This is a genomic window from Bradyrhizobium sp. CCBAU 53338, from assembly GCF_015291665.1.
Taxonomy (GTDB): Bacteria; Pseudomonadota; Alphaproteobacteria; order Rhizobiales; family Xanthobacteraceae; genus Bradyrhizobium.
On sequence record NZ_CP030048.1, the window covers coordinates 2035677 to 2093347 of the forward strand.

Consider the following 57671-nt stretch of genomic DNA (forward strand, 5'->3'; position numbering starts at 1 on the left):
GCGACTTCCGCATTGCCTCGGAGACCACGCAATACGCGCTGCCGGAGCAGAAGCTCGGCCAGATCCCGGGTTCCGGCGGATCGGCCCGCCTGCAGAAGATGGTCGGCATCACGCGCACCAAGGACATCGTGATGCGCTCCAAGCGCATCTCGGCCAAGCAGGCCTATGACTGGGGCATCGCCACCGAATGCGTGCCCGATGCCGAACTGGAGAAGGCGACCGACAAGCTCGTCGACGAGCTCCGCACCTTCTCGCCGCTGGCGCAGCGAACCGCCAAGAAGCTGCTCAACGACACCGAGGATTCCACGCTCGCGATCGCCATCGAGCTCGAAGGCCATTGCTACAGCCGCCTGCGGCAGTCGGACGACTTTAGGGAAGGCGTCGAGGCCTTCAACGCCAAGCGCCCGCCGAAATTCGCCGGCCGCTGACGCATGCACTTGAAACGGCCGCGGTTCGCAATGACGCGAACCGCGGCGCCATTCAAACGGGGGAGGAATAACAAAATGGCTGAGATGGATATGCCGGTCGCGGGTGCAGAGGCATCGGCGGACAACAAACAGATGGTCAACGCGATCATCGCATCGGTGCTCGGATGGGCACTCGATCTGTTCGATCTGTTCATTCTGCTCTACGTGGCGCCGGTCGTCGGCGCGCTGTTCTTCCCGGCCAGCAATGCGGCGCTGTCGCTGGCCGCGGTGTACGGCTCGTTCGCCGTGACGCTTCTGATGCGGCCGATCGGCTCGGCGGTGTTCGGTCACTTCGCCGACGTGCACGGCCGCAAGCAGGCAATGCTGGTCGCCATCATCGGCGTGGGCATCAGCACAGCGGCGTTCGGCCTGTTGCCGACCATTGCTCAGGTCGGTGTGATCGCGCCTGTCATCTTCCTGGCGCTGCGTCTGGTGCAGGGCGTGTTCGTCGGCGGTGTCGTGGCCTCCACCCACACGATCGGCACGGAATCGGTGCCGCCGCAATGGCGCGGTGCGATGTCCGGTCTGGTCGGCGGCGGCGGCGCCGGCATCGGCGCGCTGCTGGCATCGTTCATCTTCCTGATCACGTCTTCGGTCTTCCCGGGCGATGCGTTCGCGGTGTGGGGCTGGCGCTTCATGTTCTTCTCGGGTCTGCTGAGCTCGCTGCTCGGCTGGTTCATCTTCCGGAACCTCGAGGAGTCCCCGTACTTCAAGGAACTCAAGCGCCAGCAGAGCGACAAGCAGGCAAAAGTCTCGAAGGCGCCGGTCAAGGACGTGTTCTCCGGCGAATATCGCGGCGTGCTGCTGGTCAATTTGCTGATCACCTTCGGTGGTGGCGCGGGCTATTACCTGACATCGGGCTATCTGCCGAGCTTCCTGAAGGTCATCAACGCGGTCCCGAACCAGACCTCCTCGCTGATCCTGATGGGCGCGAGCGTCTCGGCGTTCTTTTCGGCCGTGCTGGTCGGCGCGTTGAGCGACCGCATCGGGCGCAAGAAGACGTTCCTGATGATCGGCGTCCTCGCAGCCGTGCTCTTGCCGCTGTGCTATCTCAACCTCGCGGCGACCAAGGACACAACGCAGATCACGCTCTATGCGCTCGCCATCGCCTTCATCGGCAATGCCGGCTACGCGCCGGTGCTGATCTTCCTGAACGAGCGTTTTCCGACCGCGCTGCGCGCGAGCGGCACCGGACTGTCCTGGAACATCGGCTTCGCGCTGGGCGGCATGATGCCGACCTTCGTCTCGCTGGTGAGTGGCAGCCCGGCGGAAATCCCGATGTCGCTGGCCTACTTCGCGGTCGGCGTGTTCGTGATCTACCTGATCGGCGCGATCGTGATCCCCGAGACCAAGGGTAACTTTCGTTAGGCTCGATCGGCGCGTCTGTATCTACGGCCGCGCCGATCCATCGAATTGCGCGACGAGAATGGAATGGATGAGTTGCATTTCGACGATGTGATCGTCGGCGGCGGGTCGGCAGGCTGCGTGCTCGCCAATCGGCTTTCTGCGGATGGGAGCCGCCGCGTGCTTCTGATCGAAGCTGGCATGGACACCCCGCCGGACGCGACGCCGCCGGAAATCCTCGACAGCTATCCGATGACACTGTTCTTCGGCGACAAGTACATCTGGCCGGGTCTGTCGGCGGCAGCCGGCCGCAATGCCGGGGGCAGGCCGGTCGTCCGCGCCTACGAGCAGGCGCGGGTGATGGGCGGCGGCTCCAGCATCAATGTGCAATCGGCCAATCGCGGCCTGCCGCGCGACTATGACGAATGGCGCGATCTCGGCGCGCGGGGCTGGGGGTGGGCGGACGTGCTGCCGTATTTCCTCAAGCTCGAGACCGATCTAGATTTCGACGGGCCGCTGCACGGCAAGCACGGCCCGATTCCGATCCGCCGCATCGCCCGCGAGGAGATGCCCGAGTTCGGCCGCGCCGTGGGCGAGGCGTTATCGGCAACCGGGCTGCCGTTCCGTAAGGATCAGAACGCGGAGTTCGAGAACGGCATCTTTCCACCGGCGTTCTCCAACAGCAACGATCGGCGCGTCTCCACGGCCGCTGGCTATCTCGATGCAGCGACGCGCTCGCGGCCGAACCTCACCATTTGGGCTGACAGTGTGGTCGAGCAGCTTCAGCTCGACCGCCGCCGCGCGACGGGTGTGGTGGTCTCGCGTCGCGGGCAGAAGCTCACGGTCGGCGCCGGCCGCGTGGTCCTCACCGCGGGCGCGTTGCAATCGCCGGCGATCCTGATGCGGGCGGGTATCGGTCCGGGTGCGGCGCTTCAGGCGCTCGGCATTCCCACGGTCATCGATCTCCCCGGCGTCGGCAGCAATCTGCGCGATCATCCCGCGCTGACCTTCTGTCAATATCTGCCACGCGGCCTTCGGCTCCCGCTGGCCCGGCGGCGTCCTAATTTTGCGGCGATGCGCTACTCGTCGGGCAATCCGGGCTGTGACGCCTCGGACATGTACATCACGGCCTCGGCCCGTGGCGGCTGGCACGCGCTGGGCACGCGGCTCGGTCTCTATTTCCTCTGGTGCAACCGGCCGTATTCGAGCGGCTCGCTCACCTTGGCGGCGCCTGATCCCAAAACCTATCCGGTGGCCGATCTCAACCTGCTGTCCGACCCGCGCGATGTCGAGCGCATGATCGCGTCCGTTCGGCTGCTCGCGAAGCTTGTCGTCCATCCCTCGCTCAACCCGGAGGGGGGTGATTTCTTCCCGGCCTCCTATTCCCCGCGGATCAAGCGTTTGAGCCGGTACAGCACGGCCAACCGCATCGTCGCCTTGATCCTCGGCCCGATGCTCGACGTGCCCGCGGGCCTCAGGCAGCTCCTGATCCGGCTCGTACTGCTCAACGGCACTGCCTTCCAGACGACGCTGGCGGACGAGCGCGCCCTGGAGGCCTTCGTGCGGCAGAGCGTGTTCGGAGTCTGGCACCCCGTAGGCACCTGCCGCATGGGCGATCCGGCTGACCCCATGGTCGTGGTCGATCCCGAGGGCAGAGTGATCGGCAGCGACAATATCTTCGTGGCGGACGCCTCGATCATGCCGCGGCTGCCGACCGCGAATACCAACATCCCCGTGATCATGGCGGCCGAGAAGATCAGCGATGCGCTTTTGCGACAAAGTTAGACTTTGCGATGCGCCGACCGCGGGTGCGCGCAAGATCGCCGAGATCGCCCGCCGCGTCACCGAACTTCCGGATCAGCTAGACTGGACACCGACAAATGGCAAACCGGACTATCAATGGGTTGCGGGCCATCGCTGACGGTATTGGCTGACAGTCGGCCAAAGCCAAAGAGGAGTCCGCTTCGGCTTAATGTACGTCTATGTTCGTCGGCTGATACCGATAGTTGCTGAAAGTGCCGACCCTCAGCGCCTCGGGAATTTTCCTGTGAATTCAAGACCAAAAATTTGAGGCGGGTATACCGTCGGCATTTGTCCGTCAGATTTGAAAAATTGTGCCTGTAAATCAACGACGAAGCGTCGTCCGAAATGATTGAGTGGGAGTAGTGCGGCCGGCTGGCATCGCGCAGTTTAGCGTAGGTTTGTCGAGTAGTTCTCGCTTCCTCCACATTGCGAATTCTGACAGAGGCTTATCCTAGCAGAGGTGCGACATCCATTGCGTCTTCACAGATGGAGTGCTGCAGCGCGCTCAATCGTACGGAAAGGTCGAGCGCCTGTAGCCTGGCTAGGCGCACCAACAGGGTTTGGCGCAAAAAGCACCAGTTATTATTTACCTCGATCGCGTTGGCGGGAGCTATAGCTCGAATCCGCCCAGGATAAATTGGGGCCTTCAGCCCCCGGCGCGGCATCGAGCAGTGTCTTAAGTGAGGTTGTCGAAACCCCTCACTCTCAAGACAGGACGCCCTCTTGCGCTATCGTCTGGGCTCTGCTGCCAGCCGTCGTGCGCTACCGCGCGAGCGGTAGTCCTATGGACCCGAAGCGGACCTGTGCATCTCAAATCTCGCCGAGAACGCGCGAATTCAGAGGCGACCGTGATGCAGACAACGCCAGAATTCGCGGTCAATCCTTGCTCTCGGACTTGCAGGCTTCTGTCACGACGGCGCATGCCCGCGAACAATGTTTGTGCAGCCGTTTGCCCGAATCGCGGGCACCGTCCATCCAATTTTTTGTACGTCCGCGGACAAGCTTTTCGCGGTCGGCTCCCCCTAGGCTCTCTCCCGGGATCCGGACCATGGCCAATGCCATGACAATTCGAAGGAGCTGGAGATGGAGAGACGGGTATTGCCTCAGGTGCGCCAGGGGATGGCGCGCGCATCTTTGCCATGGCGCAAGGTGGCGCTTGGTGCCGCCATCGTCTGTGGCGTCCTCATCGCTGCACCGCTGACCGCGATAGCTGCGGCGCCTGCGGCTTGCGCCGCTCTCCAGGAGAAATATCCGGACTGGAAGGGCAAGACGCTCGTCAATGCCATCAACCCGCACACGCCGGGCTATGAGACCATCGATCCGAAGGATCCCAGCAAATATATCGGCTTCGACATCGATCTCGGCGAGGCCATCGGCGAATGCCTCGGCTTCAAGTTGACCTACAAGCCCGTTGTGTTCGCGGCGCTCCTGACGACGCTGTCCGCTGGACAGGCCGACATCGTGATCTCCGACATCTACGCCACCAAGGAGCGCGCCAAGGCCGCCGACTTCATCACCTATTCAAAGGTGTTCGACGGCGTGCTGGTCGCCAAGGGCAATCCGAAGGGCATCAACGGCATCAACATGTCGATGTGCGGCGCAGCCGCGGCCGAAAACACCGGTTTTGTCGAAGTGCCGCTGGTCCAGGCGTTGATGCCCGAGTGCAAGAAGGCCGGCAAGGCGGAGCCGACCGTCCAGCTCTACGACAACAACGCGAACTGCATTCAGGCGATCCTGGCCGGCCGCGCCGACACCTATGTCAACGACGTCAATACCGTCGACAGTGCGGTCAAGGCCTATCCGGACAAGCTGGAGAAGGCGATCGCGGTGACGATCCCGTACTCGGTCGGCATTGCCGTCCCGAAAGACAAGCCGAAGTTCCGCGACGCCGTGCTCGCTGCGCTGATCGAGGTGCAGAAGGCCGGCATTCACATGGACCTTCTGAAGAAGCATGAGCTCGATGTGAACAACTTCAAGGAGCCGGACATCCTGACGGCTGACTGATGTCGCTGTTCCTCCATTACCTGAGCATGCCGTATCTGCTCGAGGGCATCGAGCTCACCCTCGAGGTGACTGCCCTCGGGCTCGGCGGCGGATTGATTCTCGGATTGATCCTCGCTGGCATGCAGCTCTCGCGCTTTTGGCCCCTGGCGGCGATCGCCAGGGCCTACACCGTGATCTTCCGCGGCACGCCGCTGATCCTGCAGATGGTGTTCGCCTACGACGCGTTGCCGCATATCGGCATCAAATTGACGGCGGTGCTCGCAGCCGGTCTCGCGCTCGCCTGCAACGAGGCGCCGTTCATCGCGGAGATGCTGCGTGCCGGTGTGCTGGGCGTCGATCGCGGGCAGGTGACGGCAGGGCAGGCGCTCGGCATGACGCCATCAGTACTGATGCGCCGGGTGATCGCGCCGCAGGCGATCCGCACCATGATCCCGGCCTTCGGCAACGAGGCCGTCAGCGCGCTGAAGAATTCGTCTTTGGCCTCCGTCGTTGCGGTCCAGGAGCTGACGCTACGCTCGACTCAGTTGGCGTCATCGACCTTCGACTTCTTCTCGATCTTCTTCGCCTCGGGCCTTCTCTATCTCGTGCTGACCGCCAGCATCAGCGTCATCCAGCTGTTCGTGGAATGGCTGCTCGATCTCGACCGTGCCAAGGGATGCCAGCGTAGGCTCGCCGACTATCTGCCCTGGCGCCGTGTCGATCTCGGCACCAACCCCAAGCTCGCTGCGGCGACGGCAGATGATCCTGAGCCGGTGAAGGCAGCGCTTGCGGATACGCCGCCGCTCGCGCTGACGAGCGAAGGGCGCGCCCGTCGCGCCGCCACAATCGCGCGCAACAACATCGCGGTCGAGACCAGGGGCCTCACGAAGAGCTACGGCCCGCAAAAGGTGCTCGACGGTCTCGATCTCACGGTTCGGGTTGGCGAGGTGGTGGCGCTGCTCGGGCCGAGCGGCTCCGGCAAGAGCACGCTGCTCCGCTGCATCAACCATCTCGAAAACTGGGAGTCCGGCACCATCCGTGTCGGCGGCCGGCGCCTCGGGTTCGGCGAGAACGGCAAGCCGCTGTCACCCCGCGCCGTCGCCAATGAGCGCGCCAGTGTCGGCGTGGGCATGGTGTTCCAGCAGTTCAATCTGTTCGCCCATCTGTCGGCACGGGAGAACATCGCCGGTCCCTTGCGCTGGGTCCAGGGCATGACCCGTATCGATGCCGACCGTCGGGCCGCCGAGCTGCTCGACCGTGTAGGTCTCTCGCATCGCGCTGATGCGTTGCCGCGGCATCTCTCCGGCGGCCAGCAGCAGCGCGTCGCCATCGCCCGCGCGCTGGCTCCGAACCCGAGCGTGCTGCTGCTGGACGAGCCGACATCGGCGCTCGACCCTGAACTGGTCAACGAGGTGCTGGAGGTGATCCGGCGGCTCGCCATCGACGACGGCCTCACCATGATCATTTCGACGCACCAGATCCGTTTCGCCGATGAAGTCGCCGACCGTGTCGCTTTCCTGAGCGGCGGCGCGATCATCGAGGAGGGGCCGGCGCACGACTTGCTCTCCAACCCGTGCAATCCGCTGACGGCGCGTTTCCTCAGCGTGATGGAAGCCGAGAAGTCCCCGGAGACGGTGCGATGAGCGCTGTCTCCGCGAGATCCAAGACCGCGTTCCCCGAAGAGGCCATCTCATGAAGCATTTCACGCTGCCGGTTTCACCGAAGACCGTCCACTGGGGCTATTTCTCCAAGAAGGTCACGCCGGCCCTGACGCTGCGCTCCGGGGACCGCGCCACCATCGAGACGCTGACCCATCACGCCAATGACGACTACGGGCGCATGATCCAGGGCGATCCCGGCGCCGAGAGCGTGTTCCAGTGGACGCGCGAGCACAAGGCGGTTGCGCGCCGCGGCTCCGGTCCGACCGAAGGCCCCTTCATTCGGGGCCCAGGCGAGGGGATCGGCGTGCATCTTCTCACCGGTCCGGTCGCGGTCGAGGACGCCGAGCCTGGCGATATCCTGGAAGTGCGCATTCTCGATGTCCGGGCGCGGCCGAGCTGCAGCGCCTGTCACGCCGGCCGCTGCTTCGGCTCCAATGTCGCCGCCAACTGGGGCTTTCACTATCACGACCTGATCGAGGAGCCAAAACCGCGCGAAGTCGTCACCATCTTCGAGCTCGACACCTCGGGTGAGCCCTACGCGAAAGCGGTCTACAATTATGTCTGGACGCCGCAGATCGATCCCGACGGCATCGTGCATCCCACCATCGACTATCCCGGGGTACGCGTGGATCACGCCACCATCAGGAAGCGCGAGAACATCCTGTCGAGTGTGAAGGTCCCGGCGCGTCTGCATTTCGGTACAATGGGCCTCGCACCGTCGGAAGCCGATTTCGTCAGCTCGATCCCGCCAAATTATACCGGCGGCAATATCGACGACTGGCGCATCGGCAAGGGCGCACGGATGTTCTATCCGGTCGCGGTCCCCGGCGCCTATTTCTCCGTCGGCGATCCGCATGCCGCGCAAGGCGACAGCGAGCTCGGCGGCACCGCGATCGAGGCTTCGCTGACGGGCGATTTCGAGTTCATCCTGCACAAGAAGCCCGATTTGTCCGACACCCATCTCGAAGGCCTCGACCATCCCATGCTGGAGACCGATCACGCCTGGTCGTTCTATGGCTTCACCTATCCGAACTATCTCACCGCACTCGGCGCCGAGGCACAAACCGAGATTGCCAGCCACTCGAGCCTCGACCGGGCGATGCGCGACGCGTTCCGCAAGCTGCGGCGGTTCCTAATGACCGTGCACCATTTGAGCGAGGACGAGGCGATCTCGCTGATGTCGGTCGGAGCCGACTTTGGCGTCACCCAAGTGGTCGACGCCAATTGGGGCGTCCACGGCACCATCCGCAAGAACATTTTCCGGTGCGACTAATTCATTGATGTTTATTCGATATTCGGGATCACGGCGTGAAGGATAATCCTCACTTGCGGCCCGTCGCGGCGACGGACGATCGCGTGCGTCTGGCACAGAGGTTGCTTCGATCCACCGCAATCTGGGTCGATCCGATGAGCTTCCGTCCCTTCACGAGCGAGTCTTACGCGCAAGACGACCGTCCCGAAGCATGGCGCGACCTGCTGGCTGCGGTCGGCCTGCAGCCGGCCAGCGGCAATGCCTTTTTCGACGGGCACGCGACCGCATCGCATCGCCACGCCGCAGGTGTCGCGCTCACGCGCATGGCTGCAGGCGCGCAGAGTATCGCTCCGCTCGCGCAGGCGAAGGAGGAGCTTCCGATTGCGCTGATGCCGGTCGAGGACGGCATGGTGCTCAAGAGCGCCGGCAGCCATCGCATTGTGCCCGTCGGCCAGCTCGTGCTGCTGCCGCGGAACGGGGACTGGAGCATCGTGTTCCAGCGCGACATGCGAGCGATCGTGCTGTCGGTGACGTCTGAGGCGCTGCACGGACGTATCTCGGGCAAGCCGCGACTCGGAGAGCCCCGCGTCGTACCGCCAAGCGGCTTTTCCGATGTCTTTGCGCGCCTGCTGGACGCGACGGCGCGCACGCTCGATACGCTGAGCGATGCCGAATGGAATTCGGTCGCTCAGTCGCTGGTTGATCTGCTTCTGACGCTCGCGCATCAACTGGCGGCGTCAACCTCCGATGGCGCATCGAGCGCGACGCAGGCTGCGCTGTTGCACCGGATTTGCCAGACCATCGAGCGCCGCCTGGACGATCCCGACCTGGTGCCGGCGCGCGTCGCGCAGGCGGAGGGTATTTCCGAGCGTTACCTGCAAAAGCTGTTCGAGACGGTCGGCGACAACTTCACTCACTTTGTCCGCGAGCGCCGGCTCCAGCGCGCCTGGGCCGACCTGTCCAATCCGACCGAGGCGCATCGCTCGATCTCGGAGATTGCCTACGCCTATGGCTTTGGTGACTCCGCGCATTTCAGCCGCGCCTTCCGCCATCGCTTCGGGCTTCCGCCGCGCGAGTTTCGCCAGCAGGAGGCGGAGCGGGCAACGGCTCAGCACGGCGCCGCCTGCCAGCGCGGCTGGCCGCAGGAGGCGCTGGCGCAGCTGCGCCCGCATCAGAGCGTGGAATCACGCGGCAGCATCGCCCGTGCGGATGCTGAAGAACCGAGAACGGCAGAACGCCGGCATCACCATCTTCCGGTCGAGGCGGGCCGCGTCCATTGGGGCTATTTCAGCCGCTCGCTGCCGCCGCAGATCGAGATTGCCTCGGGCGACACGATCACCATCGAGACGCTGACTCAGCACGCATCTGACGCGCCAGAGCTGATGATCGCGGGCGATGCCGGGGCCGAGAGCGTGTTCGGCTGGACCGCCGAGAAGAAGAATGTTGATCGCCGTGGTGCCGGTCCAATGGATGCCAGCGTGTTCGGCCGCGGCGCGGGAGAGGGGTTTGGCGTCCACATCTGCACCGGGCCTGTGGCGGTGAAAGACGCCCAGCCAGGCGACGTGCTCGAGGTGCGCATCCTCGACATCGTACCGCGCGCGAGCCGCCATTCGAACTATGCCGGCCGCGTGTTCGGCTCGTCGGTCGCAGCGTGGTGGGGCTATCACTACAACGAGTTTCTCGGCGGTCCCAAGCCACGCGAGATCGTCACCATCTACGAGATCTTTGACGATCCGGAGGAGCCCCATGCCCGCGCGCTGTATTCCTACCGCTGGGAGCCGCAGACCGATCCCTTTGGCGTCGTGCACACCACCTACGACTATCCCGGCGTTCCCGTGGCGCCTGCCACGATCAAGCGCCGGCATGTCGTGCTGGATGGCGTCCGCATCCCGCTGCGGCCGCACTTCGGCGTGATCGCCGTGGCGCCGCGCGAGGTCGATTTCATCGACTCCGTGCCGCCGTCCTATTTTGGCGGCAATCTTGACAATTGGCGGCTCGGGAAGGGATCGACCGTCTATCTTCCGGTCTCAGTTCCTGGCGCGCTGCTGTCGGTCGGCGACTCCCACGCCACACAGGGCGATGGCGAATTGAGCGGCACCGCGATCGAATGCTCGATGACCGGTACGTTCGAGGTGGTCCTGCACAAAAAGGCGGATCTTTCCGGCCGGCCGTTCGCCGATCTCTCGTATCCGCTGATCGAGACCGAGACTGACTGGGTGCTGACCGGTTTCAGCCATCCCAACTACCTCGCCGAGTTCGGCGCGCAAGGCCAGAGTGAGGTCTACGCAAAATCCTCGCTCGACCTTGCGATGAAGGATGCGTTCCGCAAGATGCGGCGCTTCCTGATGAACACCAGGGGCCTCAGCGAGGACGAGGCGATTGCGCTGATGTCGGCCGCCGTCGATTTCGGTGTCACGCAAGTGGTCGACGGGAATTGGGGCGTGCACGCCATCCTCAGCAAGCGCCTGTTTCAGGACGCGCCTTGGCAAGGAAGCTAGCAGTGAAATTCCACATGATCAGCGGCGGACCAAAGCCGGTCGCGCCTTTCAGCCACGCGGTCGAGACCGACGGCTTTGTCTTCGTCACCGGCCAGATGCCGGACACGCCGCAAGCGCCGGGTGTGCTGCCGGAGGGAATCGCCGCGCAGACCCGTGCGGTGATGGAAAATTTGAAGGTTGTCCTCGCCGGTCTCGATCTTGGCCTCGAGCATGTGGCGATGACGCGAGTGTATCTGATGCGTTTTAAGGAAGACTATGCCGGGATGAATGACACCTATCGCGGCTTCTTTGCGGAGGGCAGGCTGCCGGCTCGCACCTGTGTCGGCGTCACCGGTCTGGCCTACGACGCGCTGATCGAGATCGACTTGGTCTGTCGACGACCGTGAGGCGGATCACGGTGACAGAGGCAAAGGTCGATCCGGAATCTACGCAATCTCGCAAAGCTCATCCCACCACCCACGCTCCAGCCCTAGGAGCCTTCCCGGATCGAGCCTTAGCCTTAGGCCTGCGCCTTCTGTCCACCAGCGGCCGTGATGACGGCGACAATGACGAGGCCGGTCATCAGGAGCCGCACGCCGGCGCTAACCCCAAACGTGTTCAACATAGTCAGGAGTAGCACGAGGAAGAGCGCCGCGCCCCACAGGCCCGTGACATTGGCCTTGCCGCCGGCAACCGAGGTCCCACCGATCACGACCACGGCGACGGAAGCGAGCAGATATTCGTTGCCGATATCGACATTGGCACCTCGGAAATAACCGGCCAGCAATGCGCCATCGAGGCCGCCGAGTGTGCCCGACAGCGCGTAGGTGGCAAAGCGCACCCATCCGACCCGGATTCCTGCGAGCCGCGCCGCCCGAATGTTCTGGCCAATCGCCAGCACCGATCGGCCATAGACAGTGCGCTGCAAGATAATTCCGGCGGCGACGGTGAAGATCAACGTGAGAATGGCGAGCAAGGGAATGCCGAGGATCTGGATGTTGGTGAAAGCGGCAAAGCCCGGCGGCGGCTTGATCTGCAGACCGCGCCCGTAGCTGATGTCGATCGATTGGATGATGAAGCTCGCCGATAGTGTTGCAATGATGGGCGGGATGCGTAGCGCGCTGATCAGGAGATAGTTGACCGCGCCGATAGCGAGCCCGCAGCCGAGTGCCGCGGCGACGCCGATGGCGACCAGACGGTCATCGCCGGCCATCACGGTCATCGCCACCGCGCTGGAAAGCCCAATATTGGCGGGCAACGACAGATCGACGTTGCCGGGCCCAAGCGTGATGACGAACATCTGCCCGACGCCGACCACCACGGTGAATACCGCAAGCGACAGCGCCGCGATGAGCATGCCGCCGGCGCCGTAGCCACGAGTGAAGACAATCGCGGCGATCCACACCAGCGCCGCGCCGAGATAGGACCACATCCAGGGACTCGTGGAGAGCCAGCGCCGCGCCGCCATCATTGCTCGACCTCCCTGCGGCTGATCAACGCGCGGGCGGCGAGCACCACGATCAGAATGGCGCCGTTGGCGGCGACCTGCCAGTCCGGAGGAATATGCATGAACGTCAGTAGCGGGGAGGCCGCCAGCGCCAGCGTCAGCGCGCCGATCACGGCGCCTACGGGGGACACACGTCCGCCGACGAATTCGCCACCCCCCAGGATAACGCCCGCAATTGAGAGGAGGGTGTAGCCGTTGCCGATATTGGCATCGCCGGACGTCGTTATACCAATCAATGCGAGCCCCGACAGCACGCCGAACACGCCGGCGCACGCGTACAATACAATCTTGGCCTTCAACAGTGACCAGCCGGCGCGAGCGATGGCGGCGGCGTTGCCGCCGGAGCCGCGCAGGATAGCTCCATAGGATGTGCGCATCAGGCCGAAATAGGCGACCGCGGCTATGATCACCGCGGCCAGTACCGGAAACGGAACCAAAGGCGGCTTGATACTCATGGACGCCAACAGCCAGTCCGGCGCCCGGCCGCCCGGCTTGGGCAGCAGAAGCACGGCGAGGCCCTGCCAGACGAAGTTCATGCCGAGCGTCACCACGATCGAGGGCAGGTTGCGCCAATGGACAAGCGCGCCGAGCGTCGCGTACACGCCGACGCAACCCAATAACGCGAGAATCCCGAGCATCGGGGTCTCGCGCAGCCAGGTCGCCGTGATGCAGCCGACAAAACCGACGAAGGCGCCGATCGACAGGTCGAGATCGTTGCCGGTAATGATGAACATCTGCGCGATCGTCGCCAGCGCGATCGGGATCGCCAAGTTTAGCATCAGGGTGAAGCCAAAATAGCTGACCGCGCGCTGGTTCAGCCAAGCGATGGCGAGCAGCACCAGCCCCATGGACAGGGCCGGCAGCAACGCCCGCAGCACCCGCGGTGAATCTACCTTTCCCATAGCCGTGGGCGCTGGCCGGGCCGCGGCGGTCGGCTTGGCCGTCATCTCAAGGCTACCTCGATGAAGGAGGATTGGATCACCTTCTCCTCGGTCAGCTCATCGCGGCGGAGGTCGGCGACAATAGCGCCGTTGCGGAACACGTAGACATGGTCGCATTTCTTCAATTCGTCGGCCTCCGTCGTGTACCAGATGAAGGTCCGCCCGCCGCGCGCCTCCTCGCGAATGAGATCATAAACTTCGAGCTTGGTGCCGACATCGACGCCGCGCATCGGGTCGTCCATCAACACGATGCGCGCCTCCGACCCGAGCGCGCGCGCAAACAGCGCCTTCTGCTGGTTGCCGCCTGACAGTGACAGAATGTTGTTGTGGATATTTGGGGTGCGGATGTTGATCTTATCGCGCCAGTAACTGGCCAGCGTGTCCTCCCGCCGGCGCGAAATCAAACCTCCCTGGCGCAGCTTGCGCAATGAGCATATGCCGATATTTTCCGCGATCGACCATAGCGGGAAAATGCCGTCGGCCTGTCGGTCGCCGGCCACCAGGGCAACCGTTGCGTTTACCGCGACGCCAGGGCGCGGGCTCATCGCGGCCGCGAAAATCGTCAGCAGCAATTCGGTCTGCCCGTGGCCGGCAAGGCCGGCAAGACCGATGATCTCGCCCTCGTGTGCGACCAGTTCCGCGGATCCGCCCTGCTGTCGCAGACGTGCGCGAACATGCAAGGGAGTTTTCCCTCGGGCCAGACGGTCGCTGACGTTCGCCTCAGTGCCGGGCGCTTCCGTGCCTCCCATGGTGGCTACCAGCCGGTCGCGGTCGAAGGCCTCGGCGCGATCGGCCGCGATGGTCCGTCCGTCACGCATCACCACGATACGGTCACTGTTTTGCAGGACTTCGCCAAGCAGATGCGAGATGAAGATGCAACTGATACCCCCGGCGACGGCGCGCCGCATGAAGGCGAGCAACTGACCCGCGGTATGAGTGTCGAGCGAGGAGGTCGGTTCGTCCAGAATGATGAGACGTACCGGTTCATCGGTTGCAGTGAAGGCCCGCGCCACCTCGACCATCTGCCGACGCGCGATCGGAAGATCCCGAATCAGGTCGGAGGGGTTGACGCCGTGACCCGGGAAGATCTCGTCGAGCTTGCTTGTAATCAGCGCGCCGGCCTTGCGACGCCAGTTCAGGCCGGTGAGCGCCGGATGAAACACTCGCGTGTTCTCGGCCACCGTCAGGTTGGGGCAGAGCGACAGTTCCTGGAACACGCAGCGGATACCGAGATGCTTGGCCCGCGCTGGCGAGTAGCCCTTCTGCTCGTCACCGCCAATGACCACGCGTCCGCGATCCGCCGCGATGGTGCCCGCCAGAACATGCATCAGGGTAGATTTCCCGGCGCCATTGTGTCCGACCAGGCTGAGGCATTCGCCACCTTGGACCGTCAGATCGACGCCGTCTAGCGCACGGACGGCGCCGAAATGCTTTTCGACGCCGTCAAGTCTGACAATACCAGATTCCGCAATGGTCATTGACTGCCTAAATCGAGCGGTTGCCAGACGTAGAGCGAGCCACTACTTGATGTTGGCTTTGATCGCGTCGATGGCGTCCTGCTGGGTATATTCGTGGCTCGCGACACTGCCCTTCGGAATCTTCGGTAGTTCGGCCTCGAAGTCGGCCTGAGTGAACGCGAGATAAGGCACTAGCAGATCGTGCGGCACTTTCTTGCCATCCAACACCTGCTGGGCAACCCAGAATGCCAGTGTCGATACGCCGGGCGCGATCGAGGCGGACCATGTGGTGTAACCGTCCTTGGCCTTCTGCTCCTTCCACCATTCCAGCTCGTCCTGCCGGTTTCCCATGATGATGGTCGGCCGCGGCTTGCCGGCCGCCGCGAAAGCTTGGGCCGCCCCGTAGCCGTCGCCGCCCTGATCGACTACGCCAACCACCTCGGGCAGCGAAGGCAGCACGGTAGCAACCGCCTTCTGCGCGGTGGTCTGGTCCCAATCGCCCGTTACCGATCCGACGATCTTGAACTCCGGATGATCCTTGACGCCCTCGAGGATGCCATTGTGAATGGCTTCGTCAATGGAGGTGCCAGCGAGGCCGCGGATTTCCAGGAGATTACCGCCCTTGGGCTGGAACTTGGCCATCTGCGTTACTTCCTGCTTGCCCATATCCTTGAAGTCGACGACGACTCGGTAGGCGCAGGGCGCGGTGACAATACCATCGAAAGAGACGACGACGATATTGGCGTCGCAGGCCTGCTTGATGGCACCGTTCAGGGCGTCGGGCGAAGACGCGTTGATGACGATCGCGTCATAGCCCTGCAGGATCAGGTTCTGGATCTGCGCCGCCTGCGTCGGTACTTCCTTGTCAGCGGTGGTGAAGACGTCTGCGGCGGCAACAACCTTGTCCGCCACCGCCTTCTTGGTGACGATATCATAGCTCTTTAGCATCGCCTGGCGCCAAGAATTGCCGGCGTAGTTATTGGAGAACGCGATCTTCTTGCCGCTGGTGTCGGCGAGAGCCGATCCGGCGAGGATCGCGCTGCCGATGGCTGACACGGCCACGAGTCGGATAGCAGGCTTCATGGTGTCTCTCCCAAGTCATTGTTTGATGAGCTCGAATACGAAAGCCTCGGTCGAGCCGTTGCGCACGACAATTTGGAGGAAAAACAGGCGGATCGTTTCAGTCTGCGTCCAGGAGGGCGCGGCCCAATTAGTCACATTTTCCGGGATCCTCCGTCAAACGGTAAGTCCTTTCGCAACCCGTTTTTGCGATGATTCCGCCAACGGTGACCTTGCGACGGGTGCGATCTGCAAGCCGTTGATTTTTCTCCATCTGTGGCGGAGTCCTAATCAGCGGTTCGGTCGGATTTGCTTTAGGCATCAATTCGTCACTTGAGCCCTGAGCTTTGTAAAGCCGTATGGTCCCGAGTGCCGATCCGAGCAGATAAACCTGCCTAGTTAGAATGGATCTCTCCGTCGGGATGTCGAGAACCAAGTCCGCAGTCTGATCAAAGAAAGTGGGTTGCTATTCCGCCGCGCCATCGGCCAACAGTTCCGCAACTTAGTCCGCGAGCTGTTGAGCGAGGGCCATCACCTCCTCGCCGTGATCGAGCCGCTCCTGTCGATTCATGAGCATATCTGCCAGCAGCAGAGCAAATTTGACGACGAGGTCCGCCGATTGGCGAAGTCGGACAAGACGACGCGTCGCCTGATGACGGTTCCTGGTGTCGGCGTGGTGACCGCCTTGACCTTCCGCCATACGATCGATGATCCATCGCGCTTCCGATCGGCCTCGACGGTTGGCGCATATCTCGGCCTCACACCTCGGCGCAACCAATCAGGTGAAACTGACACCAGTGGCAAGATATCCCGATGGGGAGACCGGCTGCTGCGAACATACCTGTACGAGGCAGCGACCGTACTTCTCTATCGAACCAAAAAATGGTCTTCTCTCAAAGCTTGGGGAGTGAAACTCGCGAAGCGGGTCGGCATGAAAAAGGCAAAGGTTGCCATTGCCCGCAAGATTGCTGTGATCCTCCACTGCATCTGGGTCGTCGGCACGTCGTTCGACTGGGGCCACGCGCCGGCCTGACCTTATCTTCCAAGAACCTGGCCCGGTCCGCCGGGCTGGCGATGTCCCGCTGGGACGGTGGTCGTGGTGACCTCGGTCAATCGGCTGGTGGCGGCTCGTCCGCACTCCGTTGCACACGATGAGGCACCCGATCCGGACATCATCATGAGGCGCTCGCGACCTCGGAAAGGACCATGACCCCGGCGATGGGCAATTGATCACATTGGGATTTGGAGGGGATAGCTAATCGATCCATCACTACCGAGCGGGCTATCGATCTATCAGCCGCGCTCGCCCCGTCTACGCAACCCCGACCCGCTCCGACGGGTCGAGCGCTACCGTCTTGCCGAGTGTCTTGAAAAAGAGAATTGACATCAATCCGCAATTAAAGGGCCGATTGACACCGCTTCATCGTCAAACGCCCCATTTACCTCTACAAAAGGTGCGCGCACGAGGCGTTCCGGGCTGGCCGTCGACAACAGAACAAGCGCCGCAATAGGCAGATTCCGGCCCCATTTGCAGCGCGACGCGCAGCACCCGCACGCGGGTCGTTCGCCTCGGGTCCGGCCGGCCTTGCCGAGTGGGCGGGTTTGCAAATCCGCCAGATTGACACGCCCTGTGGCACCCCTAATGTATAGACATATTATCGGGAGCCAGCGCAATGCCGCCGATCTACATTTCCTATCTGAACCGCCTCGACATCGAGGAATTGAAGATCACAGACGAAGAGATCCTCACAGCGATCGAGACAAGCCTAGCGGCACAAGGCCGCGGCAACACCGTCATCGAACCGCGCGTTCATCTGGAGCCTGGCGCCGCCAACGGGCACTTCAACGTGCTGCGCGGCGCGATCAAGGCGCCGATCGACCGGGCCGGCATCAAAGTCGTCGGCGACTTCGTGGACAACTACAAGCAGGGCCTGCATTCCGAGCTGGGCATCCTGGCGCTGTTCGATCCCTCCAACGGCGCGCCGAAGGCGATCATGGACGCCAGCGGCATTACCGACATGCGCACCGGCGCGGTGACGGCGATCGGCGCAAAATACCTCGCCCGCAAGAATTCGAAGGTGCTCGGCCATATCGGCGCACGCGGCACCGCCTACTGGAACGTGCGGCTGCTCGATCATCTCTTCGATTTCGACGAGATCCGGGTGCATTCGCGCCGCGAGGAAAGCCGCAACAGCTTTGCCGAAAAGCTCAGCCAGGATCTTGGCAAGAAGGTCGTCGCGACCGAGGATTGGCGATCCTGCCTCCAGGGCGCCGATATCGTTGTGGAGGCCTCGCGCCTCGACAAGCCGACGCCGATGCTCAAAACTGAATGGATCAAGAAGGGCGCTTTTGTTGTGCCCTACGGCACGATGAGCGCGATCGAACTCTCGCTGACCGACATCATGAGCAAGCTCGTGGTCGACGACTGGGGGCAGTGCAAGGGCGGAAAATTCGGCAGCCTCCGCGCCCATGTCGAAGCCGGCAAACTGTCGGAGACAACGCTTCACGCCGAACTCGGCCAGATCGTTGCCGGGCTGAAGCCGGGACGGCAGAGCGATGACGAGACCAATCTGCTCTGGCATCGCGGATTGTCGCTCTCTGATATCGCCCTCGGCCATGCCATGCTTGAAAAGGCCGAGCGGATCGGCATCGGCCAGCGCCTGCGCTTTGCATGACCGGCCGGCCGCCAGCGCCGCGATGCGTCGCCAATGCGCGGATGTATTCGCCGGCGCCAGGGGCAGCCGCGGCATGGAAGGAGCTATTCGCGTGGCTCGCGCGCGAGAGCCGCATTGATCTCGACGTGATCGATCACGCGTTCCCGCTCGCGCTCTCCGATCTCTGGGCGCGCAAGGATCTCGGCGCAGCCTTCATGTGCGGATTTCCATTCATGCTCGCAGGCGCTCGTCCACGGCCGGTTGCGGCGCCTGTTCCATGTGGCGCGCTCTATGGCGGGAAGCCGGTCTATGCGACCCGGCTTATCGTCGGCGCAAAAACGCGCTTTCAATCGCTTGAGGACACGTTCGGCGGCCGGCTTGGCTACACAGTCCCCGACTCGCATTCCGGCTACAATGCGCTGCGCCACCATCTACTGCCGTACTTCAGGCAACACGGAGCAAAGCTTTACCGCCAGAGCGTCGGGCCGCTGACGACGCCGCGCCGGGTGATCGAGGCGCTTTTGGCCGGCGACATCGACGTCGGGCCGCTCGACAGCTACGCGTTGGACCTGATGCTGCGCCACGATCCGGCGCTCGCTTCGCAGATCCGCGTGGTCGCAACGACCGATCTTGCGCCGATTCCGTTCCTGGTCGCGGCGGCTGATTGTCCCGACGAGATCATCACCAGATTGCGGGCGACGCTTCTGTCGTTCGCCGCAGCGCCAGCTTGCGCGCCCCTGGGCGATCAGCTCTGTCTCGACGCCTTTGCGCCGGTGGACGTAGCCGTCTACGATCTCATCCTGCGATGGGACGCCGATGCGCGCGCGGCCGGTTACGCGCGGCCCTGCTGATCTGCGTCCTTACTTCGCCTTCTCGCCGTCGACGAAGACGTTGGTCCACAGGTCGTCCTTGGTCGCAGCGGCGTCGAAATCCTTGCCGAAATTGTTGCCGACTTCCTTGTTGAAGGTCAACGCGTTCTTCATGCCGTCGACGTCGATCTTGCCGAGATCGGCGACGCCGTTGCTCATGCTCTTGACTGCCGAGGCGATCGCCTGCGGATCGGCCTTGGCGAAGAACTGCTTCTGGATCGCGTCGGCCGTCTCGGCGGGCTTGTCCATCACGGCTTTGCTGGCCGCCTGCATCGCCGCCACCGTCTTCGTGATGAGGTCCGACGTCGTCGGGCTGATCGGCTTCTTCACAACCAGCACGAGGTAGGGCTGTTTGCCGAGCGGCGGAAATTCATCGCCCATCGCAACGAGAACGACGCCGCTCCCCGCTTTCTCCGAGAGAAAGCCTTCGGGCGGCGACAGCACGTAGGCATCGATGCGCTTGGCTTCGAGCGCCGCCTGGATCGCGACGGGATTGCCGATCTGCGCCACCTTGATGTCGTTTTTCGGATCCAGGCCGCCCTGCCCGGCGAGCCAGCGCGCCGCGGCTTCCTGGGCGCCGGCCAGAGCTGTGGCGCCGAACGTCGCGCCCTTCAGCGCAGCGAGGCGCTTCTGCATTGGGTCGGTCGGCTTCACGCCGGTCCGTTCAAGGAAATCCTTGGAAACGACAAGCTGCAGCGTCACCTTCGACATCAAAGAGTACACGATCTCGAAAGGCTGGCCCTTCGCGGCCGCGCGCAACATCGAATCCGGGCCGACTGCGGCCATATCGATATCGCCGGCGTCGAGCGCGGCGAGCGCGGAGGCATCGCCGCCTGGCAAGGCAGCGACCGTGGCGGTGAGGCCTTGCGGCTTGAAGGTGTCGAGCGCACGTCCCGACCAGATCGGCAGGAAGCTCAGCGTCGGTGCACCCAGGCCGATCTTCACGGCTTGCTGGGCTTCGGCCAGACCGGGCAACAATGTGAGCGCCGCAGTAAGTGTGGCGATCTTCGCCCAATTCATCGTCACGCGCATTGCACCATCCTCTTCGGTTTAGGCATCGATTGGGCCGGAGCCCGAAAATGTTCGCCAGCGAAGCAATCGCCGCTCGATGGCGCCGGCGATCAAATTGGCGATCGTCACAAAGCCGAGCAGGATCACGATCCCGGCGAAGACGCCGGCAGGATCGTAGGTCGAGGACGCCTCATGGATGAATAGACCTAGCCCCTGGATCGAGGACGTGAACTCTCCGACGATCACGCCGATGACGCTGTACGGAATTGCAAGCCGCATACCGAGCATGACAAAGGGCGCCGCGGCAGGCAGGAACACGTGATAGGTCAACTGACGCTGATTGGCGCCCATCACCAACGTGAGATTGACGAGCTCGCGATCGACACTGCGGACCCCGGCGAACACGTTGTAGAAGACCAGGAAGAACACCATGATCGAGGCAAGCGCGACCTTCGATCCGATGCCGATCCCGAACCAGATGATAAAGAGCGGCGCCAGGGCGATCTTGGGGATGCCGTAGAAGGCCATCACGTAGGGCTCGAAGATTCGCGCCAGCCGGGGCGAGCGGCCGAGCGCATAGCCCGCGAACACGCCGCCGGCGACGCCGATGATATAGCCGAGTACGAGCTCTTGTCCGGTGACCCACAGGTGCGGGTAGATCTCTCCGGAGGCAAACAGCTCGTACAGCCGTGCGATCACCGCTGTCGGCTTGCTGACATAGATCTCTTTGATTAGTCGGCCCGAGGCCCATTGCCAGAAGATCAGCAGCGCCAGACCCGGCAACAGCTTGACCGCCACCTGCAACGCTTTCGAGCCAATCGCAGCCATTCCGTTCGACGCAGCCGACGACGGGTAGGCAACATCATCGATTGCCTTTTGCTCGTTCAATGGATCTGTCCGGTTTGAATTTGCGAGCGGAATTCGGTCCAGACCGCGTCATAGGCGACGTCGAAGCCCGGGTTCTTGAACGGTTCGAACATGTTGCGCGGCCGCGGTAGATCGATCGGGATGTTGGCCAGCAGCTTCGACGGCCGCTGGCTCAGCACGACGATATTGTCGGCAAGTAGCACGGCTTCGGTGATGTCATGCGTGACGAAAATGACGGTGGCGCCGGCCTCCATCGACAACGTCTGCAGGTCGCTCTGCATCACCATGCGCGTTTGGGCATCGAGCGCGCCGAACGGCTCGTCCATCAGGATGACGTCGGGTCGATAGACCAACGTGCGCGCGATCGATCCGCGCTTTTGCATGCCGCCGGAGAGCTGTCTGGGAAAATGCTGCTCGAAACCGGACAAGCCAACCGAGCGAAGAACGTCGGCGACGCGCTTCTGCCGCTCGGGCGCGGAAATGCCGCGCAACACGAGCGGCAATTCGACGTTCTCGAAAAGCGTCTTCCAAGGCAGCAATTGCGCTTGCTGCGGCACAAAGCCAACCTCGGTATTGACCGACGCCACCTTGTGCCCGCGATGATGCACCGACCCGCGCGTCGGAAAGAGGAGGCCAGCAGCCATGTGCAGCAGCGTGCTCTTCCCGCAGCCGCTGGGCCCAATCACTGCGATGAACCTGCCGCGATCAGCCTCGAAGCTGATCCCGTCCAGCACTCGCACTGGCGTGCGCTGCCCCGGCGACGGGAAGTCCTGTCCTATGCCGTCGAACACCAGCACGCGATCGTCCATGCCGTTCAACCCTCGGTCTGACATGTATATACATATTCCAAGCCATCGAAATGAGCAAGCCGAGTGACGTGGCGAGGTTTTGGGCATTTGGTCGAGAGCAGACGCCATTTGCATCGTGCGACCAAATCTGTTGCACGTTAAATCTCGTTTGAAATGCGTCGTACGACGGGAGCAGGATGGAACGTTCGCCCTTGAGTGGACGGCCGCCCCCTTAATTGGTTTGTTCGCCGGCCTTGAGGGCGTGTTTCTGTCGCGCCTCGAACAGCTCAAGCTGCAGCTGCGCTATCTTCAACTTGGCTTCGGCGACCTGACGTCTATCCGCTGGCCAACCCAGCACTATGGTCGAGGCAGTGCCGGTTGCGGAAACCACAAACGTTGCGAGCGAAACCCAGCCTGCCATGACGGCATAGAAGATCAGACGTTTGTCCTCAGGCGCCAGCGACGGCCCTTGCGGGCCTTTCCTCGCAATCCAGAACGCGATACGACCACCGCCGCGGGCGACAGGCACGCGAAGGTTCAGGAAGTTCATCGCTTCATAGCGGCGTCGGTGAAAGCAGCCGATTCAGCTTCGAAGCGAACTGACGTCGACGATCGGCCCCTGGTAAGCGGGCATCCTTTGGGCCTCAAGTTATGCCACGAGTCAGTCTGCAAAGGCTGGTGCCGCCGATCTTTGCCGGCTGGTGCGCGGGTATATTAGTCGATGACCGACGTAGCGGATATCGTTCGCGCGTTCTGCTGGTGGAGCAGCCAATGGCCCGCCCGGCCAGGGTCGTGTCCCCGAGGGTGGTGTAGCTGGGTAGAGCAAAGCCGCCCGGACGCGCGCCCCCAAATAGCGCCGTAGCGGGCGGGCGGCTTTGCGGTGGTCACCGGCAGTTCTCCGGTAGGATCGGGTTGCGACACGCCAACGCAACCGAGGAACCACCGATGACCGACGACATGATGAACCTGCGCACGCTCGTGGAGAAGACCCCTGATGCCGATCTCTTGCGCGAAATGATTGGCTTTGCTGCCCAGCGCCTGATGGAGCTGGAAGTCGAAAGCCGGACCGGGGCGGCTTACGGCGAGAAGAACCCCGAGCGTCTGGCCCAGCGCAACGGTTACCGCGACCGGATCTGGGAGACCCGGGCCGGCACGGTCGAGCTGCGGATTCCCAAGCTGCGCAAGGGCTCCTATTTCCCGGGCTTCCTGGAGCCGCGCCGCATGGCCGAGAAGGCGCTCACCGCCGTGATGCAGGAAGCCTATGTGCAGGGCGTTTCGACCCGATCGGTCGACGATCTAGTGCAGGCCATGGGCATGAGCGGCATCTCCAAGAGCCAGGTCAGCCGGCTCTGCGCCGAGATCGACGACAAGGTGAAGGCCTTCCTCGGCCGCCCGATCGAGGGCGACTGGCCGTATCTGTGGATCGACGCCACCTATGTGAAGGTGCGCCAAAATGGGCGGATCGTCTCGGTCGCAGTGATCATCGCGGTCGGCGTCAACGGCGACGGCCGGCGCGAGGTGCTCGGCATGGACGTCGGCCCGTCGGAAGCCGAGACGTTCTGGACCGCGTTCCTGCGCAAGCTCGCCCGCCGCGGCCTGCGTGGTGTCAAGCTGGTCGTCTCCGACGCCCACGAGGGCATCAAGGCCACCGTGACCAAGGTGCTCAACGCCAGCTGGCAGCGTTGCCGCGTGGGGCTGTTGTATAAGTGGTTCACGGGTCCGCTCAATGCAGCAACCGGCCCATTGATGCCTTCACATCAAATCCGGCACGCGTCGCGATGCGGGACCGCGACGCGTCGAAGAAAGACGATCAAGCACAAAAGAAGCGCATCAAAAGCGGCTGCCAGCCGCTTAAGGTTGATGGCGGCGGCCGTCAGGTAAGCCTGGATCTTCATGTTCGGTAGACCACGCCGTATGGCGCGCGCCAGCCCATGCCAGGTCTTGGCTTCGCCATGGAAGCCCTCTGAACGCCAGCGATGGCGCTGATAGAGCCGTCGATCCTGCCAGCTCCATCGCTCGCGACGGCGGCGGGCGCGGAGTAGTGCAGGATAATCGTTACCCACAACAACTGCCTTATTAACTCGCCCCTTCGATAGGCAGTCACCCTTGAGTGGACACCGGGAGCAATCCTTCGCCTTCGAGTAAAAGAAACGCCCGTGCTTGATGGGTCGCGCGGGGCGTAAGATACGTCCTCGCGGGCACTTCAGGATGTCGTGCTTGGCGTCGTACCGGAAGCGTCTGAGCGGTACGCGACTCTTGATTGGTTCGGCTTTAGCTGGGATCAGGGCATCGATGCCGCGCCGTTCAAGAGCGCCGCAGACTTTAGCGTAGGCATAGCCAGCATCGGCAGTGACCGTTTTGATTTCAACGCCTGTAATCGCTTCAACCTCATCGACTTGCGGCTCGATCATCTCGCCTTCGTTCGTTTGTCCAGTTGTGACCGCGACATCCAGAATGACGCCGACCTTGTCGTCGACGGCCGTGTGCTGCTTGTAAGAGGGCTCCAGCCGCCGGTTGCGGGCATTCGTGGCCATCGTTGCATCGGGATCGGTCGTGCAGATCTTCTTATACTTGCCACTCTGTCGGCCCGTTCTCTCAACCTCGCTTTCATCCTCGCTTTGATTTTCGCTCAGTACATCCATCACATGCTGCTCGGTGAGGCTGTCCCAACTCACGTTGGCGCGGATCAGGGACGCATCGATGTGGACCACCTCCGCTGTGGCGATCTTGGCCTTCAGGCAGGCCTCGACCGTGCGCTTGAAGATCCTACGGAACCGCTCTTCGCCCCAGCGCTGGCGAATGCGCGTGAGGCTGGAATGGTGCGGCAATTGCTCATGCAGGCCATAACCGACAAACCAGCGGATCGCGATGTTGACCTGAGCTTCACGCATCAGCTTGCGATCGTGCACGATGCCGGTGAGCAGACCGGCGAGCATCAGCCGTACCGCCGCTTCGGGATCGATGCCGGGCCGTCCGTCATTCGCGCAGTAACAGTCGGTGACCTCTTCCCTTAGCCACGACAGGTCGAGCACACGATCGACCCGCGCCAGCACGTGTTCATCTGGGACGAGTTGTTCGAGCGAGCCAGTGATGAAGAGCTCAAGTTGATCCCGCTCCTTGCGCCCCAGCATCTCGTTTGCTCCGCCGATCGCGAATCGCCGACGAGAATGGAATCAGTCAATTCAGACTTTTTCAACGATCCCCGCGTCCACTTCATGCGCAACGCGCTGGCACATGCCGGCAAGAGCGGCCGGCGCGTGGTCTCCGCCTTCATCGCCACCGCGTTTGCCCAGGACGATGCCGAGGCCGTGCGAACCCAATGGCGCAAGGTCGCCGATCAGCTCCGCCCCAAGCTGCCGAAGCTGGCCTGCTTCCTCGACGAGGCCGAGACCGACGTGCTCGCCTACATGACGTTCCCGCCGCAGCATCGGGCCAAGTTGCACTCCACCAACCCGATCGAGCGCCTTAACGGTGAGATCAAGCGGCGGACCGAGGTGGTCGGCATCTTCGCCAACGAGGATGCCATCGTCCGCCTCATCGGAGCGATCCTGCTCGAACAGAACGATGAGTGGGCGGTCCAGCGCGCCCGCTACATGACGCTGGAAACCATCGCGCCGTTAAGCGATGATCCAACCGTCAGCCTTCCGGCTATCGCCAGCTGACCGGCCCGGCTCCCGCCGGCGAACGCGGTGACCCGCCGCCAGTTACACCATGCTGGGGGACACGATCCCGGCCAGTTCGTGCTCGGCCAGGGGCAGGGATTCCAGGGGCGCGCCTAACCTCCGCGGCTATCGCAATCGCCAGATATTGAACTCGCCATAGACGGCGGCTATGACCCTTGCGAAGTTTTGTCGGTACCTCCCTTCGGCCTGCTCTGGCACTCTCGCTTCAACAAACTGCCCTTAAGCCTGTCAAGGCGCGCGGCAGAAAAGATAGGGAGGACCGACTTGAAGGCCCAGAATCTGCTCATTCTGATGTCCGACGAGCACAACGCCAGCATGCTCGGCTGTGCCGGACATCCGCTCGCCAAGACGCCGAATCTCGATGCGCTGGCAGCGCGCGGCACGCGTTTCGTCGATGCCTATACGAGCTGCCCGATCTGCGTGCCGGCCCGCGCCAGTTTCGCCACCGGCCGTTACATCCACGACATCGAATATTGGGACAACTCGATCGCCTATGACGGACGGGTGCCGAGCTGGGGCCACAAGCTCCAGGCGGCCGGCGTGCGCGTCGAATCCGTCGGCAAGCTGCACTACCGGCTCGAGGAGGATCCGACCGGCTTCGACAAGCAGCATATCCCGATGCACATCACCGGCGGCGTCGGCATGATCCAGCTGTCGATCCGCAAGCAGTTCCCCGATTTCGTGCCGCCGCCACGCAAGCGCTCGGCGATTGCCGAAGCGGCCAGCGTCGGCGAGAGCGAGTACACCCAATATGACCGCCGCGTCGCTGACATCGCCACGCAATGGCTGCACGAGGCTGCCGGATCGCAACAGCCCTGGGCGCTGTTCGTCTCCTTCGTGACACCGCACTATCCGCTGGTGGCACCGAAAGAATTCTTCGACCTCTACCCGATCGAGGACATGCCGGATCCGACCTACGGCCCGAGCTCCGGCTATCAGCCGCATCCCTGGCTCGCGGACCTGTTGTCGGGCGGCGCGCCCAATCCACAGGACCAGCGCCGCGCGCTCGCGGCCTATCTCGGTCTCGTCAGCTTCATGGACGCGCAGGTCGGCCGCGTGCTCGGCGCACTCGATGCGGCGGGACTGCGCGAGACCACGCGCATCCTCTACACGTCGGACCACGGCGAGAACGCCGGCAAGCGCGGCTTCTGGGGCAAATCCAACCACTATCAGGAAGCGGTCGCGATCCCCATGATCGTCGCCGGCGAAGGCATACCCGCGGGCAAGCTCTCCTCGACCCCGGTCTCGCTGGTCGATGCCTATCCCACCGTGCTCGACGGCGTCGGCCTTTCCGCTGACGGCGACGACGTCCCCGGCCAGTCGCTGTTCAGCCTCGCCAACGAAGGCGATGATCGCGACCGCATCGCCTTCAGCGAATATCACGCCGCTGGTTCGCCGTCGGCGTCCTACATGCTGCGCAAAGGCCGGTTCAAATACATCTACTACGTCCGCTTCGAGCCTGAGCTGTTCGATCTGGAAAACGACCCGGAGGAAAGCAACAATCTCGCCGCGCGGCCGGAATATGCCGCGACGGTGAAAGCGCTCGATGCGCAATTGCGCGCGATCGTGAACCCCGAGGAAGAAGACCGCCACGCCAACGAGGCGCAGCGCCTGTTGATCGAGAGCAAGGGCGGACCGGAGCAGGTCATGGCGAACCTGCCGACCAAGAAGCTCTACACGCCCGTGCCGACCGGGTTGATCTCATGAGCGAGACCCCAGCCTCCAGCATCGATCGACGGCCCCCAACGATGGCTTCATCCCGGCCTTCGCAGGACACGGCATTCTTCGCCATCCGCCTCGCGAAAAACCGCTGGGCCCGTATCCTAGGCGTCGCCTTCACGATGTATCTGCTCGCCTTCGTCGATCGCACCAATCTGTCGATGGCTGCGCCCTTTGTCAGGGACGAACTCGGTTTCACGCCTGCCGGACTCGGGTTCGCCAACGGCCTGTTCTTCTGGGGTTACATCCTCCTGCAAATCCCGGCGGGACGGCTGGCCTCGACCTGGAGCCCCAAGCGGGTGCTGCTGTGTCAGATGCTGCTCTGGAGCTTCATCTCGCTCACGATGGCGCTCGTGCAGACGCCGTTCGAGCTCGCGCTCAACCGCTTCGCACTGGGCCTAGCTGAAGGAGGCGTGCTGACTTGCACGCTGGTGCTGATCAGGAACTGGTTCACGAAGGCGGAGCGAGCCCGCGCCAATGCGCTCTTCCTGCTCACCTTCCCGATCGCGCCCATGATCGCGGGTCCGATCTCGGGACTGATCCTGACCTATTCGCATTGGCGCTGGATGTTCGTGATCGAAGCCATTCCGGGCCTCGTCTGGGCGCTGGTCTGGTGGTGGGCGATCGAGGATCGCCCGGGCAATGCCGAATGGCTGCCGCCGCGCGAGCGCGCCGAGCTGACAGGCAGGCTGGCGGCGGAGGCGGAACAGACCACTGCAACGATCTCCGGCCACTGGCTCTCCACGCTCTGGCATCCGAGCATGCTGCTGCTCGCGCTCTATAATTTCCTGGCGTTGATGGCCGAATGGGGTGTGAACTTCTGGTTCCCGACCGTGCTGAAGGAAACCGGACTTTCGATCGGACTGGTTGGGCTGCTCGCCTCGGTGCCTTCCGTGCTCGGGATCGTCACGATGCTGGCGGTGGCCATAAGCTCGGATCGGCGGCGCGAGCGCAAATGGCACATGATCGCGGCAACTGCCGCCGCAGGCGTGCCGCTGATCGTCCTCCAGTTCACCGGCGGCGGGACCTGGGCCACGGTGATCTGCCTTTCGATCGGCATCGGCGCATTCCTCGGCCGCTTCGGCCCGTTCTGGACCCTGCCCGGCGAAGTGCTGCCGGCGAGCGTGGCCGGCGTCGGCATCGGCCTGATCAATGGCCTCGGCAATCTCGGCGGCACGGTCGGCCCGTGGTTCTTCGGCGTTGCGAAGACCCAGACCGGCAGCTTCTCGCTGGCGCTGGCCGCCGGCGGCGTCTCCCTGCTGCTTAGCGCGGCGATCGCGGTGCTGATCAGGGTGCCGGACGCGCGCAAATAATGCCATCTCGTTGCGACCGCACGCATCTGCTATGGTCGCTTCATGGATTTGCGTCACCTCGAACAGATCGTCGCGATCTGCCGCGCGGGCAGCTTCAGCGGCGCGGCCAAGGCGCTGGGCATCGCCCAGCCCACCCTGAGCAAGAGCATCGGCCGTCTCGAAGCCAAGCTCGGCATTCAGCTGTTCGAGCGGACCAACACCAGCGCCCGCCCGACCTCCTATGGCCAGTTCGTCGCCGATCATGCCTCGACGCTGTTGCAGAGCGTCGGCACGCTCGGACACGAGCTCGAGCAGATGGCAAGAGGCGAAGCCGGCATGCTGAAGATCGGCGTCGGTCCCGCCACCAGGCTGCATCCGTTACCGAAGGTCATGCAGAAGGCGGCACAGGCATTTCCTCGTCTTCAGTTCGTCACGCGCTACGCCGGGCCGAACCTGATGATGCGGGCGTTGCGGGCCGGCACGTTCGATCTGGTGTTCTGCAATCATCAACTGGCGACACCGCAGGACGGCTTCATCCGCATCAAGGTGTTCGAGGATCGTTACATTGTCGTGGCACGTCCCGGCCACCCAGCGCTGAAGGCCGCGCCGCTATCGGCTGCCGAATTCACGCGCCTGCCGCTCGCGAGCGCCGGCCTTACGCCGGACTTCAGGGCTTGGCTCGGCATGATCGCCGATGCGCAGAAACGCAGCCTCGAGGCTTTTCTTTCCGATGACTACGATCTCATCAAGCGAATGGCGGTGGAGACCGACCATATCGCGCGCGGTCCGCGCTTCGTGTTCGAACGCGAGCTTGAGCGCGGAGATCTGGTCGAGGTGGGCCTGATCTCGGATTTTCAATATGAATGCTGGATGCTGACGACCGCAGCGACATGGCGCTCGCCCATTGTCAAGGCCATCGCCAAATTCGCCAAGGAGTGAACGGCGAACATCGCCACAGCAACATGGATTGCGTCGCGATGCCTCTGACGTGCACAAATTCTGCGCAGCGAGAGGAGCCCTCCCTTCGATCCGCCTACTGCTTCTGTCCACCTTCAGGCATCCGCGGCCCACCATAAGAATTCGCTATGGCGGCGGAGGACCGTCGTGCTTCCCCTTTCATCGCATGCAAATCTATTTTTTACCGTCGGCCGCAGCAACACTTCTCAAGAGAATGACCGCGGAAATGGCGGAAATTGGCGGACGCCTCATTGGGTACGGCCACTTCTGGCGTAAGCCGGTCGTCGAGCCGGCTAATCTAGGAGCGACCGCTCGTCGCGGCAGGAAGGGGAATTACAGGCTCATGCGGTCAAGCAGACGGTCGCGCCAGACGTACTGATGGACGAGCGCCGCCAAGGCGTGCAGGAAAGCGACAAGAACTGTCAAATTGGCCGCGAGCTCGTGCCATTCATTGATGTCGCGCCGGGTCGCGGCGTTCCCTGTCCCGAACTGCGGCACGGACCAGATTCCGAACAGATCGAAGCCTCGATACGAGGCATCGATGATGCCAAGTACAACGACCGCTCCGAGCAGGATGTACAGCAGGTAATGCGTAGCTCCTGCAATTGCATGAAGAATTCCGGTGTCGGCAGGCGGCAGAGCGAGCCCGAAATGCGCGCGCCAGGCGACACGCGTCAGAAGGACGAGCCCAGTGGCAAGTCCGAGTATCACGTGGATAGACCACAGGCCGGTCCGAAATGGGCCGCGCGGCACCCAATCGGCCGTCTGACCAATTACCCACAGGGCGGCGATGAGCCCAACGGTCGCCCAGTGGAGCCAAATCGTCGTCAGATCGTAACGCGGAGCTTGTGGTTCACGAGGGTTCTGGATCAGCATCGCTCTTCTCCATGCCGTTCCTCATGCGTGCGAGTGATCCTCCAGAGCGGACCCGCATCATTTCTAACCAAACTGATCCGACGACCTACTGATTTAGATCAACCGGCGTGCCAAGGGCCTCCGATTTATTCGCCCGCAGTCCGCCCCTCCGCTTTACTCGTAGTGCTTCGATTGGGTTGAGACGGGCGGCCTTACGGGCAGGATAATATCCGAAGAAGATTCCAACGGCGGCCCGCGAAGGCGAAGCCCACCAGCACGGCCGACAGCGATATCACCGCAGGCCATCCGAACAAAGGCGGCAACGGCAGCGAGAAGACCAGGCCGGTCAGAATCCCGGCAATTCCGCCGCTGACGCTGAGAAACACCGCCTCCGCCAGGAATTGCAGCAGGACGTGGATACCGCGGGCACCGAGCGCCATGCGCAGACCGATTTCGCGGGTGCGCTCGGTCACGGACACGAGCAGGATGTTCATGATACCGATGCCGCCGACCAGGAGGGAGATCGAGGCAACGGCAGCGAGCAGGATCGCCATCGTCCGGCTGCTGCCCTGAGCGGTCTCCGCGATCTGGCTGAGATTGCGCACCGAGAAGTCGTTGGGCTGGCCGGGCCGGATGTTGTGGCGCCTGGTCAGGATGTGCGTGACCTCGGCGACTGCTTCCGGCAGATTGTCCTGGCTGGTAGCCTGGACATAGATCTGATTGACCAAGCCGGCCAGTCGCCGCTGCAGATTGTACGGATTTGGGTTCGGCGGATAGACCCAGTTGAGGGGATTCTGGCTCTGCCATGGCGCAGCGACGCCGAGGATCTTCCGCTCGGCCCTGGTGAACGGCACCATCACGATGTCGTCCTGGTCTTGGCCATAAGCCGTCTGTCCCTTTGAAGCGAGAAGACTAATGACTCGCACGGGGGTGCTCTTCAATGGCGCCCACTGAACTCTGGTCGACGTTGAACAGCTGTCTCGCAGCCGATTGTCCGATCACGGCCACAAGCGCGGAGGAGCGCACTTCGTCGCGGCTGATGCCGCGGCCCTCGGCGATGCGCCAGTTGGTGATCGGCGGATAGTTGGCACTGACCCCCTGGATGATCGTCGTCCAGTTGCGGTTCATGTACTGAATCTGCCCGCCCTGGCGGATCAGGTAACTTACGCTGCTGACATTGGCTGATTCCCGCCGGATGGCGGCAACGTCGGCGGTGGTCAGTGTTGAAGCGCTGCCGAAGCCGCCTCGTGCCCCGCCAAGACGTGTTGCGCCGGGCACCACGACGAACAGGTTGGTGCCAAGACTTTCGATCTGTTGGCGAACTACCTCGTTGGCTCCTTGGCCGATCGCCACCATGGTGATCAGAGCAGCGACGCCGATGAACACGCCGAGCATCGTCAGCACGGATCTCGTCATATTGCGCGCCAGCGCCTGGATCGCCGCGGCCCAGACCATCCTGGCGAATCCCAGCACAGTGGGGAAGGGTGCTGCCGCTCCGTCGTTCGACAAGGGTGGCACAGGCGGGGAGGTCGCGGGAACTTCGTCGCGGCCGGCCCGTTTTAGGCGCTCGTCGGCGCGGTAACGGACCATCTTCCGATCCGCGCCCACGATCGAGCGGGCCCGCCGTTCCGACAGGCTCATGACGGCCTGTAGGTGTGCGACAGCAGTGTGGCGGCCGGCCCTACCATTTTTTTGAGAGGAACTCGCGAAGGGCGGCTGCATCGAGCATCTGCTCGGTAAGCAGCTTCTTCAGCTTCGCGTTCTCCTCCTCCAGGGCCCTCAGCCGCTTAGCCTCGGAGACATCCATTCCGCCGAATTTGGCCTTCCAGTTGTAGATCGTCGCTTCGGAGATCCCGTGCTTGCGAGCCAGATCGGCCGTCTGCGCCCCGGCTTCATGCTCCTTCACCACGAAAATCTGCTCTTCCGTAGACCTTGCTCGCTTCATCTGTCCGTCCTTCTTCAGGCCGGACTCTAACCCTTGTGAAGAAAATACTCAGTGGCAGGTCAAGGTCAGCCGGAGATTTGCTGGCAGGTCGATCCCTGGCCTTTGGTGAACAAGATTGAGGTCTGAATTAAGCCAGCGCAGCTGAGGTCCAGAAGCTCGTTTGTGTCTGGCGTTTCGGTTTCTATGAACGGGCAGTGAATCCAGCTAACCGCGTCTTGGCCCCCAACATCGTGGGAGCAGCTCAAAGCAAGCACTCTCGTTGGGATTTCATCTCAAACTCGATGTCCAAGGAGTAGGCGCGACTCTCGCCTGGCATGAGCACCGCTTCGGTTCCATTCACCTTGGCGCTTGTGCAGGGTTCGATCGCAAGCACACAAGCATGTGGCCGCAAATCGTGCCAAAGCTGAAGATGTGGAAGGGTGCTGGCATCGAATGTGATGGCGATCTCTAGCGTCATGTCGTTGTCCAACGGTGTTGCCAGTTTGCAAGTCGCGGAGGTGCCTTCATCGCCAGCGGGAAAGCTGACGGACTCCGACAATAACGAGACATCAGGCAGTGCCTTGACCTCCAGCAGACGCCGCGAGCCAAGGGTCACGGATGATCCCGGCGCGAGAGCGGGGTAGCCAAAATTGAAGTGATAAAGGCTCGCTTGCGGCGTGGGATCGTTTGAAAGGTTGGTCACCTCGTCGCGAATTCGCAAGAGGTTGCCGCCAATTGGCGCCTCAAGCCGGCGCCTGACGCGCAACGCTTCGCCGCCAAACCGAAACTGCATGACCTCGCCCTGGCAGAACAGCACGGGCTCAGACCGGTTCCAGTCTTCGCCCTGGGCGGTCACACGCGCCGGCGTGAACGGCAGCCGGCCGTGCATAGGATGACCAGGAATGGGTTGTCGAAAATGGTCGAGGCCACACGTGACGAGGAATCCGGAATTGGTGCGGCTGTAGCCGCGCCCGTCTTCTTCCTCCGGATGGTGCAGATGCGGGCTGCGGAAACCGGCCATGCTCTGCCAGGCCACCGGCATGCCCCTCCACCACAGCGGTCCGATGTCGAGCGACCGGTCGGCGAGCGCCCAGAAATCGAGGCCACCACCGTTGGAGAAGGCGAGCGCGGCCACACCGCGCTCCACGCCGTCATCGAGCACGACGCGCCGGACGCTCGCGAACTGCCTGAGATCGCCGACCTTGGCGCGCAGCTCCGCGGCCATCACGATACCTCGCGTTGGGCTGCCGGTCCCGGCAAGTCGAGCCTGCCGAAAGCTTCGGGCGGCGCCTCGTTGGCCGCCATCAGACGCGCCATCAGCGCGACAAGGCGCGCCTCTTGTGCTCCGTTCTTCACGGGCTGCTGCTGGCCTGGATCCTTCGCAAGATCATACAGCCGCGTGTCGTTCTCGAGCAGCGCGCCCGGGCCGTAATTGAGATACATTGGCGAGCGCTCGATCACGGGGACCTTGAGCAGCTTTGCGCCCTTGGTGAATGGGAAGCCGTCCGACAGCGATGCGCCAGCGAGTTCCTCCGGCAGGAAGGGCGAGCGGATGTGCGTCGGCATCACCGTGTACTGGAAGATCTCCTGCGTCTTCAGATCGGCGGGAAAGCGATGATAAGTATAGTGGCCATCGGTGATGTTCACGGCGCCGCCGAAATACCCGAACAGCGCCGCCTCCCGTAACGGCTGGGCGGAACGCGCAGCCTTCAGGATCGAGTGCCCCTCCATCTCGGGCGGCGGCGCCACGTCGAAGAGATCGAGGAATGTCGGCGCAAGATCGATGGACTGGGTGAGGACTCCGCTTCGCGCGCCGGGTTGCGGGCGCCGCGGATCGTGCACGAACAATGGAATGTGCACGATCTCTTCGTAAAGGTTCATGCGGTTCTTGGCCCAGAAATCGTGCTCGCCGAGCAGGAACCCGTGGTCGGTGGTGACGACGAGGGCGGTATCCTTCCACATGTCGCGGCGGTCGAAATCGTCGAGCAACTGCCCGAGCAGGAAGTCGCACATCGACACCACGGCGTAATAGTTTGCGCGCAATTCCTCGCATTCGGCCGGGAGCTCGTCGACCCGGCCATAGCGCGGCCAGTCGCGGATCGGACCATTCCAGCCGCTGTCGAACGGCGCCTTGAACCGGGCCGGCGCGTGGAACGGCTCATGCGGATCGAAGGTCTCGAGCTGGAGCAACCAGTTGTCGGCGTCGTAATTGCGGTCGAGGAAGTCGAAGGCGTGCGCGAAGCACTGCACCGACGGAAAGTCCTTCTCCTCCTTGATGAACTCGCGGTTGATGATGTTCTGCGAGTGGTACTTGCGCCGGTCGGTGGTGAACTGGCGCGCGTGATACATCTCGCGCAGCCGCTCCCAATGCGGCTGCACCATCGCCTTCCAGGGATCGCCTTCCTGGCCGCGCACGAACTCATAACTGTCGTAGCGATTGTGATAGGTCGCGCCGCCGTCCTCCCAATAATGGAAGTGATCGGTGATGAGGTGACTATAGATGCCGGCGTGATGCAAGAGCTCCGGCATCGCATTGTCGAACGGCTCGAGCGGGCCCCAGCTTCGGTGCAGGAAGCTGAGCCGGCCGGTGAGGAGATCGCGCCGCGCCGGCATGCAAGGCAGGCTGCCGACATAATGGCGATCGAAGGTCAGCGTCTTCGCGGCGAGGCGATCGAAGTTCGGTGTCGGAATTCGCTTGCCGCCATAGGCGCCGAGCAGATGGCGGTTGAGGGAATCAAAGAGAACGAAGACCGTCTTCATGGCATTTCCTTCGTTGGTCGCGTCTTATTTCACGGCGCCTTGCGTGAGCCCCGCCACGATGTAGCGCTGGCCGATGATGAGCAGCACGAGTGCGGGCAGGATCGACAGCGCGGCGGCGGCCGCCATCTGCGTGTAGAGAATCTCGTAGTCCTGGGCGAATTTGGCGATCGCGACCGGCACGGTTGCGGTCTGCTTCATGGTCAGCGTCAGCGCGACGCCGAAATCGTTCCAGCTGAACACGAAGGTCAGAATGCCGGTCGCAGCGAGGCCTGGCGCGATGATCGGCAGGACGATCCGCCAGAGCAGGACCGGCGTCGTGGCGCCGTCCAGCCGGGCGGCTTCCTCGAGTTCGACCGGCACGTCGCGCACGAATACGCCCATCAGCCACAGCGCCATCGGCAAGTTGAGCACGGTATGCGCGAGCACCACGGCGCTCAGCGTGTTGTCGAGGCCGACCGTGCGCATGATGGTGAACCAGGCGCTCGCCAGCGCCAGCGGCGGGAACATGTGAAACACCAGCGCCCAGCCGAGGAAGATGTGCACGAACCAGCGCGGCCAGGACATCCGGTTGAGCGACCAAGCGGCGAGCGTGGCGGCGACGAGGCAGATCAGCGTGCTGAGCGTGCCGACGACGAGCGAGTTCCGGTAGTTGACGAGGAAGTCCGAGGTCTTGGAAAACAGCACCTCGTTGAAGTTCTTCAGGACCGGCGTGAACCAGAACGCGCCTGACAGCAGCGAGATCTGGGTGCGGAATCCGGCAGCGACGACCCAGACCACGGGGATGAGCACAAGCAGGGCCGCGGCGATCAGCAGCGCATGAACGATCAAAGAGCCTGCTCTCGGAGGCGTCGTCATTTCGCAGCCCCCATCCGTCCGCGCGCCGCAAAAGCGGCCGACAACAGAATGCAGGTCATGAAGATGATCGCGACCGACATCGCCGAACCATATCCGGTCTGGTCCTCTCGGAAGAAGCGCTGGTAGAGCGTGAAGCTCATGACCTGGGTCGACGTGCCCGGCCCGCCGCCTGTCAGCAAATAGACCTCGTCGAAGACCTTCAACGCAAGCACGAGGCGGAAGGCGAAGGTCACCATGATGGTCGGCAGCATCATCGGCAGCGTGACATATGTCAGCTCCTGCCAGCCGCTGGCTCCGTCGATCTTGGCGGCTTCGTAGACATCCTGGGGCAGCGATTGCAGGCCTGCCAGAAACAGCAGGAAGCAGAACGGTGTCCAGTGCCAGATGTCGACGAAGATCACCGAAGCCAGGGCCGTGTTGGGCGAGCCGAGCCAGTTGAGGGGATCGATACCGACCAGCGCGATGGCCTGGTTGACCAGGCCGAAATCGAAATTGAGCAGAAGTTTCCAGATCGCGCCGACGACGATGCCGGGAACCAGGATCGGCAGGATGAAGATGGTGCGATAGAGCAAGCGACCACGTGTAACGCCGGTGCAGAGCAGCGCGAGCACAAAGCCGCATAGCATCTGCCCGCCGACGGCAAACACCGCGAACAGAATGGTGCTGAGAATGCCGGCGCGGAACAGCGTGTCGCCGGCAAGCGCGCGGTAGTTGTTCAGGCCCGCGGCGGCGAAGCTCGAATGGCCGCCGCTCCAGCTCACGGTGAAGAAGCTCGTCGCGAACAGATTGACCAGCGGCAGCACGCTGAGTGCCAGCAACAGCAGCAATGCCGGCGACAATGTCAGCCAGCGCCACAGCCGCTCGTCGAGGCCGCGCTGGAAATCAGCCGCCGTCGGCTGCCCCGCCGAAGCGGATGGTTCTGCCATCACCGCGCCGATTTGCGCGGTGGCGCTCGCGGTAGGCTTCATCATTGGCCTCAGGGCAATGCGGGCAGCTTGCCGGTATTGTAGCTGTGCTTCGACATCACGCCAAAGATCTGCTCGGCCATGCTGTTGAGAGCCTGCACCGACGTGGCATTGCCGGCGACGGCCTGATTGAGGCCGAGTTCGAGGATCGAGATCACCTCGCTCGCTTGCGGGAACTGGTAAATGTTGACCGCGTGCGGCAGGGCCTCGCCGAGCGGCTTCATCCAGCGGTAGCGGCGCTCCTGCGCGATCGGGTCGCGAGAGCTCGCCGCACTGACGGGAATGCCGCCGACCTTGGTATAGGCGAGCTGGGCCTCCTTGGTCTGGAACCAGCGCAGGAATTCGAGCGCGCTGCGCTTGCGATCATCGGGCACGTTGCGTGCGATGCCGCCCAGCCAATGGCCGAGGCCGGGACCGGTCGAGAAGCCCTCCGCGTGCGGAGTGACCGCGAACTCCACCTTGTCGACCACGGCGGATTTGTCGGGATCGTCCATCTGCGACCATGCCGAGACCACCACACTGATGTGCGCGGCCTTGCCGGTCAGCATGTTCTGGATCACCTCGGCCTGGTCGAGGGAGGCGGTCTGCGGATGGCCGGCTTCTTTGGCGAGCCGCAAGTAATAGTCGAGCGCGGTGCGACCGGCCTCGTTGTTGAGCGTGACGGTATAGTCGCCGGCCGCCTGGTTCTTGAAGATGCCGCCGCCGAAGCCGTAGAGATAGGGATAGAAGTCGTAGCTGACGGAGGCCGGGCCGCGGGCGCCGCGCTGGACAATGCCATAGCGGCTCGGCGGCTTGTGCAGCTTCCTGGCATTGGCCTCGAGCTCGGCAAACGTCTCCGGCGCCTTCAGTCCCGCTTCCTTGTAGAGATCGCCGCGATAATAAAGCAGCGGGATCAGCGGCGAGATCGGCACCGACATCAGCTTGCCGGAGGCCGACATCGTCTTCTTGTCGGCATCGAAATAGACGGTGTTGTCGAGCGTGTATACATCAGGATCGAGCTTGAAGGACGGATCGATCGCGGCGATCGGCTCGACGAAACCGCCGAAATACATTTCGGCGACCCATCCGGAATTCATGATCAGCAAGTCGTACTGGCCGTTCGCGGCACGCACGGAGTTGCGCTGCTTCTCCAGCGATCCCGCAAAGGGATTGACGTCGAGCTCGACGTGGTTGCCGGTTTCCTTCTCGTAGAGCTCGACCGTCTTGCGGAAGCTGTTGAACCAAGGCGACTGGTTGATCACGATGGTCATCGGCGCGACCTTGGCCGCCGCCGCGTATCGCCACGGCGCAGCGAACCCCAGCGCAGCCGCGCCACCTGCACCCACGACCTGACGGCGCGTCAGGCCACGCTTCCCGCTCTGTCCTGGCATCTCAATCCTCCCCGCGTTTCGGCCGATTCCGGCTCTCTATCGGGGCCAAGCAAAACAGGATTCAGGTATTCTTACAAAGAGATAATTGTGCCACTAACATAGATAAAAGCTATGGCTTCCCTTTGCGGCTCGCTATCTCCGCAGCGCAGACTGCCTTGAGCGCCTCGATGATCCCCGCGGCCGCCGGCGAGACGAAGCCGTCCTTGCGCGTGATGATGCCGGCATCCCGCGTCAGTGCAAGTTCGGGAACATTGAGCATCACGAGGCCATCGCCTTCAGGTGTTTGCAGCGTTTTCGACACGGTGGTTGCGAGCGCGTCGGACTGTCGAAGTACGTTGAGCTGAAGCGCCACCGATCCGCTTTCGAGTACACTCGAGGGCGGCGGGAGATCATTGGCGACAAATAGCGAGTCGAGCCGTCGATGAGCCCGAGTCGCATGTGGTGGCTTGATCCAGGGATACTGCAAAAGATCGCTCATTCTGACTCGCCGGCGTCGGGTCAGCGGATGACCGCGGCGGCAACAGACACCGAGCCGATCGGATGTCAGTGTCAGAGTCTCGAACTCCCGCTGGTCCTCGATCGATGGGATTTCTGCGACCACGAAGTCGAGCTCACCTTGCCTCAGCGCGCGAAGCAGCGACTCGTCGAAGCCGGCCTCAACACGGACCCGAATTGACGGATATGCCGAGACCGTGCGCGCAAGCGCTGCCGGAAGATACCGACGCAACCATGTCGGGCCGGCACCGATCACCACGGTCCCGACCGCACCGGAACGCTGAGCGGCAATCTCGTGACCAGCATCCTTGATCTGGACATGTACGGCCTCAGCGTGGCGTAGCAACGTAGTCCCGAACGATGTCAGTGCAACGCCGCGTGGTAAGCGCTCGAACAGCTTCACGCCAAGCTGCTCTTCCAGCAGCTTGATGCTTTTGGTCAGTGTCGGCTGCGCGATGCTCAGATCGGCCGCAGCAAGAGAGATGCTCTTACGCTCTGCCACACGCAGGAAGTATTCGAGCTGCCGTAGGTCCATTCACTCCTCGTACTCCGAACGAGGCCTTGCCTTCAACAATTACCTCACCTGAGAAAGAAGTTCTTCCGCGAAGCGAGGCACTCTAGCACGAATGAGTTGATTCAGGATATTCAAGCGGGAAACCCATCAGAGCATTGCAGCCTCAATTCCAGAGCCAAGCGGCGGGCCTGAGGTCGCCAAGGCGGACCATCAGCCGTTCTCGGCGTCTGCTCGATGCTCAGGATATGACATTGAGCTGCTGCCGGTTTGATGGACGTTAGGTTAAGCTAATCCCACCTTGCGCTCGTTTAAAGGGCCGATTGCCATGCCGGGATCAACGCTTACTCCGCGTTCAGCGCGTCTGGCCTGATACGCGGCCAGTATGTTGGACCTAGCGGGAATTGGCCGTAGCTATTCGCTCTACTCGCGATGGCGTACAGCGCGACGGACCAATCATCAGAATCGTCTGGCGATCTCCTCTAGTCGGCGATACGCCACCTCGCGAGCGGCGCGCAGCGACTCGGCCGGCCCCGTGGTTGGTCCGATCGGTACGAAGCGCACGTCGGTGACGCCGATGAAGCGGAGTGCCTCGCGCAGATAGGGCGTCGCCATGTCAATGCGACCGCGGTTCATGCCGGTGGCAAAGTCGCTGCCGGAGGCGAGGATCACGATGGTCGGGCGGTCCTTGAGCAGCGGAATGTAGCCCTGCGCCGGGTCGAAGCGGAACGTCAGGCCGGGCTGGATGATGATGTCGAACCATTGCTTCAGCTTGTAGGGGATGGCGAAATTCCACATGGGCGTCGAGATCAGCACGCGGTCGGCCAGCGAGAAGCGCGTCGCAATTCGTTCGGCCTCAGCGAAATTGTTGCGTTGGGCGTCGTTGAAGGTCTCCGCCCTCATGCGCGCATATTTGGCCTCGACGATGGGACCGGCGAATTCCGGCATCCGTTCCTGCCAAAGATCGACGACGTCGATGTCCCAATCGGGGCGGGCCTTGCGAAAGCCGTTAAGAAAGATGCGCGCACCGGCGCTCGACTCGGAATCGACGCGCGGCGAGCAGGAGAGGTGCAAGAGCTTTGCCACCGCTCATCCCAGCGCTCTGATGACGGCATCCGCGCGCGTGACCACGGCGACGTTCTGCATGGCAAAGTTGATCGAGGCCGAGTGCCAGTCCGCATTCATGGTCGAGCAGCAATCCTCCGGCACGATCATGAAATAGCCCTTGTCGGCGCCGGTGCGGGCGGTGTGTTCGATCGACATGTTGGTCCAGGCACCGGTGTTGATGATCATGTCGCGGCCAGTGGCTTTTAGGATCGTCTCCAGCTTGGTGCCTTCCCAAGCACTCATCCGCATCTTCTCGACCACGTAGTCGCCGGGCCGCGGCTCGAGGCCTGACACCGGCGCAGCGCCCCAGCTGCCGCGCACCATCGCCTTGCTGTCGACCAGCCCTTCGAACAGCGGCGCGTTCAGCGTCACACCAGGCGCACCGGGCTCGACCACGAACCAGACGTGGATGATGGCAACGCCGCGCGACCGCGCGGTCTCCGCCAGGCGCCGGACGTTCTCGACCACATGCTGCTGCTTGGCGTGGCCTGGCGCACCGGAGTCAGCGAAGGCGCCGCCATCCATGATGACGTCGTTCTGGAGATCCTGGATGATCATGGCGCAGCGCTTCGGATCGAGGCGCAACTCGCCATCAGCTAGGATCGGTGGAGTGGCGGCAGAGGCTGTGCTCGTGGCTCCCCCGCTGCTGCGCCTGCCGCTCATATAGGGCTCGTGTCGCGGTCCGGTCCTGGTTGTGATGGCATAGACTGAATGCGTGGAGGTCAAATAGAGCGTGCGGAAATCAGCTCCACCCCAGGCAAGGTTGGCGACCAACTCCGGCACGCGAACTTTTCCGAGCTGCTCGCCGCGCGGCGAATAGACCCAGACGCCGCCGGGCGCTGTGACCCAGACATTGCCGTGCTGATCGCATTTCATGCCGTCGGGGACGCCCGCCTCGAGCTCGGAGCGGATGCCGCTCGCGAATACGCGTGCGTTTGCCAGCATCCCGTCGGCGTTGACGTCGAACACGCGGATCAGCGCCTGCGCGGTGTCATTGACATAGAGCAGTCTTTCGTCGGGCGAGAAGCACAGCCCGTTCGGCTGTTCGAACAAGGTTCTGTCGACCACCAGCTTCGGTTCGCCGCCGGGCACGACGCGATAGACGCCTTGGAAGCCGAGCTGGCGCGGCCGCTCGACGCCATAGACCGGCATCCGGCCATACCAAGGGTCGGAGAAATAGATCGCACCTGAGGAGTGCACGCAGACGTCGTTTGGACTGTTGAGCTCCTGTCCGCCAAAGTGCGAGGCGAGCACCTCGCGCCGCCCATCCGGCCGTTCGCGGATCAGCGACGACGTCGCGTGCTCGCAGACGATCAAATTGAGCTCGGCATCGTAGGTCATGCCGTTGCATTTGTTCGACGGACGCTTGACCTCGGCAACGCCGCGCCGCGCATCCCAGCGGCGGCGTACATCGCCCGGCATGTCCGAGAACAGAAGGTAGTGATCGACGGGATGCCAGATCGGTCCTTCCGTGAACTCAAAGCCTGTGCCGACCTGGGCAACGGGTGCGTAGGGGTCGATCAGGGTCTCGAATTCAGAACGTAAGGTGACGTGTGTCATCGGACGATCCTCACATCATGCTAGGCCGGGAACCAGTTGCGAGCGGGCAGGGACTGCACGATCGGTCCGGGGACCTGGTCGTGCAGCCGGCCCACGACATTGCCGCCTTCGATCTTGGCGGGGCGGTCGTGCACCGGCAACAGATAGCGCGAGTTGCTGAGCAGCTTCTTGATCGCAGCCTTCTCGGCACGCTTGCTGGTGCCGTGGTTACCCGTGGTGCGCGGCTCCCAGTCATGGATCTCGTGGAAGGGCGTGACGATCTGGTCGTTGAAATCGTAAATCACGTCGCCGCAGATGGTGGCGATGCCGTCCGCGGTCTCGACGATGATGTTCATCGAGCCCTCGGTGTGGGCATTGGCGGCGTCACAATAGACACCCGGCATCAGCTCGATCGGGCCGGTGATCTCCAGGTCGAGGAAGCGCAGCGCGCTCTTGGTGTGCAGACGGTCGATCAAATGTTTGATGTCGGGCGCCGGATATTGCGGGTGCATCAGGCCGGAGACGGAATATTCCAGCTCCTTGCGGTTGAGAACGACAGTCGTATTCATCGGGAACAGATCGTCCTTGCCCGCATGATCGATGTGCAGATGGGTGTGGCAGACGAAGCGCACGTCGCCCATGCGCACGCCGTGGCGGGCGAGCTGGTTCTCGATCATGTGTTCGTGGTACTGCAGCCCCCGCATGCCCAGCGTCTCCATGATCTGATTGGAGCGATAGCCGGTGTCGACCACGACAGGATATTTGCCGCCGAGAATCAGAAAGCCCAGCGTGAGGACGCGGCGGGTGCGGCCGCAGTCGCGACCGAGCACCAGGAAGCTCGATTCCAGCTCGATATCGCCGTAGTCCAGGATCTTGATCTCCAGCGCCATTCGTTTCCCTCCCTGTGTTCTTTCTTGTCTTTCAAAGCCGATAGACGCGAGTTGCGGTACCTCGGAAGATCGCATCCCGTTGCTCGACGCTCAGCGGCGCGGCCGCTGAGCGGAATGCGTCAACAAGCTCGCGATAGCTGGTCCACAATTTCTCGATCGGGAAATTCGAGCCGAACAGGCAGCGCTCGGCGCCGAAGATGGCGACGGTGTCCATGACCACCGCAGCGATATGCGCGGGATCGTTGCGGTGGATGAAGGTGCCGAGCCCCGAGAGCTTCGAGACCACGTTCGGGCAGGTCGCGAGCCGGGCCATGCCGGCGCGCCAGGCCGCACTGCCCGCTGACGAAAGGTCTTCGAGCATGCCAGCATGCTGGAGGATAAAGGTCACCTTGGGGCAGGATTCGGCGAGATGCGCGGCATCGGGCATCTGCGGCGTGAAAACCTGCAGATCGAAGCTCCAGCCGTAGTCGGCGAGCCGCGCGACGTTGCGGCGGACCATGGGATCGATGCAGAGATCGGGCCTGGCCGCGAAACGATAGAGCGGGTTTTCATGCCAATGCAGCTGCATGCGCACGCCGCGGACCAGCGGATAGCGCTTCAAGCGCTCAAGCTGCGGACGCACATCGTCGACAGCGAAATTGGCATAGGCGACGATCGCGTGCGGCCAGCCATGCTCGTCGGCGGTCCGCTGTACCCAGGCCGCTTCGTTCTCGAAACGGTCATTGGCCCAGTTGGTCTGGACGTAGACTGAGCGGGTGACGCCGGTGCCCTTGAGGTCGTCGAAATACTCCTCGATCGGATAATCGCGCCTGATAGCCTCGTAGGGTCCGAAGATGCGAGGTTGCATCGCGCCGACCAGCCAAGGCAGGTCGGCCTGCCGCCAGATATGATGATGCCCGTCGACAATCTCGGTCACGCAACTCTCCTTCGTCCCAAGGCCAGGACAAGGGCGACGATCGACGCGCTCGATCCGCCATCGACGAGGTCGTCAACGAAGCGCTCGATCGCAACGAGCGCCTCCGTCTGCGGACGGAATCTTGGCCCGCTTGCAAGCGGCGTCAGCCAGCTCACGCGCCAGGCCCGCCGCGATAGCTTTGCCACAGCATCACGCAGGGCATCGGGCTCGCCGCGCTCCAGCCCGTCCGAGACGATGACCACGGCTGCCCCGCGCGCATAGCCGCCGAAGCGAGGCACCGCGAGGAAGGCTTGGAGCGCATCGCCGATACGGGTGCCCCCGTCCCAGTCGCTGACGAGATGCGCGGCCGCGCTCAGTGCCTGCTCGCGGCGCTTCACCCGCAGCGCGCGGGTGACGCGGGTCAGCCGGGTGCCGAAGGTGAAGACCTCGACATTGGGCGCGGCCTGCACCAGCGCATGCGCCAGCTTCATGTTCTCCTCGGTGCGGCTTTTCATCGAGCCGGAGACGTCGATCAGCAGCAGGAACTTTCGCGGGCGCTGGCGCCGCTTCATATGCCCGAGTCGCAAAATCTCCCCGTCGCTGCGGACGGAGTCGCGCAAAGTGCGGCGGAGATCGGCAAATGGTCCGCGCCGGGCGCGCATGCGGCGGTGACCGCGCCGTCGCGGCAGGCGCCGCGGCGCTTCGCGAGACAGCCGGCGCAAGGCCTCGCTCGTGGAAAGCTGCGCGAAGCGGCGCTCGACCAGCGCCTCGGTACGGGTCGCGGTCAGGCCGGACTCGTTGGCGTCGTCGGAGGGCAGCGGCTCCTCGTCGCCGCGACCTTCTTCCTGGAGGCGGACGGCCTCGTCATCCTCGCCGTCATCGGTGTGCTCGACTGCCTCACTGCCGCGGAAGTGAAGATCGAATAGCCGGTCAAAGGTCACGCGGCGCTCGGGTGGCGGGGCGAGGGTGGCCAGAGCGGCCTGCCTGATGTCCCCGAGGTCGCGCGGGCCGAGCAGTTCGATCGCTGTGAGAAACGCGGTGGTCTGCTCCGGCGCGACGGCAAAGGCGTTGGCGCGCAGCAGTGCGACGAAGGAGACAAAGATGCGGGCGCCGCGCGGAAGCTGAAGCTCGGTGCTCATGCGGTGGCCTCCGCGAGCATCGCGTCGAGCCGGGACGAGATGAAATGCAGATCCTCCTCGTCCTTGAGCGCCACGCCGATCGAGCGCTTGAACGCGTCCGGCCATCGCGCGCCGCCCTTGTTCAGGAGCGTCGCGGCCTCGGCCCAGTCGACAGCTTCCGCGATGCCGGGCGCCTTGCTCAGCGGTTCGCGCCGGAGTTTGCCGACCGCCGCGACGACGGCCCGCGCAGTGGCTTCGGCGACACTGGAGGCTCGTAGCATCACGATGCGCGCCTCGCGCTCCTCGGTCGGATAGTCGATCCAGTGATAGACGCAGCGGCGGCGAAGGGCTTCGTGCAGGTCGCGCGTCCGGTTCGACGTCAGCACGACGACGGGGCGCTCGGCGGCACGTACCGTGCCGCGTTCGGGAATCGAAATCTGGAAGTCGGATAAAAATTCGAGCAGGAAGGCCTCGAACTCCTGATCGGCGCGGTCGATTTCGTCGATCAGCAGCACGGTAGAATCAGGCGCGCGCAACGCCGCCAGCATCGGCCGCTCGATCAGGAACGTCTCGCCATAGATGTCGATGCTCTCGTCGCCGGCCTGGCGGATCGCGAGCATCTGGCGCGGATAGTTCCATTCGTAGAGCGCCGCAGAGGCGTCGATGCCCTCGTAGCATTGCAGGCGGATCAGCCGGCGGCCGAGCACGGCGGCGATGGCTTTTGCCGCTTCCGTCTTGCCGACACCCGGCGCGCCTTCCAGCAGCAGCGGCTTGCCGAGCGCAAGGCTGAGATAGGCGGCGGTCGCAAGGCCTTCGTCGGCGAGGTAATAGGCCGCGCGCAGCGCCCTCTCCAGCGCCTCCGGGCTGTCGATGCCGACGATGTTGCTGCGGACCGCCATGAACCAAAACCTCTAGCGCCGCGCCTGCGGCCGCGCGCCGCCCTGGGCCTTGATCGCGCGCAGCACCTTTTCAGGCGTAATCGGGAGATCGTCGATGCGTACGCCGACCGCGTTGAAGATCGCGTTGGCTACGGCCGGCAGCACCGGGTTGGCGCACATCTCGCCGGGGCCCTTGGCGCCGAACGGACCATCAGGGGCAGGGCGTTCCAGCACGGCGATATCGTGCGGGCAGATGTCACCGGGGCCGGGCATCAGATATTCGACGAAGTCGCGCGGGCCATGCACGGGTTCGGGATAATACGGCTCCGGCGTCTCATACAGCGCGTGGCTCACGCCCATCCAGGCGCCCCCAACGAGTTGCTGCTCGACCAGGCGCGGATTGAGCGCGCGTCCGAGCTCGTAGGCCGAATCCATTCGCACCATCGCGACCTCGCCGGTCTCGTCGTCGACATCGACCTCGGCGACGAGGCAGGCATGGGCATAGCAGGTCGCCGGCGACATCTCGCCGGTCTCCGGGTTCACCTCGGAGAGGGGCACCAGGAAGATGCCGCGGCCGGAGATGGTCTTGCCCTGCTTGAACTGCGCGGCAATCGCGACGTCCTTGGTCGAGATCGAGCGGTGCGGCGCGCCCCTGACGTGAATGTTGCCACGCCCGTCGGTCTCGAGATCGGCGGCGTTGACTTCCAGCTCCTCGGCGGCCGCTTCCATCATCACGCCGCGCGCCTCGCGGGCCGCGGCCATCACAGCATTGCCGACGCGATGGGTGCCTCGTGATGCGAACGAACCCATGCAATGCGGGCCGGTGTCGGAATCGGCCGTGTCGACATAGACGTCCTCGACCGGCACGCCCAGCGTCTCCGCGCAGATCTGCCGCGTCACCGACTTCATGCCCTGTCCCAGGTCGATCGACGACAGCGCCACCGTGAACTTGCCGCTCGGGTTGGAATGCACCAGCGCCTGGCTGGGATCGCCGCCGAGATTCATGCCGATGGGATAATTGATCGACGCGATGCCGCGTCCGCGATGCCGGGTCATCTAGCGCCTCCTGGTGCCGAAGACGGAGGAGAAACGGGTCGCGCCATGCGATGGCGCGGCGGGCCGCGGCGAGGGCGGCGGCGGGGCAGGTGGTGGTGGTTCGCGCGGCGGTTCGCGGGTGACGGTCGGCGGCAGGCGGTCATAGCTAGTGCGCTGTTGAGCCGGAGAAGCGGAGCGCGCGCGTCCGTCCGTTGGCGTGGACGGGATGGTCGCGCGGCTGCCGCCGCCGTCCTTGCGCGAGGACGCTCGCTTGAATTCCTCGCGCAGCGGCCATTTTGCCTTCTCGGCCGCGACCTGCACGCATTCGATCAGTGCCGTGTTCTTGGCCTCGCGCCGGTGCGCCTTCATGTCTCCGTCGCGATAGGCGTTGAGGATCCGGAATTCCATCGGATCCATGTTGATGAGGTTCGCCAGCTTGTCCATCTGGCACTCGATGGCAAAATCCATCGCGGTGACGCCGAAGCCGCGCATGGCGGTCGCCGGCGTACGGTTGGTGAAAACGCAATAGACGTCGCCATAGACGTTCGGGATGGTGTAGGGGCCCGGCAGATGAGCGGCGCATTTCACCGCGGCGTAGCTGGACAGCCGCGTATAGGCGCCGCTGTCGAAATAGGCGCGGATCTTGCGCGCGACGATGCGGCCATCGCGCATGACGCCGTCCTTGATGTAGATGCGCTCGGCGCCGCGCGGCGGGCCGTACTGCATCTCCTCTTCGCGCCCGAACACGTAACGTACAGGCTTTCCGGTCAGCATCGCGCCGAGGATGGCGAGCGGCTCGGTCAGCGTGTCGACCTTGCCGCCAAAGCCGCCCCCTACGGTGCCGCCGATGAAGTGGAAGGTGTTGGACGGGACGTCCAAAATCTTGGCGCAGGTGTCGACCGAGAAGAACAGCGCCTGGGTCGAGGTGTAGACGACATAACGGCCATTGGTGTCGGGGGCCGCGATCGCGCCGTTGGTCTCGGTCGGCGCGTGCTCGATCGGCGACATCTGGTAGCGCTGCTCCAGCACGTGATCGGCGGTCGCCAGCGCCGCATCGGCATCGCCAAAGCGCAGCCGCTGGTGATCATAAGTCTCGTGATAGGTGAAGGTGTTCTTCGGATAGGTCTCGTTGACCACGGGCGCGCCGGGCTTGAGCGCATCCTCGACGTCGAACACGGCCGGCAGCGGTTCGTAGTCGATTCTGACTTTCGCGATCGCCTCGAACGCCTCGCGCTCGCCGTCGGCGACGATGGCGACAATGGGCTCGCCCTTGTAGCGGACCTTGTCGACCGCCAGCGACGGCTCGTCGTCCTTGCCGAAATTGATCAGGCTCAAAAGCGTGTTGAGATTGACCGGTACGTCGGCGCCGCGGATGATCCTGCGCACGCCGGACGAACGCTCGGCCTCGGCCGTGTCGATGCGGCGGATGCGTGCATGTGCCTGCGTCGAGCGCACGACCTTCAGATGCAGCATGCCCTGCAGTTTGTGGTCATTAAAGTAGCTCGACGTACCCGTGACATGGCCAAGCATGTCCTGGCGCTGGGTGCCCTTGCCGATTTCCTTCAAGTTATCGTCGCGCTCGTCGGCGAAAATGTCCTTGCGCAATTCCAGCATGGCGACGTCCTTCAGGCGCTGACCCGGCCGCCGGCGGCGGCGAGGATGGCATTGATGATCGGCTCATAGCCGGTGCAGCGGCAGATATTGCCGGAGATGGCCTCGATGACCTCGTCGCGGCTGGGCGAGGGATTGCGGTCGAGCAGGGCTTTTGCGGCCATCAGCATGCCCGGCGTGCAATAGCCGCACTGGGCGGCAAAATTGTCGGCGAAGGCGCGCTGGAGCGGATGCAGGTTCGGACCCTGCTTCATGCCGTCGAGCGTCTCAACGGAGCGGCCCGCGACTGTTTCCGCCAGCGTCAGGCAGGAGAGGTGGAGTTCGCCGTCGACGAGCACGCTGCAGGTGCCACAGCCGCCCTGACCGCAGCCGAATTTCGGCGTCATGTCGCCGATCAGCTCGCGCAGCGCGACCAAGAGATTGGTGCCGCCGTCGACGAAGATCGCGACGTCGCGGCCATTGTGACGAAATTGCACGGGTATCTTGGACATGCGGTCTATTCCTGTCCGGACAGCAGGCGGCGCAGATGAACGCCGACGATCTCGCGGCGGTACCAGGCGCTGCCGAGCGCGTTGTCGGAGGGTGACGTTCCTTCAGTTGCGGCAGACTCAGCGGCCGCGATGGTCGCCGCATCCAGCGAACGTCCTTCCAGCGCCCGCTCGGCGGCGCGGGCGCGGATCTGCGTCGGCGCCATCGAGCCCAGCGCGATCCGCGCGCCGGCGATGCGGCCGCCCGAGATCGGCAGATGCGCGGCGAGCGTGATGACCGAGCCGCCCTTCGGCTTGATGCGGGCGATCTTGCGGTAGCGGAACGCCTCGGTGCTTGCAGGGCGTGTGCAGGAGATCGACAAGACCAGCGATCCAGCCTGCCGGTCGCGCGCCTGCAAGAATTCCTCGATCGGGATGTCGCGCGAGCCGAAGCCGCCTGCGACGGCCACGGTCGCATCCAGCGCGAGCAGCGCAACGGTGAAATCGCCGTAGGGATTCGGCGCAAAGAGATTGCCGCCGACCGTCCCCATATTGCGCACGGCAGGACCGCCGATCGAACGGGCAGGGGCATGCAGGAAGCCAAGGTCACGCTCGGCCAAGACTCGCGCGAAGGTGACGCCGGCCCCGATCGTCACGCGTGGGCCTGATGCGTCGATGCGTGCCAGCGCCTGGTCCTGGGCGCGCACCACGGTCGAGATCTTGACGTCGCCTTCATTCAGGGCCCGCATCACTAGCGTGCCTCCGCCGAGATAACGCGCGGTGCGATCGGACAACAGCGCCCCGGCCGCCTCGCTGGCACTGGCAAAAGTCTTCACTGTTACGGCCATCTAGGCGGCCTCCTTGAGATGCCGGCGGATTGCTTCGAACCCGGCCTGATAAATGTCTTCCGCGACCATGTGGCTGATGCGATCGCGGTCTTCCGGTCTGGTCGTGAAGCGCGACTCCCAATGCCAGAAAGTGCGATCGCCATCGGTGACCGGCAGCAGGCGGACATGGGCGACATAGTTGAACATCGGGATCGGAGTATCGAGCAGGCAGTAGCTGAAACTCTGCTCGAGGTCGGACAGTGCCAGCAATTGCTCACGCAGCTCGGCCCCATCCTTCAGCTTGAACCGCCTGATGCAACCGATCTTGTCCGAGGAATGGGCGCGCTCGATCGAGGAGGTCGCCACCGCCGGATGCCAGCGGTCGTGCCCGTTGAAATCGCGCAGCATCGCCCAAGCCGCATCGGTTGGCGCGTCCAGGATCGTGCTTTTGACGATATGCGGCACGGATCTCAGCCTCCGAACACGCGCTTGAGCGCATCAAAGCCGCCCTGGAACACGCCGCCGCCGATATTGCCGACAAGCTCGGTCTCGCGCTCCGGCGCGCAGTCGAACTCGGCGGTCCATTCCACAAAGGTCTGGTCGCCGTCGGTGACCGGCGTCAGGCGCAAGGTCGCGACGTAGTTTTCGACACCCATCGGGGATTCAAGGATCGAATAGGTGCAGAACATGTCGTAGTCGGAGAGGCCCAAAAGCTTCTCGCGGATGCGGTCGCCATTGCGCAGGCGAAAGTCTCTGATGCAGCCGATCTTGTCGGCGGGCTCGCCGCCCTCGATGCGGCTTTCGGCAATCGCCGGGTGCCAGTTCGGCAGGCCGTTGAAGTCGCGTACACGCGCCCAGACGCGGTCGTTGCGCGCATTGACGACGGTGGAGACGTAGACGCGGGGCATGGGTCGGACCTCAGCTCTTCTTCCGCGGAGCGCGGTCGGCCGGCGGTTCGCCGCCGCCCTCGGCCGCAGGCGGGGAGGCCGCAGGTTTGTCGCCGCCCGCACCGCCCTTGCGCGCGGACTCCTTGATGCCCTGCATGTCGCGGGCCTCGCGGATCAGACCCGGCATCTTGGAGAGGCTGCCGCCCTCGACGCCGATGTCGGACAGGAGGGAGTCGATCAACGGCGCCTGCACGCGGTAGCGCAGCGCGGAGTCGATCACCTCGTCGGTGGCGCTGCGGCCGCCGTTGCCGCCATGGCCGTTGCCGTTGAGGCCGTCGACCTGGAGGATGCGGATGCCCTCGATCTTCTCCATCGGCCTGACGCTCTCGCGCACGATGCCTTCGATCCGGTCGAGCAGCTTGCGGCGGAACAGCGAGTAGCGCGCCTGGTCGGTGAGCACGTTCTCGGCCTCGTTGAGCATCCGCTGCGCCTCCGCCTCGACGGCGGCGCGGACGCGTTCCGCTTCGGCGGCGATCCGCGTTTCCTCGGCCTGCTTTTCGGCGAGCAGCACTTCGACCGTCTTGCGGCGTTTTGCGATCTCGCTTTCGCGGGCGGTGACGACGCGCTCGGCGGCTTCCGTCGCGCGTATACGGGCCTCTTCGGCGGCCGCGCGTGCGGCGGACTCTTCGAGCGACTTCTGATGGATGGCGATCGCCTTCTCCATCAGGACCGTTTCAACCTCCTTCTCGCGGTTCACTTCAAGCTTGCGCAGCTCGCGCTCGCGGCCGATGCGGGCCTCATCGAGGCCGCGGTCGGAGGCGATGCGGGCACGCTCGACTTCCTCGCGCGAGACAATCTCGGCCTCCTGGAGCGACTGCACGCGGGCGACCTCGAGCTGCTCGATCGCGCGGCGGCGTTCGAGCCGGGCGGCTTCCAGCGCCTGCTCGCGCGAGACGTCAGTGGTCTCGACCTCCTTGCGAGCAACGATCTCGGCCTGCCGGACCTGCCGATCGGCGTCGATCCGTTCGGACTTCTTGGCGGAGAGGGCGATCACGCGGTCCTCGTCCGCAATCTCGATCGCCTTCTTCTGCTCGATATTGAGCACCTCGCGCTTCTTGGATGAGGTGATCCGCTCGGCCTCCAGTGCGAGATCGACCGTGATGCGCTGGCGCTCGGTGGCATCGCGCCGCTTCAGCTCGGCAGCCTCCAGCACGCCGGTCCGCTCGATCTCCAGGGAACGGGTGTCGCGCTCGGCCTGGATGCGTTCGGCCGCAACCGCCTTTTCCTGGGCGATACGGGCTGCCTCGATCGCTTCGCGGGAGGCGATATCGGCTTCCTCGACGGCGCGGTTGCGCGCGATTTCCAGCGAGCGGACGCGCTCTTCCTGGGCAATACGCGATACCTCGGTGGTCTCGCGTGCCGCGATGCCGGCGACTTCGAGGCTCTGGTTGCGCTCGATCTCCAGCTGCCGGGTGTTCTGCTCGGCGGCGATGCGTTCGGCGGCGAGCGTCCGCTCGCGGGCGATCCGGGCGGCCTCGACCGCACGCTGCGCCTCGATCTCGGCCTCCTGGATGGTGCGGACCTGCTGGATCTCCAGCGCGCGGGTGCGCTCGTCGGAGGAGATGCGTTCGACATTGACGATCAGCGTCTGGGCGATACGGGCCTTTTCCGTGGCTTCTCGGGCGGCGATTTCGGCCTCGTCGACGGCGCGGGTGCGCTCGATCTCGCGCCGCCGCGTCTCCTCCTCATTGGCGATGCGGGCGTCGGTGACGACGCGGTCTTGCTGGATCCGGGCCTTCTCGATCGCTTCGCGGGCGGCGATCTCGGCTTCCTCGACGGTGCGCATCCGCTCGATCTCGCGCTGGCGGACCTCGCGTTCGCTGGCGATTCGCGTCGTGTCGATCGAGCGCTGGTTGGCGATACGGGTCTTCTCGATCTCCTCGCGCGCCAGCAGTTCCTTCTCCTCGATGGTGCGGGTGCGCTCGATCTCCTTCTGGCGGGTTTCGCGCTCGGAGGCGATGCGGGCTTCCGCGATCGCCTGATCGTTGGCGATCCGGGATCGCTCGATGGCCTCGCGCGCCGAGATCTGCGCCTGCTCGGCCTCGGTCTCGCGCAGCGCGCGCTCGCGGGCCACTTCGGTGCGCTGGAGCGCGCGACGCATCTCGATGTCGCGTTCCTGCTCCAGCCGCGCGGTCTCGCTCTCGCGCTCGATTTCGAGCGCCTGTCTCTCGGCCTCGAGATTGCGTGTGCGGATCTTGATCATCGAGTCCTGCTCGATGTCGTTGCGCAGCTTGCGCCTCGCTTCGATGTCCTCCATCAGCCGGGTCAAGCCTTCGGCGTCGAACCGGTTCGAGGGGTTGAAGAACTCGAGGTCGGTCTGGTCGAGGTCGGTGATGGCGACGGACTCGAGTTCGAGGCCGTTCTGCGCGAGGGCTTCGGCGGCGTTGGTCTTGACCCGCGCGACATAGTCGCCGCGGCGCTCGTGCATCTCCTCCATGGTCATTTCGGAGGCGACCGAGCGGATCGCCGAGATGAACTTGCCAGCGAGCAGCGCGTGGAGCTGTTCCGGCTCCATGGTGCGGCGGCCCAGCGTCGCAGCGGCGATCGATACGGCCTCGCGGGTCGGCTGCACGCGGACATAGAAGTCGGCTTCGATGTCGACGCGCATCCGGTCGCGGGTGATCACCGCGTCCTGCCGCGAACGCACGATACCCATCGGCAACACGTTCATGTTGACAGGCGTGTAATCGTGAATGAACGGCAGCACGAACGCGCCGCCGTTGATCACCACGCGTTCGCCGAGGAAACCGGTCCGCACGAACGACACCTCCTTGGAGGAGCGGTGGTAGAGCCAGTTGACGATGTAGACGCCAACCACGATCACGATGATGGCGACGATCAGCCAGAGGATGAGCTCGCCGACCAGGATCCCTGACATGTTTCTCTCCCTCAATCCTAAAAGGCGTTACGGCGCGCCGATCGCCTTGAACTTGCGGACCTGCTCTGTCAAAGCCCGCTCCACCGGCAGCCGCTCCATCGAGGAGGCGCCGTAGAAGCCGTGGCAGTAACGCGTGTTCTTCATGATGAAATCGGCATCCTGGGGATCCGCGATCGGGCCGCCGTGGGCGAGCACCAGGATGTCAGGGTTGACGCTGAGCGCGGCCGCGGCCCAGGTGTCGATGCGCGCGGGACAGTCCTTCAGCTTGGGCGCGGTCTGTGCGCCGATCGTGCCGCCGGTGGTGAGGCCGAGATGGCAGACGATGATGTCGGCACCGGCGATCGCCATTGCCGCCGCTTCCTTCTCGCTGAAGACATAAGGCGTCGTCAGCAAATCCTTCTCGCGCGCCTTCGCGATCATGTCGATCTCGAGCGCGTAAGACATGCCGGTCTCTTCGAGATTGGCCCGGAAGATGCCGTCGATCAGGCCGACGGTCGGAAAGTTCTGCACGCCGGCAAAGCCGAGGGCCTTGAGCTGGTCGAGGAAAACATCCATGTCGCGGAACGGATCGGTGCCGTTCACGCCGGCGAGCACGGGCGTCCTGCTCACCACGGGCAGCACTTCTCCGGCCATTTCCACCACGATGGCGTTGGCATCGCCATAGGGCATCAGCCCGGCAAGCGAGCCGCGGCCGGCCATGCGATAGCGGCCGGAATTGTAAATCACGATGAGGTCGACGCCGCCCGCCTCTTCGCATTTGGCGGACAGGCCGGTGCCGGCGCCGCCGCCGACGATCGGCTCGCCGCGCTTCGCCATCTCGCGAAACCGTTTCAGGAGTGCCGCGCGTTCAAACCGGGCCATCGGTCACCTCGCTACTCTCCGGCGTGCCCCGGCGCGTCCGAACAGGGTTCGGAAGGCGCTCACGATGATCGAGGCGAACTCGGGATCGTTGATGTTCTGCTTGACGCGAATGAGCTGCCGGTTGCCGGTCAAACGCACTGTGCGTTCCAGCGTCCGGAACAGCGCGGCGTCGGCCTCGGGGTCCCAGAACGGCTGGCCGCGGGCATCGAGCGCGGAAACGCCACCCTCGGGGAGGAAGAAGCGCACGGGCCCGTCCATCTGGTTCAACCGTTCGCCGATCCAGCGGCCCATGCGCTCGTTCTCTTCCGCGGTCGTGCGCATCAGCGTGACCTGCGGATTATGGACGTGGAATTTACGGCCGCGATAGCGCTCGGGGACGGTGTCCGGCGCGCCGAAATTGACCATGTCGAGAGCGCCGACCGAGCCGACAAAGGGCAGGCGGGTGCGGATCACGGCGCTGAAGCGATCCTCCGTCGCCGGAAACACGCCGCCCATCAGGAGGTCGCATATCTCGGTGGTGGTGAGATCGATCACGCCGGCAAGCTGGCCGGACTCGACGAGCTTCTCCATGGAGCGGCCGCCGACGCCGGTGGCGTGAAACACCAGGCATTCGAAATCGTCGCGTAAGTCGGCTGCGATCTTCTGCACGGCCGGCGTGGTGACGCCGAACATGGTGATGCCGATCGACGGCAGCCCCGCGCTTGCCGCGCGCTCCCTGTCCTCGCGCTGGTCGAGCCGCGCCTTGACCATGCCGATGATGGCGTTGGCGCCATTCGACAGCACGGCGCGCGAGATCGAGTTGAGGCCCTGCACGTCGGTGACCGAATACATCATGGTGATGTCGGCGGGACCGACATAGGGCGCGACGTCGCCCGAGGCGACTGAAGAGATGATCAATTTGGGCACCCCGACGGGGAGGGTGCGCATAGCGGGGGCGACCAGCGATGCCGCGCCAGAGCCGCCGGCAGAAATCACGCCGGCGACGTTGCCCTGGCGTTTGATCCAGTTGGCAAACGCCTCCGCCATCGCCGTCACGGCGGCGCCGCGGTCCGGGCCGAACACGGCGGAACCGCCGCGGCCATGGTTCAGCGCGATCTCCTGCGCGGAAACGTCGCAAGTTGCATGCTTGCCGCTGGTGGAGACGTCGACCAGCCGCGTGCGCAGCCCGGCCTCGCCGATGATGTCGCGGATGAAGCGCAGCTCCGTGCCCTTGGTGTCGAGCGTGCCGACGACCAGCACCGCCGGCGGGCCCGAGGCCTGCGCCGTCGTCGTCGGCTCGCGCTTGCGCCGAGCGGTCTCGTCGAGGCGCGAGACCTGCGTTGACAGCGTGCGCGCCGCCGCTTCGATGCGGCCGATCGAGACCGGCTGCGACCAGCGCGTCGGCGGGGTGGGGTTGGAGATGTAGACCCGGATCGGACCGCTGCTGCGTGGAGGCTGAGCAGCTGGCTTTGTTTCGCCGCCCGCCGCCGTCATATCGATATCGGGCTCTAGTTCGGCATGCAGTCCGACGCCAAGCAGGCGTTGCTGCAGCTCTCGGTCAGCGGACAGCCGCGCGGAATCGATGATGCGGTTGATGCGGCCGTTGACCATGATCGCGACATTGCGCGAGATCGCGGTAGCGACGCCGATGTTCTGCTCGATCACGAGTACTGACATGTCGCCGTCCTCACCGAGCTGCAGCAGCATCTCCTCGACCTGGGCGACGATGACGGGCGCAAGCCCCTCGGTCGGCTCGTCCATGATCAGCAATTGTGGATTGGTCAGCAGCGCGCGCGAGATCGCGAGCATCTGCTGCTCGCCGCCCGAGAGCTGGCCGCCGCCATGGTCCTTGCGCTCGGCGAGCCGCGGAAAGGTGTCGTAGATGCGCTCGACGGTCCAGGCGCCGGAGCGCATGCCGCCGGCGAGCCGCAGATGTTCGTCGACGCTCAGCGAGCGCCAGAGCCGGCGGCCTTGCGGCACGTAGCCGACGCCCAGCCGCGCGATCTGCGCCGGCGGCCGGCGCGTGATGTCCTCACCGCGCACCCGGATCGAGCCGCCGCTGACCGACACCAGACCCATGATCGCCTTGCACAGCGTGGTCTTGCCCATGCCGTTGCGCCCGACCACCGAGAACACGCCGGCGTCGAGGGTGAGGTCGACACCCTGCAGCGCGTGCGAATGGCCGTAATAGACGTCGAGGCCACGGACCTCGAGTGCGGCGGCGGAGCGGCGGGCCTCACTCATGGCCGCCTCCGAGATAAAGCTCCTGCACCTCGGGGTCGGACTGGATCTCCTCCGGCAGCCCCTCCTTGAAGATGCGGCCGTTGTGCATCATCGTCACGCTCTCGACGACGCGCAGCGCGACATCCATGTCATGCTCGATGATGATGTAGCCGATATGCGCCGGCAGCGAGGTCAGGATCTCGACCAGCTCGGCGCGTTCGGTCGGCGACAGGCCGGCGGCGGGCTCGTCGAACAGCACGAAGCGCGGCGCACCTGCGAGCGCCAGCGCGATCTCGAGCTGGCGCTGCTGGCCGTGCGCGAGCTCGGCGACGCGTTGGTCTTTCACGGCGGTCAGATGCACGGCCTGCACCAGGCCATCGGCTGCATGGATCAGCGCATCGTTCTGGGTGGGCCGCAGGAAGGAGAAGCGTCCGCGCGAGACGCCGCGACAGGCAAGATACACATTGTCCTGCACGGTGAGGCCGGGGAACAGCGCGGAGATCTGATAGGTCCGCCTGAGGCCACGGCGAATGCGCTCATAGGGCGGGAAGTGGGTGACGTCCTCGCCGAAGAAACGGATCGTGCCCGATGTCGGTGGGAAGTCGCCGGTGATGCAGTTAAACAGCGTGGTCTTGCCGGCGCCGTTGGAGCCGAGCACGGCGCGCCGTTCGCCGGGGCGCACGGTGATGGTGACGTCGGTCAGCGCCGCCAGCGCGCCGAACAGCCGGGTGACGCCGCGCAGCTCGAGCGCAGCACCGGCACCGACGGCGGAGAGGCGCTGGGCGACGCTATCCATGGCCGCGCCCTCCGCCCAGCCGATCCGACTGCGGGCGATGGCTCTGCCGCCAGCGCTGCCACAGGCCGATCATGCCATCCGACGACCAGAACAC

48 protein-coding genes and 4 pseudogenes (2 of these 52 cut by a window edge) are annotated in these 57671 nt (G+C 63.9%); 16 read left to right on the top strand and 36 right to left on the bottom strand.

What is annotated here, in order from left to right:
• From XH90_RS09545 to XH90_RS09580, 8 genes are all read left to right on the top strand, one after another.
• A protein-coding gene (locus XH90_RS09545; RefSeq protein ID WP_194480762.1) for an enoyl-CoA hydratase/isomerase family protein crosses the window boundary here: on the top strand, positions 1 to 428 show its 3' portion. Its footprint begins 379 nt before the window's first position; only the last 428 of its 807 coding nucleotides appear in the window; its start codon lies off the left edge, out of view; its stop codon occupies positions 426 to 428.
• A 75-nt stretch (positions 429 to 503) separates the two neighbouring features.
• Positions 504 to 1835 (top strand): MFS transporter, encoded by a 1332-nt coding sequence (locus tag XH90_RS09550; RefSeq protein WP_194480764.1) that lies wholly within the window; start codon positions 504 to 506, stop codon positions 1833 to 1835.
• 63 nt (positions 1836 to 1898) lie between these two features.
• Entirely contained in the window at positions 1899 to 3596 is a 1698-nt protein-coding gene (locus XH90_RS09555) for a GMC family oxidoreductase (protein WP_194480766.1), read from the top strand.
• 1137 nt (positions 3597 to 4733) lie between these two features.
• Positions 4734 to 5618, top strand: a complete 885-nt coding sequence (locus XH90_RS09560; protein ID WP_194482639.1) for an ABC transporter substrate-binding protein — start codon at positions 4734 to 4736, stop codon at positions 5616 to 5618.
• Positions 5618 to 7240 carry an amino acid ABC transporter permease/ATP-binding protein gene (locus XH90_RS09565; RefSeq protein WP_194480768.1) on the top strand — a complete coding sequence of 541 codons (1623 nt, stop codon included), beginning with the start codon at positions 5618 to 5620 and terminating at the stop codon, positions 7238 to 7240. The genes XH90_RS09560 and XH90_RS09565 overlap by 1 nt, the downstream gene beginning before the upstream one ends.
• Before the next feature lie 49 nt (positions 7241 to 7289).
• Positions 7290 to 8531 carry an acetamidase/formamidase family protein gene (locus tag XH90_RS09570; RefSeq protein ID WP_194480770.1) on the top strand — a complete coding sequence of 414 codons (1242 nt, stop codon included), beginning with the start codon at positions 7290 to 7292 and terminating at the stop codon, positions 8529 to 8531.
• Positions 8532 to 8665: 134 nt separating this feature from the next.
• The gene (locus XH90_RS09575; RefSeq protein ID WP_194482640.1) at positions 8666 to 11008 is read left to right on the top strand and encodes an acetamidase/formamidase family protein; all 2343 of its coding nucleotides are present in this window, start codon (positions 8666 to 8668) and stop codon (positions 11006 to 11008) included.
• A 2-nt stretch (positions 11009 to 11010) separates the two neighbouring features.
• Positions 11011 to 11394 carry a RidA family protein gene (locus XH90_RS09580; RefSeq protein ID WP_194480772.1) on the top strand — a complete coding sequence of 128 codons (384 nt, stop codon included), beginning with the start codon at positions 11011 to 11013 and terminating at the stop codon, positions 11392 to 11394.
• A gap of 113 nt (positions 11395 to 11507) precedes the next feature.
• On the opposite strand, the gene XH90_RS09585 is transcribed toward XH90_RS09580, so the two are convergent.
• From XH90_RS09585 to XH90_RS09600, 4 genes are read right to left on the bottom strand one after another with little or no spacing between them, the layout of a single operon-like run.
• Positions 11508 to 12455 (bottom strand): ABC transporter permease, encoded by a 948-nt coding sequence (locus XH90_RS09585; RefSeq protein WP_194482641.1) that lies wholly within the window; start codon positions 12453 to 12455, stop codon positions 11508 to 11510.
• The gene (locus XH90_RS09590; protein WP_246755854.1) at positions 12455 to 13396 is read right to left on the bottom strand and encodes an ABC transporter permease; all 942 of its coding nucleotides are present in this window, start codon (positions 13394 to 13396) and stop codon (positions 12455 to 12457) included. Before XH90_RS09590 ends, XH90_RS09585 begins: the two co-directional genes overlap by 1 nt.
• A 41-nt stretch (positions 13397 to 13437) precedes the next feature.
• Positions 13438 to 14913: a sugar ABC transporter ATP-binding protein gene (locus XH90_RS09595; protein WP_194480776.1), complete on the bottom strand. Its 1476-nt coding sequence runs from the start codon at positions 14911 to 14913 to the stop codon at positions 13438 to 13440.
• A gap of 42 nt (positions 14914 to 14955) precedes the next feature.
• Entirely contained in the window at positions 14956 to 15975 is a 1020-nt protein-coding gene (locus XH90_RS09600; protein ID WP_194480777.1) for a substrate-binding domain-containing protein, read from the bottom strand.
• Positions 15976 to 16378: 403 nt separating this feature from the next.
• On the opposite strand from XH90_RS09600, the pseudogene XH90_RS09605 reads away from it, so the two are divergent.
• The 3 genes and pseudogenes from XH90_RS09605 to XH90_RS09615 form a co-directional block, all read left to right on the top strand.
• Positions 16379 to 16984, top strand: a pseudogene (locus tag XH90_RS09605) (IS110 family transposase); the annotation flags it as partial.
• A gap of 640 nt (positions 16985 to 17624) precedes the next feature.
• Entirely contained in the window at positions 17625 to 18626 is a 1002-nt protein-coding gene (locus XH90_RS09610; protein WP_194480779.1) for an ornithine cyclodeaminase family protein, read from the top strand.
• The gene (locus XH90_RS09615; RefSeq protein WP_194480781.1) at positions 18623 to 19456 is read left to right on the top strand and encodes a phosphate/phosphite/phosphonate ABC transporter substrate-binding protein; all 834 of its coding nucleotides are present in this window, start codon (positions 18623 to 18625) and stop codon (positions 19454 to 19456) included. Before XH90_RS09610 ends, XH90_RS09615 begins: the two co-directional genes overlap by 4 nt.
• 9 nt (positions 19457 to 19465) lie before the next feature.
• On the opposite strand, the gene XH90_RS09620 is transcribed toward XH90_RS09615, so the two are convergent.
• The 4 genes from XH90_RS09620 to XH90_RS09635 all read right to left on the bottom strand — a co-directional run bounded on the left by XH90_RS09620 (position 19466) and on the right by XH90_RS09635 (position 22690).
• Positions 19466 to 20506 carry an ABC transporter substrate-binding protein gene (locus tag XH90_RS09620; RefSeq protein ID WP_194480783.1) on the bottom strand — a complete coding sequence of 347 codons (1041 nt, stop codon included), beginning with the start codon at positions 20504 to 20506 and terminating at the stop codon, positions 19466 to 19468.
• An 18-nt stretch (positions 20507 to 20524) separates the two neighbouring features.
• The gene (locus XH90_RS09625; RefSeq protein WP_194480785.1) at positions 20525 to 21373 is read right to left on the bottom strand and encodes an ABC transporter permease; all 849 of its coding nucleotides are present in this window, start codon (positions 21371 to 21373) and stop codon (positions 20525 to 20527) included.
• Positions 21370 to 22185, bottom strand: a complete 816-nt coding sequence (locus XH90_RS09630) for an ABC transporter ATP-binding protein (RefSeq protein ID WP_194480787.1) — start codon at positions 22183 to 22185, stop codon at positions 21370 to 21372. The genes XH90_RS09625 and XH90_RS09630 overlap by 4 nt, the downstream gene beginning before the upstream one ends.
• Positions 22186 to 22372: 187 nt before the next feature.
• Positions 22373 to 22690 carry a hypothetical protein gene (locus XH90_RS09635; RefSeq protein ID WP_194480789.1) on the bottom strand — a complete coding sequence of 106 codons (318 nt, stop codon included), beginning with the start codon at positions 22688 to 22690 and terminating at the stop codon, positions 22373 to 22375.
• 395 nt (positions 22691 to 23085) lie between these two features.
• Between XH90_RS09635 and XH90_RS09640 the strand changes: the two are divergent.
• A pseudogene (locus tag XH90_RS09640) lies at positions 23086 to 23832 on the top strand (IS256 family transposase); the annotation flags it as partial.
• Between the two features lie 65 nt (positions 23833 to 23897).
• Here the strand turns inward: XH90_RS09640 and XH90_RS09645 are convergent.
• Positions 23898 to 25271, bottom strand: a complete 1374-nt coding sequence (locus XH90_RS09645) for a transposase (protein WP_371748332.1) — start codon at positions 25269 to 25271, stop codon at positions 23898 to 23900.
• A gap of 72 nt (positions 25272 to 25343) precedes the next feature.
• On the opposite strand from XH90_RS09645, the pseudogene XH90_RS09650 reads away from it, so the two are divergent.
• From XH90_RS09650 to XH90_RS09665, 4 genes and pseudogenes are all read left to right on the top strand, one after another.
• Positions 25344 to 25802 (top strand): annotated as a pseudogene (locus XH90_RS09650) (transposase); the annotation flags it as partial.
• Positions 25803 to 26087: 285 nt separating this feature from the next.
• Entirely contained in the window at positions 26088 to 27530 is a 1443-nt protein-coding gene (locus XH90_RS09655) for a sulfatase-like hydrolase/transferase (protein WP_194480790.1), read from the top strand.
• Between the two features lie 41 nt (positions 27531 to 27571).
• Positions 27572 to 28855 carry an MFS transporter gene (locus XH90_RS09660; protein ID WP_194480793.1) on the top strand — a complete coding sequence of 428 codons (1284 nt, stop codon included), beginning with the start codon at positions 27572 to 27574 and terminating at the stop codon, positions 28853 to 28855.
• Between the two features lie 42 nt (positions 28856 to 28897).
• Positions 28898 to 29773, top strand: coding sequence for a LysR family transcriptional regulator (locus XH90_RS09665; protein ID WP_194480795.1), 876 nt, complete (start codon positions 28898 to 28900; stop codon positions 29771 to 29773).
• A 351-nt stretch (positions 29774 to 30124) separates the two neighbouring features.
• On the opposite strand, the gene XH90_RS09670 is transcribed toward XH90_RS09665, so the two are convergent.
• The 27 genes and pseudogenes from XH90_RS09670 to XH90_RS09795 form a co-directional block, all read right to left on the bottom strand.
• A complete protein-coding gene (locus tag XH90_RS09670; RefSeq protein ID WP_194480797.1) occupies positions 30125 to 30667 on the bottom strand; it encodes a cytochrome b in 543 nt (180 codons plus the stop codon).
• 191 nt (positions 30668 to 30858) lie between these two features.
• Positions 30859 to 31572 carry an ABC transporter permease gene (locus tag XH90_RS38855; RefSeq protein WP_246755748.1) on the bottom strand — a complete coding sequence of 238 codons (714 nt, stop codon included), beginning with the start codon at positions 31570 to 31572 and terminating at the stop codon, positions 30859 to 30861.
• Complete coding sequence (locus tag XH90_RS38860; RefSeq protein WP_371748333.1) at positions 31559 to 32101, bottom strand: ABC transporter permease; 543 nt, start codon at positions 32099 to 32101, stop codon at positions 31559 to 31561. Before XH90_RS38860 ends, XH90_RS38855 begins: the two co-directional genes overlap by 14 nt.
• 117 nt (positions 32102 to 32218) lie before the next feature.
• Positions 32219 to 32591 (bottom strand): annotated as a pseudogene (locus tag XH90_RS38865) (transposase); the annotation flags it as partial.
• Between the two features lie 241 nt (positions 32592 to 32832).
• A complete protein-coding gene (locus XH90_RS09685; protein WP_194480799.1) occupies positions 32833 to 33795 on the bottom strand; it encodes a DUF4432 family protein in 963 nt (320 codons plus the stop codon).
• Entirely contained in the window at positions 33795 to 35330 is a 1536-nt protein-coding gene (locus XH90_RS09690) for a sulfatase (RefSeq protein WP_194480800.1), read from the bottom strand. Before XH90_RS09690 ends, XH90_RS09685 begins: the two co-directional genes overlap by 1 nt.
• 24 nt (positions 35331 to 35354) lie before the next feature.
• Positions 35355 to 36185: a carbohydrate ABC transporter permease gene (locus XH90_RS09695; protein WP_194480802.1), complete on the bottom strand. Its 831-nt coding sequence runs from the start codon at positions 36183 to 36185 to the stop codon at positions 35355 to 35357.
• A complete protein-coding gene (locus XH90_RS09700) occupies positions 36182 to 37156 on the bottom strand; it encodes a carbohydrate ABC transporter permease (protein WP_194480804.1) in 975 nt (324 codons plus the stop codon). The genes XH90_RS09695 and XH90_RS09700 overlap by 4 nt, the downstream gene beginning before the upstream one ends.
• A 5-nt stretch (positions 37157 to 37161) precedes the next feature.
• A complete protein-coding gene (locus XH90_RS09705; RefSeq protein ID WP_194480812.1) occupies positions 37162 to 38520 on the bottom strand; it encodes an extracellular solute-binding protein in 1359 nt (452 codons plus the stop codon).
• Between the two features lie 109 nt (positions 38521 to 38629).
• A complete protein-coding gene (locus tag XH90_RS09710) occupies positions 38630 to 39550 on the bottom strand; it encodes a LysR family transcriptional regulator (protein ID WP_194480814.1) in 921 nt (306 codons plus the stop codon).
• Between the two features lie 435 nt (positions 39551 to 39985).
• Complete coding sequence (locus XH90_RS09715) at positions 39986 to 40612, bottom strand: FMN-dependent NADH-azoreductase (RefSeq protein WP_194480816.1); 627 nt, start codon at positions 40610 to 40612, stop codon at positions 39986 to 39988.
• 3 nt (positions 40613 to 40615) lie between these two features.
• A complete protein-coding gene (locus tag XH90_RS09720) occupies positions 40616 to 42193 on the bottom strand; it encodes an isochorismatase family protein (RefSeq protein ID WP_194480818.1) in 1578 nt (525 codons plus the stop codon).
• Positions 42194 to 42213: 20 nt separating this feature from the next.
• The gene (locus tag XH90_RS09725; RefSeq protein ID WP_057758792.1) at positions 42214 to 43062 is read right to left on the bottom strand and encodes an MBL fold metallo-hydrolase; all 849 of its coding nucleotides are present in this window, start codon (positions 43060 to 43062) and stop codon (positions 42214 to 42216) included.
• 31 nt (positions 43063 to 43093) lie between these two features.
• A complete protein-coding gene (locus XH90_RS09730; RefSeq protein WP_194480820.1) occupies positions 43094 to 43978 on the bottom strand; it encodes an amidohydrolase in 885 nt (294 codons plus the stop codon).
• Positions 43975 to 45096 (bottom strand): VWA domain-containing protein, encoded by a 1122-nt coding sequence (locus XH90_RS09735; protein ID WP_194480821.1) that lies wholly within the window; start codon positions 45094 to 45096, stop codon positions 43975 to 43977. The genes XH90_RS09730 and XH90_RS09735 overlap by 4 nt, the downstream gene beginning before the upstream one ends.
• Positions 45093 to 45974, bottom strand: a complete 882-nt coding sequence (locus tag XH90_RS09740; RefSeq protein WP_194480823.1) for a MoxR family ATPase — start codon at positions 45972 to 45974, stop codon at positions 45093 to 45095. The genes XH90_RS09735 and XH90_RS09740 overlap by 4 nt, the downstream gene beginning before the upstream one ends.
• 12 nt (positions 45975 to 45986) lie before the next feature.
• Entirely contained in the window at positions 45987 to 47009 is a 1023-nt protein-coding gene (locus XH90_RS09745) for a xanthine dehydrogenase family protein molybdopterin-binding subunit (protein ID WP_194480825.1), read from the bottom strand.
• Positions 47010 to 48602, bottom strand: coding sequence for a xanthine dehydrogenase family protein molybdopterin-binding subunit (locus tag XH90_RS09750; protein ID WP_194480827.1), 1593 nt, complete (start codon positions 48600 to 48602; stop codon positions 47010 to 47012). It abuts the gene before it with no gap.
• Positions 48603 to 48613: 11 nt separating this feature from the next.
• Positions 48614 to 49090, bottom strand: coding sequence for a (2Fe-2S)-binding protein (locus XH90_RS09755; RefSeq protein ID WP_194480829.1), 477 nt, complete (start codon positions 49088 to 49090; stop codon positions 48614 to 48616).
• 5 nt (positions 49091 to 49095) lie between these two features.
• The gene (locus XH90_RS09760) at positions 49096 to 49914 is read right to left on the bottom strand and encodes a xanthine dehydrogenase family protein subunit M (RefSeq protein WP_194480831.1); all 819 of its coding nucleotides are present in this window, start codon (positions 49912 to 49914) and stop codon (positions 49096 to 49098) included.
• Entirely contained in the window at positions 49915 to 50358 is a 444-nt protein-coding gene (locus XH90_RS09765) for an SRPBCC family protein (RefSeq protein ID WP_194480832.1), read from the bottom strand. It abuts the gene before it with no gap.
• 5 nt (positions 50359 to 50363) lie between these two features.
• Positions 50364 to 50801, bottom strand: a complete 438-nt coding sequence (locus tag XH90_RS09770) for an SRPBCC family protein (RefSeq protein WP_194480834.1) — start codon at positions 50799 to 50801, stop codon at positions 50364 to 50366.
• Between the two features lie 10 nt (positions 50802 to 50811).
• A complete protein-coding gene (locus tag XH90_RS09775; RefSeq protein WP_194480836.1) occupies positions 50812 to 53718 on the bottom strand; it encodes a flotillin family protein in 2907 nt (968 codons plus the stop codon).
• Positions 53719 to 53745: 27 nt separating this feature from the next.
• A complete protein-coding gene (locus XH90_RS09780; RefSeq protein ID WP_194480837.1) occupies positions 53746 to 54579 on the bottom strand; it encodes a phosphoenolpyruvate hydrolase family protein in 834 nt (277 codons plus the stop codon).
• A gap of 3 nt (positions 54580 to 54582) precedes the next feature.
• Positions 54583 to 56802, bottom strand: a complete 2220-nt coding sequence (locus tag XH90_RS09785; RefSeq protein ID WP_194480839.1) for an ABC transporter permease — start codon at positions 56800 to 56802, stop codon at positions 54583 to 54585.
• A complete protein-coding gene (locus tag XH90_RS09790) occupies positions 56795 to 57577 on the bottom strand; it encodes an ABC transporter ATP-binding protein (protein ID WP_194480841.1) in 783 nt (260 codons plus the stop codon). Before XH90_RS09790 ends, XH90_RS09785 begins: the two co-directional genes overlap by 8 nt.
• On the bottom strand, positions 57570 to 57671 hold the end of the coding sequence (locus tag XH90_RS09795) for a branched-chain amino acid ABC transporter permease (RefSeq protein WP_194480843.1). The gene runs 987 nt beyond the window's last position; 102 of the gene's 1089 nt are visible here — the last part of the coding sequence; its start codon lies off the right edge, out of view — the gene reads right to left on this strand; the stop codon is at positions 57570 to 57572. Before XH90_RS09795 ends, XH90_RS09790 begins: the two co-directional genes overlap by 8 nt.

Bases quoted from the DNA above. Each gene is read 5' to 3' on its own strand.
- XH90_RS09695 (WP_194480802.1), bottom strand. From the start codon at position 36,185: ATGACGACGCCTCCGAGAGCAGGCTCTTTGATCGTTCATGCGCTGCTG.
- XH90_RS09770 (WP_194480834.1), bottom strand. From the start codon at position 50,801: ATGCCCCGCGTCTACGTCTCCACCGTCGTCAATGCGCGCAACGACCGC.
- XH90_RS09635 (WP_194480789.1), bottom strand. From the start codon at position 22,690: ATGAACTTCCTGAACCTTCGCGTGCCTGTCGCCCGCGGCGGTGGTCGT.
- XH90_RS09585 (WP_194482641.1), bottom strand. From the start codon at position 12,455: ATGGCGGCGCGGCGCTGGCTCTCCACGAGTCCCTGGATGTGGTCCTAT.
- XH90_RS09785 (WP_194480839.1), bottom strand. From the start codon at position 56,802: ATGAGTGAGGCCCGCCGCTCCGCCGCCGCACTCGAGGTCCGTGGCCTC.
- XH90_RS09740 (WP_194480823.1), bottom strand. From the start codon at position 45,974: ATGGCGGTCCGCAGCAACATCGTCGGCATCGACAGCCCGGAGGCGCTG.
- XH90_RS09630 (WP_194480787.1), bottom strand. From the start codon at position 22,185: ATGTCAGACCGAGGGTTGAACGGCATGGACGATCGCGTGCTGGTGTTC.
- XH90_RS09590 (WP_246755854.1), bottom strand. From the start codon at position 13,396: ATGGGAAAGGTAGATTCACCGCGGGTGCTGCGGGCGTTGCTGCCGGCC.
- XH90_RS09745 (WP_194480825.1), bottom strand. From the start codon at position 47,009: ATGACCCGGCATCGCGGACGCGGCATCGCGTCGATCAATTATCCCATC.
- XH90_RS09755 (WP_194480829.1), bottom strand. From the start codon at position 49,090: ATGTCCAAGATACCCGTGCAATTTCGTCACAATGGCCGCGACGTCGCG.
- XH90_RS09615 (WP_194480781.1), top strand. From the start codon at position 18,623: ATGACCGGCCGGCCGCCAGCGCCGCGATGCGTCGCCAATGCGCGGATG.
- XH90_RS09620 (WP_194480783.1), bottom strand. From the start codon at position 20,506: ATGCGCGTGACGATGAATTGGGCGAAGATCGCCACACTTACTGCGGCG.
- XH90_RS09565 (WP_194480768.1), top strand. From the start codon at position 5,618: ATGTCGCTGTTCCTCCATTACCTGAGCATGCCGTATCTGCTCGAGGGC.
- XH90_RS09560 (WP_194482639.1), top strand. From the start codon at position 4,734: ATGGCGCGCGCATCTTTGCCATGGCGCAAGGTGGCGCTTGGTGCCGCC.
- XH90_RS09600 (WP_194480777.1), bottom strand. From the start codon at position 15,975: ATGAAGCCTGCTATCCGACTCGTGGCCGTGTCAGCCATCGGCAGCGCG.
- XH90_RS09760 (WP_194480831.1), bottom strand. From the start codon at position 49,914: ATGGCCGTAACAGTGAAGACTTTTGCCAGTGCCAGCGAGGCGGCCGGG.
- XH90_RS09555 (WP_194480766.1), top strand. From the start codon at position 1,899: ATGGATGAGTTGCATTTCGACGATGTGATCGTCGGCGGCGGGTCGGCA.
- XH90_RS09550 (WP_194480764.1), top strand. From the start codon at position 504: ATGGCTGAGATGGATATGCCGGTCGCGGGTGCAGAGGCATCGGCGGAC.
- XH90_RS09670 (WP_194480797.1), bottom strand. From the start codon at position 30,667: ATGCTGATCCAGAACCCTCGTGAACCACAAGCTCCGCGTTACGATCTG.
- XH90_RS09750 (WP_194480827.1), bottom strand. From the start codon at position 48,602: ATGCTGGAATTGCGCAAGGACATTTTCGCCGACGAGCGCGACGATAAC.
- XH90_RS09775 (WP_194480836.1), bottom strand. From the start codon at position 53,718: ATGTCAGGGATCCTGGTCGGCGAGCTCATCCTCTGGCTGATCGTCGCC.
- XH90_RS09660 (WP_194480793.1), top strand. From the start codon at position 27,572: ATGGCTTCATCCCGGCCTTCGCAGGACACGGCATTCTTCGCCATCCGC.
- XH90_RS09710 (WP_194480814.1), bottom strand. From the start codon at position 39,550: ATGGACCTACGGCAGCTCGAATACTTCCTGCGTGTGGCAGAGCGTAAG.
- XH90_RS09685 (WP_194480799.1), bottom strand. From the start codon at position 33,795: ATGGCCGCGGAGCTGCGCGCCAAGGTCGGCGATCTCAGGCAGTTCGCG.
- XH90_RS09575 (WP_194482640.1), top strand. From the start codon at position 8,666: ATGAGCTTCCGTCCCTTCACGAGCGAGTCTTACGCGCAAGACGACCGT.
- XH90_RS09690 (WP_194480800.1), bottom strand. From the start codon at position 35,330: ATGAAGACGGTCTTCGTTCTCTTTGATTCCCTCAACCGCCATCTGCTC.
- XH90_RS09735 (WP_194480821.1), bottom strand. From the start codon at position 45,096: ATGAGCACCGAGCTTCAGCTTCCGCGCGGCGCCCGCATCTTTGTCTCC.
- XH90_RS38860 (WP_371748333.1), bottom strand. From the start codon at position 32,101: ATGGTCTGGGCCGCGGCGATCCAGGCGCTGGCGCGCAATATGACGAGA.
- XH90_RS09570 (WP_194480770.1), top strand. From the start codon at position 7,290: ATGAAGCATTTCACGCTGCCGGTTTCACCGAAGACCGTCCACTGGGGC.
- XH90_RS09725 (WP_057758792.1), bottom strand. From the start codon at position 43,062: ATGGCGCTGGAGATCAAGATCCTGGACTACGGCGATATCGAGCTGGAA.
- XH90_RS09720 (WP_194480818.1), bottom strand. From the start codon at position 42,193: ATGACACACGTCACCTTACGTTCTGAATTCGAGACCCTGATCGACCCC.
- XH90_RS09610 (WP_194480779.1), top strand. From the start codon at position 17,625: ATGCCGCCGATCTACATTTCCTATCTGAACCGCCTCGACATCGAGGAA.
- XH90_RS09595 (WP_194480776.1), bottom strand. From the start codon at position 14,913: ATGACCATTGCGGAATCTGGTATTGTCAGACTTGACGGCGTCGAAAAG.
- XH90_RS09790 (WP_194480841.1), bottom strand. From the start codon at position 57,577: ATGGATAGCGTCGCCCAGCGCCTCTCCGCCGTCGGTGCCGGTGCTGCG.
- XH90_RS09700 (WP_194480804.1), bottom strand. From the start codon at position 37,156: ATGATGAAGCCTACCGCGAGCGCCACCGCGCAAATCGGCGCGGTGATG.
- XH90_RS09705 (WP_194480812.1), bottom strand. From the start codon at position 38,520: ATGCCAGGACAGAGCGGGAAGCGTGGCCTGACGCGCCGTCAGGTCGTG.
- XH90_RS09780 (WP_194480837.1), bottom strand. From the start codon at position 54,579: ATGGCCCGGTTTGAACGCGCGGCACTCCTGAAACGGTTTCGCGAGATG.
- XH90_RS09645 (WP_371748332.1), bottom strand. From the start codon at position 25,271: ATGCTGGGGCGCAAGGAGCGGGATCAACTTGAGCTCTTCATCACTGGC.
- XH90_RS09665 (WP_194480795.1), top strand. From the start codon at position 28,898: ATGGATTTGCGTCACCTCGAACAGATCGTCGCGATCTGCCGCGCGGGC.